This window comes from Magnetococcales bacterium (assembly GCA_015228935.1).
GTDB lineage: Bacteria > Pseudomonadota > Magnetococcia > Magnetococcales > DC0425bin3 > HA3dbin3.
In genome coordinates, this window is record JADGCO010000004.1 from 1 (window position 1) to 57,671 (window position 57,671).

48 protein-coding genes and 1 tRNA gene (1 of these 49 running past the window's edge) are annotated in these 57,671 nt (G+C 50.0%); 17 read left to right on the forward strand and 32 right to left on the reverse strand.

What is annotated here, in order from left to right; genetic code table 11:
* Positions 1–146: 146 nt before the first annotated feature.
* From HQL65_02225 to HQL65_02280, 12 genes are all read right to left on the reverse strand, one after another.
* Positions 147–986: a hypothetical protein gene (locus tag HQL65_02225; protein ID MBF0135029.1), complete on the reverse strand. Its 840-nt coding sequence runs from the start codon at positions 984–986 to the stop codon at positions 147–149.
* Positions 987–1,432: 446 nt separating this feature from the next.
* Complete coding sequence (locus HQL65_02230) at positions 1,433–2,587, reverse strand: hybrid sensor histidine kinase/response regulator (protein ID MBF0135030.1); 1,155 nt, start codon at positions 2,585–2,587, stop codon at positions 1,433–1,435.
* Between the two features lie 125 nt (positions 2,588–2,712).
* Positions 2,713–3,771 carry a response regulator gene (locus tag HQL65_02235; GenBank protein MBF0135031.1) on the reverse strand — a complete coding sequence of 353 codons (1,059 nt, stop codon included), beginning with the start codon at positions 3,769–3,771 and terminating at the stop codon, positions 2,713–2,715.
* On the reverse strand, positions 3,768–7,070 hold the full coding sequence (locus HQL65_02240; GenBank protein ID MBF0135032.1) for a response regulator: 3,303 nt from the start codon (positions 7,068–7,070) through the stop codon (positions 3,768–3,770). Before HQL65_02240 ends, HQL65_02235 begins: the two co-directional genes overlap by 4 nt.
* A 134-nt stretch (positions 7,071–7,204) precedes the next feature.
* Entirely contained in the window at positions 7,205–7,633 is a 429-nt protein-coding gene (locus HQL65_02245; GenBank protein MBF0135033.1) for a hypothetical protein, read from the reverse strand.
* A gap of 78 nt (positions 7,634–7,711) precedes the next feature.
* Positions 7,712–7,894 carry a hypothetical protein gene (locus tag HQL65_02250; protein MBF0135034.1) on the reverse strand — a complete coding sequence of 61 codons (183 nt, stop codon included), beginning with the start codon at positions 7,892–7,894 and terminating at the stop codon, positions 7,712–7,714.
* 121 nt (positions 7,895–8,015) lie between these two features.
* Positions 8,016–9,152 carry a hybrid sensor histidine kinase/response regulator gene (locus HQL65_02255; GenBank protein MBF0135035.1) on the reverse strand — a complete coding sequence of 379 codons (1,137 nt, stop codon included), beginning with the start codon at positions 9,150–9,152 and terminating at the stop codon, positions 8,016–8,018.
* Positions 9,153–9,188: 36 nt separating this feature from the next.
* Positions 9,189–14,078, reverse strand: coding sequence for a response regulator (locus HQL65_02260; protein MBF0135036.1), 4,890 nt, complete (start codon positions 14,076–14,078; stop codon positions 9,189–9,191).
* A gap of 695 nt (positions 14,079–14,773) precedes the next feature.
* The gene (locus HQL65_02265; GenBank protein MBF0135037.1) at positions 14,774–15,598 is read right to left on the reverse strand and encodes a glycosyltransferase family 2 protein; all 825 of its coding nucleotides are present in this window, start codon (positions 15,596–15,598) and stop codon (positions 14,774–14,776) included.
* A gap of 13 nt (positions 15,599–15,611) precedes the next feature.
* On the reverse strand, positions 15,612–16,427 hold the full coding sequence (locus HQL65_02270) for an FkbM family methyltransferase (protein ID MBF0135038.1): 816 nt from the start codon (positions 16,425–16,427) through the stop codon (positions 15,612–15,614).
* Positions 16,424–18,154, reverse strand: a complete 1,731-nt coding sequence (locus HQL65_02275) for an ABC transporter ATP-binding protein (protein MBF0135039.1) — start codon at positions 18,152–18,154, stop codon at positions 16,424–16,426. The genes HQL65_02270 and HQL65_02275 overlap by 4 nt, the downstream gene beginning before the upstream one ends.
* A 480-nt stretch (positions 18,155–18,634) precedes the next feature.
* Positions 18,635–19,375 carry a hypothetical protein gene (locus HQL65_02280; protein ID MBF0135040.1) on the reverse strand — a complete coding sequence of 247 codons (741 nt, stop codon included), beginning with the start codon at positions 19,373–19,375 and terminating at the stop codon, positions 18,635–18,637.
* A gap of 94 nt (positions 19,376–19,469) precedes the next feature.
* Between HQL65_02280 and HQL65_02285 the strand changes: the two genes are divergently transcribed.
* From HQL65_02285 to HQL65_02345, 13 genes are all read left to right on the forward strand, one after another.
* On the forward strand, positions 19,470–19,736 hold the full coding sequence (locus HQL65_02285) for a hypothetical protein (protein ID MBF0135041.1): 267 nt from the start codon (positions 19,470–19,472) through the stop codon (positions 19,734–19,736).
* 176 nt (positions 19,737–19,912) lie between these two features.
* Complete coding sequence (locus HQL65_02290; GenBank protein MBF0135042.1) at positions 19,913–20,578, forward strand: fumarylacetoacetate hydrolase family protein; 666 nt, start codon at positions 19,913–19,915, stop codon at positions 20,576–20,578.
* Entirely contained in the window at positions 20,547–21,017 is a 471-nt protein-coding gene (locus HQL65_02295; GenBank protein ID MBF0135043.1) for a hypothetical protein, read from the forward strand. Before HQL65_02290 ends, HQL65_02295 begins: the two co-directional genes overlap by 32 nt.
* Positions 21,018–21,263: 246 nt before the next feature.
* The gene (locus tag HQL65_02300; GenBank protein ID MBF0135044.1) at positions 21,264–22,343 is read left to right on the forward strand and encodes a hypothetical protein; all 1,080 of its coding nucleotides are present in this window, start codon (positions 21,264–21,266) and stop codon (positions 22,341–22,343) included.
* 216 nt (positions 22,344–22,559) lie between these two features.
* Positions 22,560–23,381 carry a GAF domain-containing protein gene (locus HQL65_02305; protein ID MBF0135045.1) on the forward strand — a complete coding sequence of 274 codons (822 nt, stop codon included), beginning with the start codon at positions 22,560–22,562 and terminating at the stop codon, positions 23,379–23,381.
* 66 nt (positions 23,382–23,447) lie between these two features.
* A complete protein-coding gene (locus HQL65_02310; protein ID MBF0135046.1) occupies positions 23,448–23,780 on the forward strand; it encodes a helix-turn-helix transcriptional regulator in 333 nt (110 codons plus the stop codon).
* Positions 23,781–23,798: 18 nt separating this feature from the next.
* Positions 23,799–24,311, forward strand: coding sequence for an arsenate reductase ArsC (locus HQL65_02315; GenBank protein ID MBF0135047.1), 513 nt, complete (start codon positions 23,799–23,801; stop codon positions 24,309–24,311).
* A 57-nt stretch (positions 24,312–24,368) separates the two neighbouring features.
* Positions 24,369–25,391: an ACR3 family arsenite efflux transporter gene (gene arsB, locus HQL65_02320; protein MBF0135048.1), complete on the forward strand. Its 1,023-nt coding sequence runs from the start codon at positions 24,369–24,371 to the stop codon at positions 25,389–25,391.
* A 132-nt stretch (positions 25,392–25,523) separates the two neighbouring features.
* A complete protein-coding gene (locus HQL65_02325; protein ID MBF0135049.1) occupies positions 25,524–29,762 on the forward strand; it encodes a PAS domain S-box protein in 4,239 nt (1,412 codons plus the stop codon).
* Positions 29,763–29,941: 179 nt separating this feature from the next.
* Entirely contained in the window at positions 29,942–31,069 is a 1,128-nt protein-coding gene (locus HQL65_02330) for a SpoIIE family protein phosphatase (protein MBF0135050.1), read from the forward strand.
* 109 nt (positions 31,070–31,178) lie between these two features.
* Complete coding sequence (locus HQL65_02335) at positions 31,179–32,342, forward strand: response regulator (GenBank protein ID MBF0135051.1); 1,164 nt, start codon at positions 31,179–31,181, stop codon at positions 32,340–32,342.
* An 85-nt stretch (positions 32,343–32,427) separates the two neighbouring features.
* A complete protein-coding gene (locus HQL65_02340; protein ID MBF0135052.1) occupies positions 32,428–35,070 on the forward strand; it encodes a bacteriohemerythrin in 2,643 nt (880 codons plus the stop codon).
* Positions 35,071–35,125: 55 nt separating this feature from the next.
* On the forward strand, positions 35,126–35,527 hold the full coding sequence (locus HQL65_02345; protein ID MBF0135053.1) for a response regulator: 402 nt from the start codon (positions 35,126–35,128) through the stop codon (positions 35,525–35,527).
* 33 nt (positions 35,528–35,560) lie between these two features.
* Here HQL65_02345 and HQL65_02350 read toward each other — a convergent pair whose 3' ends face one another.
* Positions 35,561–36,508: a chemotaxis protein CheV gene (locus HQL65_02350; GenBank protein MBF0135054.1), complete on the reverse strand. Its 948-nt coding sequence runs from the start codon at positions 36,506–36,508 to the stop codon at positions 35,561–35,563.
* A 273-nt stretch (positions 36,509–36,781) separates the two neighbouring features.
* Here HQL65_02350 and HQL65_02355 point away from each other — a divergent pair, with 273 nt between their 5' ends.
* The gene (locus tag HQL65_02355) at positions 36,782–38,212 is read left to right on the forward strand and encodes a sigma-54-dependent Fis family transcriptional regulator (GenBank protein ID MBF0135055.1); all 1,431 of its coding nucleotides are present in this window, start codon (positions 36,782–36,784) and stop codon (positions 38,210–38,212) included.
* Positions 38,213–38,352: 140 nt separating this feature from the next.
* On the opposite strand, the gene HQL65_02360 is transcribed toward HQL65_02355, so the two are convergent.
* From HQL65_02360 to HQL65_02375, 4 genes are read right to left on the reverse strand one after another with little or no spacing between them, the layout of a single operon-like run.
* Positions 38,353–39,978 carry an NAD(P)-binding protein gene (locus HQL65_02360; GenBank protein MBF0135056.1) on the reverse strand — a complete coding sequence of 542 codons (1,626 nt, stop codon included), beginning with the start codon at positions 39,976–39,978 and terminating at the stop codon, positions 38,353–38,355.
* Between the two features lie 2 nt (positions 39,979–39,980).
* Complete coding sequence (locus HQL65_02365) at positions 39,981–40,997, reverse strand: pyruvate ferredoxin oxidoreductase (GenBank protein ID MBF0135057.1); 1,017 nt, start codon at positions 40,995–40,997, stop codon at positions 39,981–39,983.
* On the reverse strand, positions 40,994–42,262 hold the full coding sequence (gene porA, locus HQL65_02370) for a pyruvate ferredoxin oxidoreductase (protein ID MBF0135058.1): 1,269 nt from the start codon (positions 42,260–42,262) through the stop codon (positions 40,994–40,996). The genes HQL65_02365 and porA overlap by 4 nt, the downstream gene beginning before the upstream one ends.
* A 3-nt stretch (positions 42,263–42,265) precedes the next feature.
* A complete protein-coding gene (locus HQL65_02375; protein ID MBF0135059.1) occupies positions 42,266–42,841 on the reverse strand; it encodes a 2-oxoacid:acceptor oxidoreductase family protein in 576 nt (191 codons plus the stop codon).
* A gap of 321 nt (positions 42,842–43,162) precedes the next feature.
* Here HQL65_02375 and HQL65_02380 point away from each other — a divergent pair, with 321 nt between their 5' ends.
* Positions 43,163–44,515 carry an AAA family ATPase gene (locus HQL65_02380; protein ID MBF0135060.1) on the forward strand — a complete coding sequence of 451 codons (1,353 nt, stop codon included), beginning with the start codon at positions 43,163–43,165 and terminating at the stop codon, positions 44,513–44,515.
* Positions 44,516–44,557: 42 nt separating this feature from the next.
* Here the strand turns inward: HQL65_02380 and HQL65_02385 are convergent.
* The 4 genes from HQL65_02385 to HQL65_02400 all read right to left on the reverse strand — a co-directional run bounded on the left by HQL65_02385 (position 44,558) and on the right by HQL65_02400 (position 45,922).
* A tRNA-Ala gene (locus HQL65_02385) sits at positions 44,558–44,633 on the reverse strand.
* Between the two features lie 135 nt (positions 44,634–44,768).
* Positions 44,769–45,140: a YraN family protein gene (locus HQL65_02390; GenBank protein ID MBF0135061.1), complete on the reverse strand. Its 372-nt coding sequence runs from the start codon at positions 45,138–45,140 to the stop codon at positions 44,769–44,771.
* 222 nt (positions 45,141–45,362) lie between these two features.
* Positions 45,363–45,662, reverse strand: a complete 300-nt coding sequence (locus tag HQL65_02395) for a DUF2442 domain-containing protein (protein MBF0135062.1) — start codon at positions 45,660–45,662, stop codon at positions 45,363–45,365.
* Positions 45,663–45,673: 11 nt separating this feature from the next.
* Positions 45,674–45,922 carry a DUF4160 domain-containing protein gene (locus tag HQL65_02400; GenBank protein ID MBF0135063.1) on the reverse strand — a complete coding sequence of 83 codons (249 nt, stop codon included), beginning with the start codon at positions 45,920–45,922 and terminating at the stop codon, positions 45,674–45,676.
* Positions 45,923–46,266: 344 nt separating this feature from the next.
* Here HQL65_02400 and HQL65_02405 point away from each other — a divergent pair, with 344 nt between their 5' ends.
* Positions 46,267–46,470, forward strand: a complete 204-nt coding sequence (locus HQL65_02405; protein MBF0135064.1) for a type II toxin-antitoxin system RelE/ParE family toxin — start codon at positions 46,267–46,269, stop codon at positions 46,468–46,470.
* Between the two features lie 12 nt (positions 46,471–46,482).
* A complete protein-coding gene (locus HQL65_02410; protein ID MBF0135065.1) occupies positions 46,483–46,851 on the forward strand; it encodes a helix-turn-helix transcriptional regulator in 369 nt (122 codons plus the stop codon).
* 94 nt (positions 46,852–46,945) lie between these two features.
* On the opposite strand, the gene HQL65_02415 is transcribed toward HQL65_02410, so the two are convergent.
* The 11 genes from HQL65_02415 to HQL65_02465 form a co-directional block, all read right to left on the reverse strand.
* A complete protein-coding gene (locus HQL65_02415) occupies positions 46,946–47,251 on the reverse strand; it encodes a hypothetical protein (protein ID MBF0135066.1) in 306 nt (101 codons plus the stop codon).
* Between the two features lie 324 nt (positions 47,252–47,575).
* On the reverse strand, positions 47,576–48,475 hold the full coding sequence (locus HQL65_02420; GenBank protein MBF0135067.1) for an abortive infection family protein: 900 nt from the start codon (positions 48,473–48,475) through the stop codon (positions 47,576–47,578).
* Entirely contained in the window at positions 48,468–48,806 is a 339-nt protein-coding gene (locus HQL65_02425) for a DUF5615 family PIN-like protein (protein MBF0135068.1), read from the reverse strand. Before HQL65_02425 ends, HQL65_02420 begins: the two co-directional genes overlap by 8 nt.
* Complete coding sequence (locus HQL65_02430; GenBank protein MBF0135069.1) at positions 48,803–49,027, reverse strand: DUF433 domain-containing protein; 225 nt, start codon at positions 49,025–49,027, stop codon at positions 48,803–48,805. Before HQL65_02430 ends, HQL65_02425 begins: the two co-directional genes overlap by 4 nt.
* Before the next feature lie 88 nt (positions 49,028–49,115).
* A complete protein-coding gene (locus HQL65_02435) occupies positions 49,116–50,222 on the reverse strand; it encodes a glycosyltransferase family 1 protein (GenBank protein MBF0135070.1) in 1,107 nt (368 codons plus the stop codon).
* A 13-nt stretch (positions 50,223–50,235) separates the two neighbouring features.
* On the reverse strand, positions 50,236–51,189 hold the full coding sequence (locus HQL65_02440; GenBank protein ID MBF0135071.1) for an FkbM family methyltransferase: 954 nt from the start codon (positions 51,187–51,189) through the stop codon (positions 50,236–50,238).
* Positions 51,186–52,034: an FkbM family methyltransferase gene (locus HQL65_02445; protein ID MBF0135072.1), complete on the reverse strand. Its 849-nt coding sequence runs from the start codon at positions 52,032–52,034 to the stop codon at positions 51,186–51,188. The genes HQL65_02440 and HQL65_02445 overlap by 4 nt, the downstream gene beginning before the upstream one ends.
* Entirely contained in the window at positions 52,031–53,329 is a 1,299-nt protein-coding gene (locus tag HQL65_02450) for a glycosyltransferase family 4 protein (protein MBF0135073.1), read from the reverse strand. Before HQL65_02450 ends, HQL65_02445 begins: the two co-directional genes overlap by 4 nt.
* A 243-nt stretch (positions 53,330–53,572) precedes the next feature.
* The gene (locus tag HQL65_02455) at positions 53,573–54,811 is read right to left on the reverse strand and encodes a glycosyltransferase family 4 protein (GenBank protein ID MBF0135074.1); all 1,239 of its coding nucleotides are present in this window, start codon (positions 54,809–54,811) and stop codon (positions 53,573–53,575) included.
* On the reverse strand, positions 54,808–56,583 hold the full coding sequence (locus tag HQL65_02460) for a hypothetical protein (GenBank protein MBF0135075.1): 1,776 nt from the start codon (positions 56,581–56,583) through the stop codon (positions 54,808–54,810). The genes HQL65_02455 and HQL65_02460 overlap by 4 nt, the downstream gene beginning before the upstream one ends.
* Positions 56,580–57,671, reverse strand: partial view of an acetylxylan esterase gene (locus tag HQL65_02465; GenBank protein ID MBF0135076.1) — the 3' portion only. 408 nt of this gene lie beyond the right edge of the window; the window shows 1,092 of its 1,500 coding nt (coding positions 409–1,500); its start codon lies off the right edge, out of view — the gene reads right to left on this strand; its stop codon occupies positions 56,580–56,582. Before HQL65_02465 ends, HQL65_02460 begins: the two co-directional genes overlap by 4 nt.

A 57,671-nucleotide genomic window follows, 5' to 3' on the forward strand; every position in this document is an offset into this window, starting at 1 on the left:
CACAGCCCTTCCTCCTGGACCTCCATCCCAGTTTTTCATTCGTTTTTATTGAAATCAACATGTTATCAGACAGCCTCTGACATTCCTGGTTTGGCGACTCAAGACATATCGAAAAAAATTCGACATGCCAAATCAGTACGGTTGGTTTACAAAACAGTTGGTTGATTGTTCAAACGGCACACCTGTCCCGAGCCGGATGTCCAGGTGAAGAAGGATTTGTTGTCGAATCCGCGCCAGAAGGATGTGTCTGACGAAAGTGTGAAACCCGTGCTGATATTCTGGACATAATCATTGCCCATTTTTTCTGTCGGTGCCCATTTGCTTTGGGTTGAGGTCAGGATTTTTTGGGCCTGTTTCTTTTCAGTCGGCAGATGCACTTTATCTGTGGCTTTTTTCTTGGCAGGTGTTTTATCAGCGGTCACTTTTTTCTTTTCTGTTTTGGCTTTCGTGTCGGATTTTTCAGGTTGGGTTTCGGATTTTTTGGCTGGCGTTGTGACCGGTTGCGGGGTGTCAGTATCATCCTGGGTGGTGCTGCTGGCTTCTACAGGTTCCTTTTCGAGTTCCGCAACAGCAAATTTGTACTCATCCATACGTTTGTTCATGCCAGTGCGCACCCTGTCCCAAACCACGGCATCCTTGGCAGCCAAGCTTTTCACGAAAGCCATTTGCGATTCGGCGTCGGGTCTTGAAATTCTTTTGGCCTTCAGATCGGCCCGGATTTTATTGGCTGTCTGGGTACGGCAGGAGATCAATTTTTTCAAGGCTTCCTGGGTTTTGTCGATTTCCTGTCCATCCTTGATCATGTCGTTTTGGAGATCGAGGACGGCCTGATCCTGTCCCTGCTGGACCTTGCTTGCCCAATAGCCACCCAGGGCACCCACGGCGGCCCCGGCAGCGGCTCCCCACAAGGCACTCTTGACGTCGCCTTTCATCAAGGCACCCAGTCCGGCACCAGCCACCGCGCCGACCACGGCCCCTTTCAGCATGTCTTCGCCGTAATAATCTCCCGTTGAATCCAGTGCCACCAGATTGGCCCGACACCCATCCCGGCCATCATCCGGCCCGATTCTTTGCTCCTGGGTTGAAACACCCACGGCATTGATGGCTTGACCGGTCGTCATGCACCCCTCCAACTGCATGCCGACAAAACAGGCCAGGATAAACGAAGCACCGGATCGACGGGCAAGATGATGACACCAGGCACTCTTGGATAATAACGTTGCCCTGTTCTTTGGATAAGATTCTGTTAATCCAGATTGTTTCATTTTTGTTCCTTTTTCATGTCAAGACTCATGACCACGATTTTCAACCCATTGTCAGCCAGATTATCATTTTGAAGGGTGTGAACGATATGGGATATCGACGACGGGGCAGAACGGATTGAATTAAATCATTGTACAAATAATTGATTGGAAAAGAAACCCCGCCAAATTCATGTATGTCCAGGCAGAGTGACAATGACTGAGGTCAACCCGGCTTGTGAACAATCCAGTTCGATGGTACCGCGCTGGGTTTTGGCGGAGAGCCAGGCCGAGTAGGTCCCCAGGCCTGTGCCGCGTTTTTTTCCGGATGTGACATATTTTTCAAAAAATCGGTCTCTGATGTCATAAGGAACTTCGCCTTGATTGGTGATCCGGATGGTGCAGGTGCTGTCGATGGAAGCAAGAGCAATGGTGATTGTTCCCATGTCGGGGGAGGCTTCGATGGCATTCAGGATCAGGTTGGAAAACAGGGGATGGCAGAGCATTCTTTCACCAATCACCATGAATGGAGCATGTCTGTCCAGGCCATCTGCACGAGAAATATGGATGGTGACACCCTTGGGTTTGGCATGCCTTACCATATCGTTGCTGACCCGTTCCAGAACGAGCATCAAATCAAATTTTTCAGGTTCGAGCTGATAATTTCCTGTTTCAATCCTGACCAGATCGAGGGAGCGGTTGATCATTTCCAACATGGAATAGGCGCTCTTTTCCATCATGCTGACGATGGAGCGTTGTTCTTCGGTCAAATTTTCGCCACTCATGAGCAGGACTTCCGGAAGACCGATCAGACCCGAGAGGGGACCTTTGAGATCGTGCCGGGCCATTTGTTCGATGTCTTCGCGCAGGCGGAGGGCGGTTTGCAGTTCTTGATTTTTGCGCTGCAAATCTTTTTGCGCTCTGTGCAAGGCGATGGTATTGCCAACCCGGGCCAGGACGACCATCGGATTGCTGGGTTTGCGGATGTAATCAACGGCACCCAGTTCCAGGCCGATGGTTTCGTCGGCGGTGCCGTCCATGGCCGTGAGGAAGATGATGGGAATATCCCGGGTATCGGGATTGTTTTTGAGACGGCGGCACACCTCATACCCATCCATTTTGGGCATGACGATATCCAACAGGATCAGGTCCAGCCCCCCCAGATCCGCAATCTTCAGGGCCAACAAACCATTGGTAGCCACCTTGATGGTAAACCGGGTCCCCAGAATACTGCGAATGACATCAATACTTTCCGGTTGATCATCGACCAGCAGAACGACGCCTTCCTTCGCACCATGCGCAGGATCGACACCCCTGCCGGTTGCAGGAACGGATTTGATTTCCATATTCCTGAACCACGGTGCAGATTGATCTGGTTCCATAAGGGGAAGAGGGTGATTCATCAATGATCATTCCAGAAAATTGGTGGCGTTGCGATTGTCAGGTTGACAGACATGCATGGTCCACGGGATCACCCGTCCTGAAACTGTTGCATGATTTCCAGAATGTCTGATTTCAAATCCATGAACATGGCTGCCAGATTCGGGTCAAAATGTTCTCCTGACTCCTTGTTGATCAAATCCATTGCATCATCGACTGTCCAGGCCTTTTTGTAGGGGCGCACGGAGGTCAAGGCGTCGAACACATCGGCCAGGGCCGTGATTCTGCCTTCCAGAGGGATATCCGCGCCGCGCAATTTTCTCGGATACCCCTTGCCATTCCATTTTTCATGGTGGGTGTAGGCGATCAGGCGGGCCATGCTCAGCAGTTTTGAAGGTTGCTCGCCAATGATTCTGTAGCCCTTTTCCGCATGGCTCTTGATGATGTCAAACTCGGCTTCAGTCAATTTTCCTGGTTTCAGGAGAATCTGGTCAGGAATGCCAATCTTGCCAATGTCATGCATCATGGCAGCATACATGATTTGTTCAGATTCAGGTTCGCTCAATCCGGCTTTCAAGGCCAGAATTTTGGTGAAGCGGCTCATCCTGATGACATGCAGGCCTGTTTCATTATCCCTGAATTCGGCGGCACGACCCAATTGGCGAATGACCTCGATCCGGGTTTCTTCCAGTTCCATGGAACGCAGCTTGAGCTGCGCGGTACGCAATTCAACCTGGTCAGACAATAATTTTCTTTTGTCACTGAAAGCCAGATGCGTTTTGATGCGTGCCAGAACGATGGGAAGGCTGACGGGTTTGGTCAAATAATCCGCTGCACCAAGTGCAAAGCCGAAGGTTTCATCTTCCACGTCTGATTTGGCGGTCACGAACAGGATTGGAATATCGCGGGTTCGTTCATCCTGTTTGAGCAGACGGCATACTTCATAGCCATCCATTTCGGGCATCATGACATCCAGGAGGATCAGATCAGGAGGTGTCGGAGAGAGAGCAATTTTCAGGGCAAGGCGACCATTCGTGGCAATCTGGAGTCTGTATTCCGGGCTGAGAATGTTTTTCAATACATCGAGATTTTCCGGTGTATCATCCACGACCAATATTGTTTTTCTTGGATCCTGTGCTTTTGAAATCATGATTGTTTTCCAAGGTCAATTCCGGACTCGGTTGCCAACTGGCGCAATGCAGCAAGGCCTGCTTCAAAATCATAACGTTCCAGGTGACCTTGCAGTTCCATGAAGTGATTGCGCATGCCGTCTGTATAGAGCAGACCATCCAACTTGTTAATGATATGTTCCACTGAGGCATCATATTCAAGTAATAGTTTTTCAGCTTCACGCAAATAATTGGCCAAATTCAGCAAATTTTCTTCAGATATATTGTTGCAGAATTCTGTGTGGTGAGTATCGATTGCGGGAGTATTTTCCCCGGCCTGGGAAAAAAAGTTCCGGATGGTTCCGATAACGTGATCCAATTCCCTGGTGGCTGTTTCCAGAAATGGGGAGACCTCTTCGGTGGTACAGCGATTTTTCGCTTTTTGTTCAATATTTCCAGCCAGATTCCACAGGTCAGTGATGCCCAGGGTGCTGGCAACTCCCTTGAGCGTGTGGGCCGTATGGGCAAGGGAATCCATTTTACCGGCACGCAGATCATGCACCATTTTCTGCCCCATTTTTTCCTGATTGCAGATAAATTTGCGCAAGACTTTATAATAAAGATCGATGTTTCCGCCAACGTTACGCAGACCTGAGCGAACATCGATGCCTGGCAGATGAGGAATGTCAGCAATCTGCTGTATTGTCGGGCTGTTGTTGGGCACCCTCTGGGAAGGGAGCAGATGCTGGTTGGCTGAGGATGAAGCCGGTTTCACCCATTTGCGCAATACATCGAACAGGATGTTGGGGTGGATGGGCTTGGCAACATGATCGTTCATTCCGGCACCAATACACTTTTCCCGGTCTTCAACCATGGCGTTGGCCGTCATGGCAATAATGGGTACATCAGCATGATTCACGTCGGTTCGAATCATTCGGGCTGCGGTCAGACCATCCATGACGGGCATTTGCAGGTCCATCAGGATGGCATCAAAATGTCTTTTCTGTGTTGCTGCGACGGCTTCTTCCCCATTTTCTGCCAGTGTAACGCAAATGTTGGCCTGTTCCAAGAGTTCGCGAGCCACTTGCTGATTGATTTCATTATCCTCGACCAGAAGAATATGAATATTATTCAATTTATCAATTTCACCAAGTGACCGGGGCAGATCAACAGCCATCTGATTGTTCTGGAGATCAGATTCATTCCTTGCCTGATTTTCGACCAGCTTGTTCAGCCGAACATGAAAAATAAATTGACTTCCCTGCATGGGTTCGCTTTCGACACGAATGGAACCGCCCATCATTTCCACCAACCGCTTGCTGATGGCCAGACCCAGACCTGTGCCACCATATTTGCGCGTGGTCGAAGCATCTCCCTGGAAAAATTCCTGGAACAGATTATTTAATTGTTCACGGGTCATACCGATACCGGTATCGGATACGGCAAACTCCAGAATCACATGATTATTTGTTTTTTCACAAACATGCGTCACAACCTTGACCTGTCCATGATGGGTGAACTTGACTGCATTGCCGATCAGATTGGTCAGGATCTGTCCCAACCGGAAAGGATCCCCCAACAGAAAAGGGGGAATGTCATCTGCGGTGTCCAGAATCAGTTGGATTCCTCTTTCCTGGCACTGAATCGTAAAAATATCTTGCAGGTTGGCCAATAAATCTCCTATCACAAATTTTTCCTGCACCATGGATATTTTTCCGGCCTCGATTTTGGAAAAATCCAGAATGTCGTTGAGCAGGTGCATGAGGGAGTCGGCGCTGGATTCAACTTTTTTCAAATAATCGGTTTGCTGCGGGGTCAGATTGGTTTTGAGGCACAAGTTGGTCAGGCCCATGATGGCATTCATGGGGGTTCTGATTTCGTGGCTCATATTGGCCAGAAATTCACCTTTGGCCCGACTGGCGGCCAGGGCTTCATCCTTGGCTTTGATCAGGTCTGCTTCCATGTTTTTGCGGGTGGTGATTTCACTGACCGTACCGACCATGCGGGTGACACGTCCCTGGGCATCCCACTCCACAGCAGCCCCTTTGGAGTGAACCCAACGGATACCTCCATCCAGAGGAATGATGCGGAACTCCAGATCATAGGAGTCTATTTCACCGTTTCGGTAACGTTCGCCATTTCGAAGGACCCAATCCCGATCATCCGGATGAAGTCGGGCAACCCAGTCATCGCGTAAACGTTGCCTGTTATCCCATGAAAAACCGTAAATCATGGCCTCAATGGGGTCAATCACCTGTTCACCCGTGATAAAATTAATGTCCCACAAACCCAGTTTGCCATTTTGAAGAGCCATTTCCAGGCGTCTGGCACTTTTTTCCACCTCTTCCTTGGCTTTGACGAGTTCTGTTTGAACCTTTTCCAGGGCGTCCAGATATTTTTTTCGTTCGGTTATATTGCGGATCACACCAACGGTTCCCATGTAACGACGTGTCCGGTAATGGGTGTCATTGCCGATTTCTCCGTAGATGCCAGAACTGTTGACTTCCACATTGATCACGGAATCACTGAACGAGTTGACGGCGTCTGATTCAACCGATTGGCCCGCCTTGGTTTTTAACCGGATTTGCAGGGCAGTTGTCATCCTCAAACCGGTACGACGTTCATCGAACACTTTGTGACACTCAGGATTGGATACTCCAGGTTTAACTTCCTGCAATACACCGTCAAGGGTAGAACGATAAATATCCGTACTGTCGATGATGGTCGAAAAATGCCGGCCAATCAGTTCAGACGGATGGTAGCCAAGCATTTCCACAGAATTGTTCAAGAAGGTAAAATTTCCATTTTCATCAATTTTATAAACAATATCCGGCAGCATTTGAACCAGGCTCCTGAAGCGTTCTTCCGATGCGACGAGCTGTTCCATGTTGCAGGTCAATTTTTCATTGATTTCCTGTAATCTTCTGTTATTGCTTTCCAGCTCCCTATGCGCCTCCCGCAAGGAAAAATGGGTTTTGATACAGGTTCGGACAATGGGGGGGGTAATGGGCTTGAAAATATAGTCGATACCACCGACCTGAAATCCCTTAATCTCTTCCTCGGTGCTTCTCTTGGTGGTGATGAAGATGACAGGAATTTCCCTGGTGGCATGGTTTGCCTTGAGTTGCCGGCACACCTCGTAGCCATCCATCCCGGGCATGATGACATCCAAAAGAATCAAATCCGGATGGGGTTTCATGGCAGCCAAATCCAAGGCAAGCCTGCCGTCGTTGGCCAACAGGATTGTATAATCTTTTTTCAGAATGGCTTTTAACAAATCCAACATTTCGCTGGAATCATCAACAATCAATATGGTTGGTTTCGATGAATAATCTGACATGGAAGTTGTTCCAGACTCTTGAATAAAATGTTTAGACAGCCGCAAACCTGGAAAAGTGCCGATCTGAAAAGGAATCTGTTTCTTTACTGAAGCCGGCTGGAAACAGTATCATATTCAATCAAGTCCGGCCAACTTCAATGAATGGACGGATTCCCTGGATGAAAGGTCATCTTGTTGTTGATTGCAATGGTGCGAAAGCGGCAATAATGCGTCATGCCGGGATCCGAAGAGTTGACCAGGGCAATCATGCCAATCTGAATGTCAGTATAATAGAAGAAAACCATCATACTACCTGGAATGGCACAAGTGCCATGGATAAATGTTTTGTCGTCATCAAGCTTCAGCATTAAAAAATCATGTGAGCCGAAGGATAGGTTGAAATAGTGCTTGACTGCCTTCTTGATGATGTCCATGAGCTGTTTGTTATTGGTTTTTTTTGACTTGGCCACGAAATCCACATGCAAGGCCAGATCGTCCATAAAAAATTTGAATGGATCACAAAGATCACTGGCGGATTCAACCGACTGACGCAAAGTGGCAACCAGTTCAGAAAAATTTTTCACGATTCAACTCCATCAGATTTGTTACACAGTTTCAGGGTCAGTTAGTTTGATTTTCAGGAGTTTCTCCCATCCTTGTTTCTAATCCAAATTACCCTTGAAAGCAAACCATGATTTTGGCATTTGCAGCAGTTCGGTCCATGCAGCACGGATCAGCGTTGTTCCAGAAGTTTCAGGCACTGGTTCATCTTGATTTGTAATCAGTAGGCTATCGTGCAGCAGCACCTGTTCATTCATTTCAGGAGCGAAATAAATTAACGGCATGGGGTTCGCTTCATACCCCGCCAGGTCTGTCCTGGACCTGCCAGGGAGCCAAGCACCCTGGACCCCGTTTTCGCCAAGCCCCTGCCCATGGCCGAAACAATGATCATGGCCATCAAGGCCATCATTTTATAATTACTGGCGGCAATTCGACACAGAGGGTTGTGCCATCCGTGTCGGATGTTGTGAAACTGATTTTGCCACCCAGGGTTTCAGCCATCAATTTGGCAGAATAGGCACCAAGTCCCGTCCCGCCTTTTTTACCGGATGTAGAATACTTTTTAAAAAAATTATTCCGGATATCGTGAGGAATACTTCCGAAATTGTGAATCTTGATTTTATTCAGGCTTCCCCGTTCCATGCGCACAGTAATGACTTCACCAGATGGAGAAGCTTCTATGGCATTCCGAATTAAATTGCTCAGCATGGAATAACAAAGAGTTTCTTCACCGAGAATTAAAAATTCTTCTTTGGAAGACGTCGGTTGATCATCGACAAACAATTCAAACCGTAAATTTTCAAATTGAATCAGATCGTTTCCTGAAACACAAATTTTGTTAACAAGACTGACAATATCAACGGGTATGGGATCAAAAGAATATGTTCCTCTTTCCATTTTAAATAAATCGAGAGAAAGATTAATCATGTTTAATAATATATTCCCCGAATCCTGGATAATATGGAATAATTTATTGTGTGAATCACTCAATGTTAATTCGTATTTTAAATAATCAACAAATCCGAGCATGGCATATAATGGAGATTTCAGATCATGGCGCATGATCCGGTCAACTTCCTCACGAAGTTCTTCGGCCTTGCGCAGTTCCTGATTTTGACTTTCAAGTATTTTTTTTTGTTTTTCAAGAGTTTTTTTGGCATTTATCAGGCCAAGATGCGTCTTGACTCTGGCCTTGACCACAGCCGGAACGACTGGTTTGGAGATAAAATCCATCGCTCCAAGTCCCAAGGCATAGGTTTCGTCGGTTGCATCATTTTTTGAAGTGACAAAAATCACTGGAATATCGCGGGTATTTTCGTTGGCCTTGAGGTGTGTGCAAACTGTAAAACCATCCATATCCGGCATGACAATATCCAACAGGATCAGATCCACAGAAACCGATTCAGCTATTTCCAAGGCTCGAATACCATCGGTCGCTATACTGATGGCATACTCATCAGCCAAAAAGGCGGCCAATATTTCAATATTTCCTGGCACATCGTCCACAATCAAAATACGCTGTGTATCATTGTTATCTGCCATGAAACTCCTCCGCTGATTCCTGAAATAAAAAAATTATTAATAATTTGTATTTTCAAACAATTTTAACAATTTATCCAGGGATGCGCGGGCTTTTTTATAAGAAAAAGATTGAAGAAATTCTTCCAGAAGCTCCAATTCCACTCTTGCTTCCAATGAAACTGTCCCGAGCATGGGTTTAATGTTATTGAAAGCACGCATGGTATTAAAGTCAGCCTTGTCAATCAAGGGAAATAATTTTTTCAATTGAGTAACAGCCGTTTTCAAATCAACAGGATGTTTTTCTCTGTGTGCCTCATTGGTTGTATTGCTGTCAGTAAGGGCCAATATTTGTCTGTTTTTCAGGCTTTCTATACTCTGCAACACCTCATTGAGAGCGTTTTCAAAGTTTTTCAGCAACCTTGGCCACTCTTTTTGCTGATTTTCCTTGACCCCTGTTTCAAATGCCATTGCAGCACGAAACAGACTGTGAGCCGACACATTACCAGCAATTCCCTTGATGGTATGAAGTAATATTTTGGCAGATTCTGCATCGGTTTGTCGGTGACCACCAAGATAGGTCTGGATACGTTTGGCTGATGTGGAAAAATTTTTCTGGAATCCAGACAAGACGGAGAGCAAAACCTGAAAGTTGCCGTTGATGCGCTCCAAGGCTGAAGCGATATCAATGCCGGGCAGTGCATTTGGGAAAATGCCCGTATCAAAGGTTGTCGGTTTTCGGGTTGCAGAGACCACGGGCTGCCGTTCTTGATGTTCGGGGGGAATCCACTTTTCCAAAATTGTGAACAGTTGAATTTTATTGATGGGTTTTGAAATATAATCGTTCATACCAAATTTAATACATTTTTCCCGCACCTCGGTCATGGCATCCGCTGTCAAGGCTATGATAGGCAATTTTTCAAATCCTTTCAATTCTCGAATATACTTTGTTGCCGAATATCCATCCATCTCAGGCATGTGAATGTCCATCAAAACGATATCATATGATTTACCATGGAGCATGGTAATGGCTTCCAGGCCATTATTGGCCAATTCCACGATGACGCCGATACTTTCCAGCAACTCTTTAATAAATTGCTGGTTGAGAATATTGTCTTCGACAAGCAAAACCGTGGCACCGCCGACCCGTTGAGAAATTCCAGAATGGTCAACAATGTCATTTCCGAACAAAATATCCTTGGCAACAGTCTTGTCAAATATTTTCATGATGGTGTTAAAAAGAACGGAACAATTTACCGGTTTGACAAGAATGGCATTTGCCTTATGATCGTTTTGAGTTTGCCTGTCTGTCAATTTATTATTGTGTGTTTCTGTAAGCAGGATAATTTTTGGAGGTGAACCGGTGAGAAACAAATCTGTCATTTTGCGAAGCATTGTGAAACCATCCATTTCCGGCAGGCGACAATCGATAAGTATCAGTTGAAAGGGATCCTGATTATTGATTCCAGCCTGAATGGCTTCCATGGCTTCTTCTTCAGAAGAGACCGCTGTCGTTTCAAACCGAAAAAGTTGCATGAGTTGTTGCATCGATTCACGAGCTGTCGGGCGATCAACGATCACGAGAGATTTCAAGGCATGCAAGTCATTTGGCAACAACAGGGCATTTTCAATTATTTCATCCTTTTGCTGTTTCACCTTGACCGTAAATCGAAAATGGCTGCCGTTTCCCGGGATGCTTTCCACCCAGATATGCCCCTCCATCATTTCCACAAGGCGTTTACTGATGGCGAGACCCAACCCACTGCCACCAAACTTGCGGGTGATGGAACCATCTGCCTGGACAAATGGTTCAAACAATTGTGATATCGAGTCTGCGGTCATGCCAATGCCCGTGTCCCGAACAGAAAATTCCAGGACAATGTAATCGGACGTGTCGCTCCTTTCGATCAATTTTACTTTGACTTCGACCTCTCCCTGTTTTGAAAATTTTATGGCGTTGGCAATCAGGTTGGATAGAATTTGTTCAAGTCGTAAATCATCGCCATATAATATGTGCATACATTCCGATGAAAAATTAAAAATCAACTCGACACCTTTTTTTTCGGCCTCGGCACCAAATAAATCAGCCAAACGGTCGAAAATATTTCGAATTATAAATTTATTTTTTTCAAGCTCTAATTTATTAGCCTCAATTTTTGAAAAATCGAGAATATCATTGAGGATTCTCATCAATGCACGAGAAGAGTGTGTAATTTTAGTTAAATAATCTTTCAATTTTGGTTGCATGTCACATTGCAAAGCCAAGTCAGTCATGCCAAGAATGACATTCATGGGGGTCCTGATTTCATGGCTCATGGTAGCCAAAAAGTTGCTTTTAGCTTGCGAAGAGGCCATTGCCCGATTATGTGCTTCATCTAACGCTTTCTTTAAGCTTATTTTTTCATAACATCGTTCTATATGTGTATTAAATTCATTCAAATTGAGCGGTTTCATTAAGTAACTAAAAGCTCCAAGATTCAGTGCGGCAATAGCATATTCCATCTCGCTGTTGCCGGTAATAATAATAGATTGAAGATCAGGTAATATTTTGGAAGCCTGGGCAAGAACCTCCAAGCCATCCATGTCGGGCAAACCAATATCCGTAACCAACAAATCAATGGGATGTGTGTTTATAATATTTAATGCATGAACACCTGTAAATGCTGTGAATACATTGTATAATTTGTTTGATAAAAAATTTTCTAAAATATTTACTATTTCAGGCTTGTTATCAACAATAAGTATTTTTATTAAAGATCTTATTTTATCTGAAACAAGATCAGAAATTGTTTTATTTTGGTAAGGGTCCGTTTTTGAAATATGGTATTTATTAAATTTTTTTATCAAATCACTCCGGTCAATATCTGGCTTTTTAGCATCACATAATGATTGATCAATAAAATATCTTTCCTTATCTATGTTTGCAGGATAGATGGGAATTATTTTATTATAAGACAAGGCTTCAGAAAGGGCTGACGAAATTTCGAGAAGTGAAACAGGTTTAATAAAAATACGCCGAAATCCACTTTCCAGTATTTGCTCTTCGGAAATCGATTCGCTATAACCAGTGCAAAGAAAAACAGGAATATTTGGATGAATTTTCATGATTTCCATGCCCAACGAGTTTCCGAGCATTTTTGGCATGGTCTGATCAGTTATGACGGCATCAAAAGAGTTGGGAGTATCCTTGAATTTGGCCAAGGCTGTGAGAGGATTTGTCAAACCGACGACCGTATAGCCAAGGCCCGTCAGCATTTTTCCCCATATTTCTACAATGGACATTTCGTCATCTACAAACAGAATTCTGCCGCTGCCTTTTTTCAAGTTAATAGAGTCGTCTTCAATAAAAATTTCTTTATGTTGTTCGATGGCCTCCGGAATATAGATCCGGAATTCCGCCCCCTGTCCAAGCTCACTTTCAACATGGATCACACCTCCACAATCGTGAATTGCTCCATAAACTACAGAAAGTCCCAAGCCTGTTCCTTTGTCTTTTTCTTTCGTGGTAAAGAATGGATCAAACATGTGCTTTTGTACTTCGGCGGATATTCCCGGACCGGTATCCCGAACCGTGATGGAGAGATATGGACCTGGGGTGATTGATAACCGTTGGGCCTGGTCAGCCAGGATTTGGCAACGTTGCATGCCAACAGTCAGAGTCCCTCCTTTTTCACCCATAGACTGACCGGCATTTGTGCAAAGATTCATGATCACTTGATAAAATTGAATGGAATCAGCATATATTTGCGCTTCTTCATCATGGATTTCGTTTTGAATATGAATGGTCGCTGGAAGCGTGGAGCGCATGAATCTCAACACTTCCCTGATCAGGGGAACTGGACTGAGTCGTATTTTGTTTTTTTCGGCTTCCCGGCTAAAGGTAAGAAGTTGACGCACCAAATCCCGGCCTCTGGTTGCCGCAGCCTGAATATTTCTTGTTACATCTTCCAGATTGCTCAGCTTCCTTTTTCCGAGTTCGGCATTTCCGGTGATGATGCCAAGAATATTATTGAAATCGTGGGCAATACCTCCCGCCAGTGTTCCAATCGCTTCCATCTTTTGCGACTGAACAAGTCTCTGCTCCAAACGTTTTTTGCTCGATACATCCCGGATGATTGCTGAAAAATTCAAATTTCCCGAAACCTCCCAGGATGCAAGAGTCATTTCCAATGGAATTTCTTCGCCGTCTTTTCTCTTTCCAGACATGGTTAAAATTGTTCCTGGTTTGTATTTCATCATACCAGTTTTCTTAATGCTATCTATGGCATTATGGTGCGCGTTTGAATAAATATCTGGAATAAGAACAGATACGGATTTCCCGATTATTTCACTGGCAGAATATTGAAAAGTATGCTCTGCCCACCTGTTAAAAAAATGAATAATACCATTGAAGTCAATAGAAATAATGGAGTCTGTCGCTGACTCTGCAACAGCCTTGAATCGTTCTTCGCTCTCATTTGTTTCAGTTGCGATACGTTCAGCAATTTCCTTGACCAGTTTCCCATTGATTTCATCGATGGTTTTTTGAAATTGATTGTTTTTTTCCTCCATTTGCCACTGTTTTTCTTTTGTGGTCAAGTGGATTCGAATGCGCGCCAACACAATTTCTGGCGTCACGGGAACACGAATATAGTCAACAGCACCTGCCGCCAGTCCCTGTAGCTCACCTTGCAAGTGCGTATCGCTGGCAATCAATATAACTGGAATATCAGATGTTTGCATATTTTCTGCAAGGTGTCGGCAAAGTTCACGGCCATTCGAATCCGGCAACCTGGTATCTACAAGAATGAGATCAGGCTTGGGTTCAAGAAGGGAACGTTCAAGAGCCTGCTTGGCATTATGGACTGAATCGACCTGGAATTGCTCTGACAGCCTATCAACAAGAGTTGGCAGGCATATGGCTGTTTCACCAACCATCAAAATGAATTGCAATTTTTGTTTGATACTCATGTTGTACCCCGATCTATTTCTTTCGGCTGTTTTGTTTGCAGCGCTTTTTATGTAAAAATATATTTATTTTATTGCATTCAATGTGATTAATAAATCAAGAAACAAGATGACCTGCCTAATGCTTGTTATTTTGAACGTAAAATCATATTTAATAATATATTAACTAAAATAAATTAAAAAACGCTAATTAGTGATATTTTAGACTGTTTATTTATACCTCACAAAATTATTAATCAATAAACATTCGCTATAAAATTAGATAAGACTTGCCATTTAAAAAAATTGCGGCCTTGATCATCGTTTCGGCCATTTGGAAACAGTTTTGGAAACAATTTTTTGTTGAGTGGCTCTCGCCCCAAACTCCACCAGGACTCTGTCCTGGACCTGAAAAGTAACACCCACCCGGCATGCTTGCAACAGACCGGATATGAGCATGAAATTGCATAGGTTCCGAAATTATCCTGACAGATCGGTCCAAACGATGCGATGCCGAAATTGCTCTTACCCGGGGATAGACAAGGTTTACCTCATTTCAGTTCATGAATTTTGACAAATTATATTTTTTAAGACTTTGAGCAACGCTGTGGCGCAGAGCGAAACGTCCGGCTCTCCTGCTTCGCGACCATCTGGAAAGGGTAGGAAATTTTGACCGGTTCCCGAATTGTCAGCCGGATTGGCCCGGATGATGCTTAAGCTCAAGGCCTTTTTTGAATGTCCCGTCCCGGGTGGGGCAGGGGAGAACTGGTATCCAAACCCATGCGGCGTTCCAATAAACGCAAGGAGAGCAATATTTCGCTTAAACATCTTTGTCCGGCGTAATACCAGCCGGGCCAACCGTCGAGAATACCCCCCTTCAGGAACAAACAATTCATGAATACCAATAATGGTGCCACGACAATGCAACGACGCAGGCGATCCGGCCACCGAAGCGTTTGCCAAGGTGTGGCCAGAATATGCTCTGCTTCCAGACGCATATAACGGTCCTGGGCGAGCAGCCAATGGCTCAGGGATTTACGATCATCATGTTCGATGGGGTGACGCAACCGCTCCACTTGACCCACAATAGCCAGTGCCTGGGTGTGACCATCCTGATAATAACGACCACTGGCCCGTCGAAAAAGCACGACTTTTTCCGGATAAAGGGTTCCACGCAGGGGCCGACCCCCAATACAGTAACGAAATCCAGCCACAAATCCAACAGTACTCTGTGCCGGTCTCAATTCAGCAAGCTCCTGAACCAGGGCATCCGTGACCTGATAGTCTGCATCCAGTGCCAGAATCCAGGCATCTTCTTCAATGCCGGTCTCATGGACAGCAACATTCCATTGGTTGGCATGAAAATCAAACGCACGTTGCCGAAAATCCACATTGGCAAAGGCGCAGGCAATTTCCCGGGTGGTGTCGGTGCTGTCACTATCCAGAATCACGACCCGTCTGGCCCATCGCAATCGCTCCAGGGTTCGGCCAATATTCGGGGCTTCGTTGCGGGTCAGAATAACGGGGGTGATGGTTGGTAACATAAATATTCAAATATCATGCAGGCCGGTTGGTGCGTTCCATGAGCCAGATACCTGGCAATAATTTGGGTGTGGAAAATCCCCATGAACGGGATATTTCCTGGAGGTCAGACTCGCCAAAGCCTGAATGACATTCGATACACAAGGCATCCACACGGTTCAACCAGGCACACTGTTCTTTCAAGAGTATTTTTTCGTACCCCTCAATATCCACCTTGAGAAGCCCGATACGCTCCCATTGCAGTTTTTCCAGGACACTCTCCACAGTCATGGATTCAATGCGCAGGATTTGATTCGTAAAACGGTCTGAAGCCATACTTTCGCGAATGCGATGATCGGAATCCATAAGTGCAATTTCCATTTCCACAAAACCATCCTGAATTGCAACAGCACTCTGAAATACCGTGGCTGCAACCTGGTTCATTTGCAAATTTTCTCGCAGTAACTGTATATTACCTGGTATGGGTTCCAGGCCTGCCAGTTGTGCCTGAGGATAAACCTTGGAAAAATAAATCAACGTCAAACCAATATTTGATCCAAGATCAAGGATCGTTTTTGGGACAAACGACAAGGATAAATCATAAAAATGATGATGAAAAACTTCACCATGAATATAAAGATCAGATCCAAAATTATTGCGGATGACCAGCCGCAGAGGACCAACTGGATAGGGATATTTGAAATCAATATACCATTTCGTTCCAAATATTTTTTTAACCCATGGACGCTTTGAGCTGTACAGGCAGGAAAGATACTTGATGCGATCTATCAATACCGGACAGACATTACGAATAATATTATTGTTTGCACGAAATGTCTCTAAAATATTCATTTTTCATTTGTCGAAGATAAACTTCCACCTTTCTGCTCGTTTAACAGTTCCTGAAAAGGGCCGGGACGGTTGGTCAGTTCCTGCCAGGTTCCCTGGTCAACGATATGGCCATTTTTCAAAACAACAATCAGATCTGCATTGCGTATAGTTGAAAAACGATGTGCGATCATCAATATGGTAATGGATTTGGCCAGTTGGTCGATGGTTTGCTGCACCAAGCGTTCGGACTCGGAATCCAGGGCACTGGTGGCTTCGTCCAAAACCAACAATGCCGGTTCCCGGGCCAGGGCGCGAGCCAAGGCGAGGCGTTGTTTCTGACCGCCGGAAAGACGCATGCCCTGATCGCCAATGATGGTGTCGTAGCCTTCTGGAAGCTGCTGAATAAATTGATCGGCCTGGGCCATGCGGGCGTATTTTTGAATCAGTTCCTTGTCCAACGCTTCCTTGAATCCCCAACCAATATTGGCGGCAATCGTGTCGTGGAGCAAAAGCGTTTCCTGGGAAACATAGCCGATGGCACTCCGCCACGAGCCTGGATCGTAATTTGCCAGGGGAAGATCATCCAAATAAATTTGACCAACCTGGGGTCGCAAAAGCCCCATGATCAAATCCAGCAAAGTACTTTTGCCACTGCCTGATCCCCCTACCACGGCAATGGTTGACCCTTTGGGAATGTCGAGATGAATGTCTGTCAATACCGGATGGTTGGGAACATGGGAAAACCCCACCTGACGCAATTGAATTCCTTTCCCAAGACCCCGGAATGGGATACCCGTTCCCGGTTGCCATGTCTCTCGGTACATTCGGGCACTTTTCAGCAACTCCTCAACATTTTTCAATCCAGAAATATTGTTCAGAATATTAAAATATTGACCTGTGAACTGCTGAAGTCGCGGAAACAATCTGTAAAAAACAAACAATAATACAAGTATGTCGGGCAGGCCCATGCCGAGATGACGGATTCCGACATAAATTGCCAGACAGAGCTGAATGATCATGAACATTTCAAAAACAGCCCGATTCAAGGCTGGAAATATCACAGCACCATACCAGTTGTTGGCAACCCTGTCGGAAAAAAAATCTGATTTTTCAATAACTTTTTCTTCCATGGCGCTGGCCTTGATAATCTTGGCATTTTCCATGTATTCCAGAATCGCGCTCTTGTAATTGACATTATGGAGGGTAAACAGATTGCCAAGGTCAGAACCGAGGCTCAACAAACGGCGCATGAAAAAAACGACAACAGATCCGGAAGCCAAAACCCCCACTGTCAATTGCCACGAAACCAGCAACGCCACGCAAAAATAGACGGCCAGCATAAACAGGTTGGTCGCAAAGTGGGAAAAATAATACAATACGTAAACAGCCCGATTGACTTCATCCGTCAAAGAGTTGGTGATCGAACCTTTTCTCGATGCCGAAAAAAATGGCCACTCGGCAGCAAAAATAGTTTGAAAAAGTTCATGGCGGAGAGTCAAATTAAATTGAGAACATAATCTGCTGGAAGCCAGATCCCGCAATAATGAGGTCACCGCCTGTAGTAAAAATATGAAAAAAAACACCTCCAAACCCAGCAACAGGGAAACGGGAACGCCAGACGCCTGAAACATTTCCAGAATGAAAGATCCAACTCCCTGGATTTCCACCGGTTTGTTCATGGCCAGATTGAGGATGGGAACCAAAAGAACGACACTGATTCCTTCCAAAAATCCACTCAGGGCCATCATGACAACCAATCCCGGCAACTGCCATGGATAATAAGACAATAAACGCTTGATTGAAAACTGAATATCCGACAATCCTGAATGATCTGGAAGATTGGATCTTGTCAACTCGGTTTCCTTAAGAAAATCCTGGGACTGTTCCTGGACAGGGTGGCATGTTTTCCTCTGTCTGGGCAAGATTTTTGTTTGTTATTCTCCCCAAAAAAATGAATCACTCAGCAGGATCCCAACCTCAGAGGCTGTCTAATAATTTGTTAATTTTAAAAAAAACGAATGAAAAACTGGGATGGAGGTCCAAGAGGAAGGGCCGTGCCCTTCCTCTTGGCGGGGCTTGGGGCGGAGTCCCAATAAAATCTTTCTTTCCAATTTTTTTTATCCGAGGGTTAATGGACAGCCTCTCAGCCGAACTTTGGCAGACTTGAATATCTGGATTCATGGTAACTATTCATGGTCTTGATCAACGTTTCTGCCATGAACAGGGACCTATCTGACTGGGGGGATCCGGGAGATGTCGAGGTGACAGACATTGCCCTTGCCCATGTGGCTTTCAAAGTTCATCCGGTATCCCAATTTTTGTCCAAGCGCATGAAGGAGCATGGCTGAAGAGTGGTCACGGGTGCTGGATCCGATTTCATCCTGGTCCACGGACGTATACCATCTTCCTTGATCAATAACGGAAATTCTGTACAGGCCCGGCAGCGTACCGACCCGAAGTTCGACGCATCCCTTGGCCGGTGAGAAGCGCACGGCATTGGCAATCAAACCGGCAAGAAATCGGACCAAACGCTCTCCGTCCACAAATGCCAAATCTTTGCATTTTGCATCATCAAAACGTAATTTCAGTTGCACTTTGCCACGATTGGCTCGCTGCACGTTGAATCCCAATGCGTTCAACAAAAGAGGTCGCAGATTGGTCGCCTGTGGATGATGGTTTGTTTCACCCTTTTCAATAGTTTCCGTATCGAATATATCATGAACCAATTCCCTGAAACGGAACTGTATGGAGAGTGTGCTGGCCAGAGTATGTTCAATTTCATCTGCATCCCTGGATCGATTGATCCAGGTCTGAAGTAACGAGGCTATTCTGGGAATATGGGTCTTTTGTACAATATTTTGGCGTAACGGCATTTTACTCGCTTTTTGATCGATACGCTTTGCAGCCAGGAGACACCGTACATGAGAAAGTCTGTCCTGCGAACTCCACCAGTCATGCAAAAATTCCATGCTTTGCTGATGGTCAATACTTTTACGAGTTGGAAATGGTTTTTCAGCCGTCCTGAGTAATACCTTTTTTGAACCGTTTATTGGATTTGTTCTTGTGATGCAATCAAAAGTCGGGCGACCATTGATTCCAGGCAGCATTGAAAAAAATATTCGTCGCCAGTGTTCGATCTCTTTTGTCTCAATGGGATATTCGCCATGGATTCCATTTCGTACCAGCAACCCCCGTACATGTGCTTCTGATTTTTTTGAAGTTGTCTTGAAAAAAGAATTTTTCATGATGGTGACCCTCAACAATGGAATGTGTGAGGTTCACTTCGCAAACGGTGCGCCATTATTTAAATTATTGATTTTAAATATATAATTTGTAAATGACAACGAGGTGTTTCAAATTGCATTGCAAATTGCAATGACTTTTACCAAAGCTGCAACGGCCTGTGCAGATCAGGTACATCATGCTACCATCCAGGAAAAATGTGGGAGACGCCGGAATGCACCTGACAATCATGGAAACCGACTGTGAATACAACTTATAAGCATATGTTTCTGGATGGAAAAACCGCCGGTTTACCGACCGGAAAGGTGGTCTGTGTCGGTCGCAATTATCACGAACATGTCCGGGAATTACAAAACCGGGAAGGAGAGGATCCTGTCCTGTTCATGAAACCGACTGCGGCTCTTGTTCCATTTCAGGATCCGGTGCAATTGCCACGCCACGGACACGTTTGTCACTTTGAAACGGAAATTGCGGTACTAATCGGTGAAACCTTGCAAGACGCATCGCCCGGCCAAGTACTCAGGGCAGTTGCGGGGTATGCCGGTGCCTTGGACCTGACCTTGCGGGATGTCCAAACCCGTCTGAAACAGGCCGGACATCCCTGGGAGCTGGCCAAGGCTTTCGACCGCTCATGTCCGATCACACCATTCATTCGGAGTGACGAGTTGGCTGCCGATGTGGCAACCGGTCTGCGTTTTTCCCTGCATGTCAACGGGGTTTTGCGGCAGGAAGGCCATACGCTGGACATGATCTGGAATCCAGCATCCCTGCTCACGAAGATTTCCGGCTATTTTACCTTGTATCCGGGAGATGTTGTCTTGACTGGAACCCCAGCCGGTGTGGGTCCACTGGCCCCGGCTGACCGCCTTGCCTTGACCATACAGGATCGTTACCACTTTGCAACTCAAGTGGCGGGAATTTCCGCTTGACCGGGCCAGGAACACAACCCCTTCCTTGCAATCCGGGTGGCAAGAATTTTCATTTGGGGTCCTGTTTATTCGCTTTCCGATTGAAGGTGTCGAGCCACTGCGGATAGAGAGAAAAATAGGACTCTGTAATCTTTTTCAGGTTCAGGTTGAGTGGGTCAAAGGCTTCCATCCCCGCAATAACCTTGTTGCGAACATGGTCAATGACTTCCCGTTGCAAGGGTTCCACGTCTGGAAGCCCAAGAAAAGATCGCCCTTCGGCAGGCGTGATGTCCAACTGGATATTGATTTTCATGATACACCTCAATTATTTTGGCCGATCACACTTGGCGATTTGGATCTGGAGTTTATTTGCGAAACAAAAGAAGCGAAGTGCGCCAAGCCAATGGATTTGTTACTCCTGACCCCCGATACCACGGATTTTGGCATGAAACACTCCTGAACTCAAATAATATTAAATGGAAGCCATTGTTCACCAGTGCCTCGTCTTTTACTCGATGGCGTCAAATCCGCTTGCCCCGTCACCGATAAAGGAACAAGTTGTGGATTTGGGAGAAGAATTCGGTTGCCAAAAAGGATTGTTCCACAGTAGCATGCGCGTTGGCTTCAGGTCGGATGCAGGGAATTCCGGGTGCCATACCCATCCTCTGTCATTCCAGGATTGCCATGACCAACAGAACTGGACAACATGACCAGATTGATACCCATTCAATCGACTGACTATTCAGCCCTGGCAGCGTTCTGTGCCTCCAAGCCCGAGAGAACGTTGGCTTTGGACCTATGGGAACGTCGATTTCGTTTTTGGTGGGACGAAAATCCGGCCTTCCAAACCGGTTGGGTGCGGGGCTGGATGCTCCAGGATGAAACAAGCATCGTGGGAGTGCTGGTCGATATTCCAAGCCATATTCAGCTTCTGGGTCAGATGGTCACGGTCAGCAACCTCTCCCTGTTGCGGATACTCCCTGAACATCAGCAGGAAAGCATCCGGCTCTTATCCGCCCTCCTCACCGATACCAAGTCACGACCCGTATTCTGTACAACGACAACCCCGGAGTTGGCTTCTGTCCTGCGGGGATTCAGGTTTCGAAATCTGACCGAATATTTCATTGAACACCTGTTTGTGACCAATACGTCGTTTCTGGCCGGGCAGTTGATCCAGAAAAAAAAGTTGCCGCAGTTCCTGGCCTATCCGGCGGCAATGGTGACCCGTTTGTTCCAAAAAGTCTACGGCTGGATTGATTCATCAAGAACCGGGAACCTGCACGTTCGTCTCCTGCATGATGCAGGTCCAGAATTTGATCGTTTGTGGCAACGGACCGATCATCAATTCAGCTTTACCAATCTGCGCTCTGCTTCTGATCTGAACTGGATCCTGTGCAGCAACCCCGTCCATCATCTGGTCCTGTTTGGCTGTTACACGTGCGATGAAACCTTGATTGGCTACGGTCTCTTTGTGCATCTTTCAACGGAAAATCCGGAAAATACCGGGCGACTCCTTTGCCTGGATCTTTGGAGCGAATGGACATCGATCACCCCTTTTGTGGCCATGATTCGTGGGGCGATTCGCTACAGTGAAAAAAAGCGACTGTCCATGTTGATTGTTCCCGAATATCACGAAATCATCGGTCGTGCTGTCGCGCAAAGTGGATTTTCCATACGCAGAATTTTTCCCGCCACTCTCTATTGCCGCCTGCCCAGGGGTGTTGCCCTTGGCATCAACAGCGAAGAAAGCCGATTGAGTGGTTATTTTGGTGACACTGTTCTTTGAACGGCACGCTTCGTGAACAGGATATTTTCACTCAAGATTTGGCACATGATGAATTTCATGATTCTTCCAATTTGCCCGACCCTGTCAGCCGACAGGGTGATCAAGGCCGGAGGCTGAATCTTCACAGTTCGGACTGCTGATTTATTTTTGCAATCATGGCGATTTTCTATCAGTATCCATTTTTTGGAATCATTCAGAAGAGAGGAATCAACAGGCATGAACGAATCTTCCCCGCCCAACCTCAGTCCTGTACTCATGAAACAGTTAAATACGGAAACCGATCTGGATGTTCTCCTCGGGCGCATTTTGAAGCTGACGTTGGAGATTGCAGATGCGGATCGTGGCTCCATCCTCGTTCTGGATGAGAGTGGCTCGGTCAAACATCAGATTCTTGCCAGACCCGGGCAGACACCCGAATTTGCCACCTATAATGTCTTGAAAGTCATGAAAGATGGCCTGGGAGGATGGGTCTACGCCAATCGCCAACCGGCCCTGTTGCGGGATGTGACCCAGGATCCCCGTTGGGTGGTCCTGCCCCAGGATCAGTGGGAAACCGGTTCTGCCATGGCGGTACCGTTTTTTTTCCAGGAGCGGGTCAGTGCCATGATCTTTGCGCAACATGAAACCAAAGGGACTTTCGATACCCCGCATCTGGAACGCCTCGTGCAAATGGCCGAACAAACTGCCAATTCCCTGGAAAAGGCGCGCATCATTTGCAAGGCCACGGCAGAAAAAAATGCTTACCGGCTCCTCCTGGAACAATCTGCCCAACCTCTCTTGATCATTGATGACAGCAACAAGATTGTTGTTCTGAGCCAGGCAGCCTTGCCCTACTTTGCCAGCAAACCAGGGACATCCTCTTCCATCGATAGCCTCCCTGAAGGCAAAGGTTTGCTCGATGCCATGCGCCTGTTTCGCAGCGAAGAGTCCCCGGGAGACAAAATGAAAATTCGTACCACCTGGCCCGGGCGTGCCAGCCTCAAAATGGCTGTGCGTGAACTCCAGCCACTCGGTATGGTCCTGACTTTTCTGGAATAAGTCCTGACTTTTCTGCAACAAAGGATTTCTCCTTGAACATTTCCATATTTCGATTATTATTGAAATATGGAAACCGACTCTGTCATCGTAGCGCTGGCGGCTTTGGCTCAGGAGTCGCGTCTGGCCATTTTTCGGTGCCTGGTACAGGCCGGCCCCCCGGGCTTGCCGGCTGGAAAAATCGGCAAGGCAACGGGCATTTTGCCGTCATCGTTGACGTTTCATTTGAAGGAATTGTTGCATGCCAACATGGTCACGTCGCGACCACAGGGACGCTTTGTCATCTACGCGGCCAATTATGTGACCATCAATGCCCTGGTTGCCTTTCTGACGGAAAATTGTTGTGGTGGCAATCCTTGTGGATTGGTTCCTCCTTCCGAGAACCCTCTTCCAAAGCCTTGAGCGAGAGAACATCAACGCATGAATGTCAAACCCTGCAATGTTCTGGTGTTGTGTACTGGCAATTCGGCCCGCAGCATCATGGCTGAAGCTCTCATCAACACCCTGGGAAAAGGCCGTTTTCAGGCCTACAGCGCGGGAAGTCACCCCACGGGTCGGGTCAACCCCTTTGCCGTGGAACAGGTGGCCCAATTGGGATATCCGACGGATACGCTTCGCAGCAAGAGTTGGGACGAGTTTTCCCGCCCCGATGCACCGTCCATGGATGTGGTCATTACGGTGTGCGCGAATGCCGCCGGCGAGGTTTGTCCGGTCTGGCCGGGTGCCCCGATCTCGACCCACTGGGGTTTTGCCGATCCGGCGGCGGTCGAAGGAAGTGATGCGGATAAACGCCAAGCCTTCGCGAAAATATTTCATCATATCGAAAAACGGGTTCAGGTATTTGTTGCCCTGGGGTTGGACCTGCAAAACAAGGCAGTAACCAAACTGGCACTGGATCACATCGGGCACATTCCAGACGATACGGAAAGGTAACAAATCGTGGGGTCTCCACATGAAAAAGGAGCAACCAGACCTGTCACGGAAACTCCCATTCATTTTTTTGAACGCTTCCTGACCCTGTGGGTCTGTCTTTGCATTGGGGTAGGCACGGCCCTTGGCAAGGGGTTTCCTGGCCTGTTTCAGTTCATTGGTCGGTTGGAATTTGCCCAGGTCAATATTCCGGTGGGCGTGTTGATCTGGGTGATGGTCATACCCATGCTGGTCAGGATTGACTTTGGTGCGCTGCATCAGGTGCGGTCACATTGGCGAGGCGTCGGTGTCACCCTGTTGGTCAACTGGCTGATCAAACCGTTTTCCATGGCCCTGTTGGGCTGGATATTCGTGCGCCACGTGTTTGCTCCCCATCTGCCTGCCGGGCAACTGGACAGCTATATTGCCGGTTTGATCCTGCTGGCGGCAGCCCCCTGTACGGCCATGGTCTTTGTCTGGAGCCGGCTCAGCCATGGCGATCCCTATTTTACGCTGACCCAGGTTGTTCTCAACGACACGATCATGATCTTCGCCTTTGCCCCGTTGGTGGGTTATTTGTTGGGCATGTCGGCCATCGTAGTACCATGGCAAACCCTGTTCATGTCGGTGGTGATCTACATTGTCATACCCGTCATTCTGGCTCAAATCATGCGGAAATGGTGGCTGAACAAAGGTGAGTCAACCCTGGAGTCGGCCCTGAAGAACATGGGACCATGGTCGGTCGGGGCATTGCTCACCACCCTCGTGCTGCTTTTTGCATTTCAGGGACCTGCCATTCTGAAACAGCCCCTGATCATGGCCATGCTGGCCGTGCCGATCCTGATCCAGGTGTTTTTCAATTCGGCCCTGGCCTATTGGCTTAACCGGCTGGTGGGCGAAAAACATGCCGTGGCCTGTCCCTCGGCCCTCATCGGAGCCAGCAATTTTTTTGAGTTGGCAGTGGCCACAGCCATCACGCTGTTCGGGTTCGATTCGGGTGCTGCTCTGGCCACAGTTGTGGGCGTTCTGATCGAGGTTCCGGTGATGCTTGGTGTGGTCCGGGTGGTCAATGGCACCCGTCCCTGGTACGAAGGCCGGACTTGATCCAGATCAAACGGGGTTCATTTTCCGAGGGCATCCGGGTATCATGCATGGGTGAAGGGTTTGTCCGTGTGTTGGCACGTTTCAGACCCCTGTTTTCCGGAACAATCCTGCCCCCTCCCCGGGAGCAATTCAATGAATCTCTCCTTGCCTCTGTCACTGCGGACCATTGTTCCGTTATTGTTGTTATTGTTTACACTTTGTACGGCCGTCATTGCCATTTTATGGGAATACCATGACACCCGACGCCTGGCCCGACAAGAGGCGAGGGGAGTCTTTCAGGTATACCTGGCCCAAATGGCGCATTCGATTGAATATGAATGGAATCGTTCCCCGGATCTTCTCCTGGACAAGAACGTTATAAAACGAATCCGTGACCATGTCCGGTTTGAGGCGTCACATCAGGATGTCACACACGTTCTGGTCGTGGGTCCTGATGATTTGGTTCTGGCAAGTTCGCAGCCCGAAGAAGTGGGGCAGCCAGTCGCCTCGCTTTCCCTCAAACATCGCCAATCTCTGCAAAAAATTCTGGAACAATCCTCTCCCGGTTTTGGACCCGAAGATGAAGGATTCGTCATGGCCGAGGAGTTTGCCGCCGGCTATCACCGGCTCTGGGTTACCAGTCAGGAGGGAAAGTCCGACTCCAAAAAATTGGCAACGGTCTGGATGACCTTCGATCTGCAACGCATGGCAGCCATGAGTCAACAACAGGCATGGCATAAAACTTTGATTTTTTTTGGCTCATTCTTTCCTCTGGCTGTCGGATTCGGCATCTTGTTTCACTGGCATGTGACCCGACGTGTGGAGTTGCTGGTCAGGGCCGCCGCCGATCTGGCCGCCGGAAATCTGGCAACCCGGATCCATATCCAGGGAAACGATGAACTGTCACAGGTTGCCCATGCCTTCAACAGCATGGCTGGTGAGATACAAAACGCCCATCAACTGTTGGCAAGCCGGGTCCACGAACGAACCCGGGAACTGGAAGAATCCCGCCAGACCTTGCGCCAGATTCTCGATACCATTCCCGTGGGCGTATTCTGGAAAGATACGCATGGTCGTTATCTTGGCTGTAATCAACGCTTTGCCGCAGATGGAAGTCTGGACCATCCGGCGTCCATCATCGGGTGCAGTGATCTCGAAATGCCCTGGCGCGAGGATGCCGCACAATACCGTCTGGAAGACATCGAAGTCATCGAACACGGACAGCCCAAACTGGATTATGAAGTCAAACTGGTCTCTCCAGGCCATGGTGAACGCTGGCTGCGAACCAGCAAGATGCCGTTTCTCTCTGCCACGGGACAAATCATCGGTATTCTTGGTGTCCACAAGGACATCACCGATATCAAGCAGGCCCAACAGGCGCTCCTGGAAGCCAACCGGAAAAATCAATTGGTTCTCGAAGCCGTGGCCGTCGGCATCTGTGGTTTGGACGCTAACGGAGTGGCAACCTTCATTAATCCGGTTGGCATGGCCATGATTGGCTTGGTCCGCGATCAGATCATTGGCCGCTCTTTTCACGAGTGGAGTGGTGTGTCATTGCCCCGCTCCATCGACAACCAGAACCAGATGCAACATGACAAGGAAAATTTCCGGGATTGTCCTGTTTGCGCCACATTGCACGATGGGAAAACCCGTACTGTACCCCTGGTTTATTTTCGCACCCGGGATGGCCACAAGACCCCAGTCAATCTCGTGGTCAGTCCGGCCCTGGTGGATGGGGTTCCGCAGGGAGCTGTCGTCGTGTTTCAGGACATCACCCAACAGATGGATGCAGAAGCAAATTTGCGTAAGCTTTTCATTGCCGTCGAACAAAGTTCAAGCGTGGTCATGATCACCGATATCAGGGGCCACCTCGAATATGTCAATCCCAAATTTTGTCAGGTTACCGGATATTCCTCGGATGAAGTCATGGGACGCAATCCCCGTTTTCTTGCCTCCAGGGAAAAATCTCCTGCCGATTATGCGGCTCTCTGGCAAACCATTCTGAATGGCGAAACCTGGCGGGGTGAGTTTCGTAACCGAAAGAAAGACGGGACATTTTTTTGGGAATCGGCATCCATTTCTCCCATTCTGGACGGGGACGGACAAATCACGCATTTTTTGGCGATCAAGGAGGATGTCACCGAGCAACGCAAGGTGGAACGGTCCCTCCTGGAAAACGAAGCACGTCTGAATTCCACTCTGGAAGCCATCGATGAGGGGGTCTGGGATTGGAATGTGCAGACCGGGATCGTTCACTTCAGTCCACGCTGGGCCAGAATGTTTGGTTATGAACCGGATGAAATTCATCCCAATCTGGCCACTTGGCACAACCTGATCCATCCGGAAGATCTGCCGCAATTCACCAAGGCCGTCAACGACCATTTTCAGGGATATGTCGGAAGCTTTGTCTCGGAACATCGCATGCGACATCGTGAGGGGCATTGGTTATGGATCCTGGACCGGGGCAAGGTTATCGAACGGGATGGACGCGGTGCCCCATTGCGCATGGTGGGCGCTGACCTGGATATGACGCCCCGCAAGGTGATGGAAGAACGTCTGGTACAGGCCAAACGCGAAGCCGAGAGAGCCAATCAGGCCAAATCGGAATTTTTGGCCAATATGAGCCATGAAATTCGTACCCCATTGAACGCGATCATCAATCTCAGCTATCTGGTTGCCCAGGGAGAGCTGCCGCCCGTCCAACGTGATTATCTCAAACGGGTTCAGGAGGCAGGACGGGCGTTATTGAGCATTCTCAACGATATTTTGGATCTTTCGAAGATCGATGCCGGCCAAATGACCCTGGACAATATTCCCTTTCAGATGGATGACGTTCTGACCCATCTGGCTGCCATGATCAATTCAACCAACTCCCATGGTCTGGATATTATTTTCCGGGTCCATCCTGCCATCCCCCCGGAACTGCATGGCGATCCACAACGTCTGGGTCAGGTGCTTGGGAATCTGGTTGGAAATGCCCTGAAATTCACCGAAAAAGGGTACATTCTCATCGTCATGGAACCAGGCCGTAGCACCAGGGATCGCATGGCGATTCGTTTTGCCATCACGGACACGGGTATCGGCATTTCACCAGAAGAGCGTTCCTGGATTTTCAGCACTTTTTCCCAGGGAGACAACTCGCGCAGCCGCCGCTTCAGTGGTGTCGGTCTCGGTTTGGGAATCAGCGAGCGTCTGGTACGCATGATGGGGGGGGAGATTCAACTGGAAAGTCACCCCGGTCAAGGCAGTACATTCCAGTTTACAGCCTGGTTCGATTTGAAAGAATCAGCCCAGTCTCTCACCCACTTGGCACGTCTTTCCGCTCTGCGTCGGCAACGGATCCTGGTGATCGAGGAAAATTCCCTGGCCCGGGAAACCATGGTCAACTTGTTGAAATACCATGGTATGGAAACGACAGCCCTTTCTGCCAACCCGACTGAGTTGTCCCAACTGGAGCATCGTGCCCTAACTGAAAACACATCCCCCTTCGACATTCTCCTTGTGGACATGGACCAGTCGTCCACCGATGGCTTTGAGACTGCCCGACGCATACGCAACCTGCCTGCACAAAATCATCTTATTGTTCTATTTATGGTTTCTTCACGAAATCGAGACAGGATCCAGAAAATTCTCGATCAGAAGGAACCGTGCGGATTGGTGTTCAAACCAGTCATTTCCGGAACACTTCTCAACAGCATGCTTGATCTTCTGGACCTGAATCTGCACCAGACAACACCCCGCATGACCACCCAAGTTATCGAAGAAGGCCAAGATTGGTACCTGCCCGGGATCGACATCCAGACCGGATTGGGTCTGGCAGGAGGTGATGTCAACCAGTTTCGCCAGACATTGAACGGGTTTCGGGATCGCCATGCCCAGTTCATGGAAATCCTTCACCAGGAGTGGGATAAAAAATCCCTGGACCAGGTCCGTCACCGACTTCAATTCATGAAAGGCGTGGCAGGTACAATCGGGGCGATGCCCCTCCTGTTGGCCATCAATTCCCTGGAAGAGAGCCTGAATCAACCCGAACAAGGTCCTCGCGAATTGGCCATGGCCATTTTCGATGCCAGATTCCAAGAACTCATGACCGGATTGCGCTCCGGGCTTTCTTCCTTGGTGGAAGTGGAGAATTTCCTGGATAATGCTCCGGGGCAGATGCCACCCTTGGCCAAGAATCACATTCTGGAATTGGTACAGGATCTGCTCGCCAACCTTGATCTGGATGTGACCAAATCTCTGGAACTTTCTGAACAACTGGTCACCCTCTTCAAGGGAACAAAACTTGAAAAAACAGGACATCAGATCAATATGGAACTGTCCCAGTTCGAAACAGATGCGGCCCGAACACTGCTCCAGGGAATCGTTGAACAATTGGAACGTTCGGGGTAACTATTCAGAACCCTTGCAAAAAAAGGATTTGATATGAAAGATTTTGTTGGGGCTCCGCCCCAAACCCCGCCAGGAGGAAGGGCACAGCCCTTCCTCCTGGGCCTCCTTACCAGTTTTTCGAACGTTTTTTAATGGGAAGATCTGAATAGTTACGTGCATATTTGGACAAGGTGCTGCGCATGGAAAAACCGAGAATTCTCGTGGTGGACGATGTCGTCGATAATTTGCGCATTCTGACTATCCTTTTGCAAAACGACTATATCGTCATGGCCGCCAAGAACGGAAAAAAAGCCCTGGATCTGGCGCATGCCCACCCGCAACCAGACCTGATCCTGCTGGATGTCATGATGCCCGGCATGGATGGTTTCGAAGTCTGTCGGCGCTTGAAGGAAGATCCCCTGACCCGTGAAATTCCCGTTATTTTTGTCACCGCCCTGGATGAAGAAAAAGACGAAACATACGGGTTCAAGGTGGGTGGGGTCGATTACATTTCCAAACCCTACCGTCCACCGATCATCCGGGCACGAGTCCAGACCCAGATATCCCTGCAATCCGCCATAACCCGTCTGCGGACACAAAAAGAGTTGCTCGCTTTTGAACGCAGCATGGTTGAAAATATTATTCTCAAGATGCGGACTTCTCTTTCCCAGGTGAATGAACCCGGGATCCGTTCGCTCGAAACTCCCGTGGAAAAAACGACCGGCGATATTTTACTGGCAGAACGTCGTGACGATGGTATCATGCACGTTTTTCTGGGCGACTTTACTGGGCATGGACTTTCAGCGGCTGTCGGTGGTCCCCTGGTGGTGGATATTTTCCATGCCATGACTGCCAAGAAATTTCCCATGGAAGAGATTCTTTTGGAAATCAACAAGAAACTCTATGCCAAGCTTCCCCAACACGTTTTTCTGGCGGCCATTTTCATCGAATTGTCCAAGGATTTTCGTCAACTTCGGGTTTGGAACGGAGGCATGCCATCCCTGTTGCTTTTCCGCCAGAATGACGTGGTTGAAGAAATATCACCCAAATATCTCCCCCTGGGCGTCCTGCCGGAAATTGAAACTTCACAGGTCATTCAATCTGCAACCTTGCTTCCTCATGAACGTGTGGTGGCTTTTTCCGACGGAATCATTGAAGTGATGAACGCCGAAGGACACATGTTTGGGTCGGAACGTCTTGTTGTGACTCTGCAACAGATTTATGCCAACGGCGAACCCTTGACACGCCTGGAAGAACATTTGAAAAATTTTCGCAAGAATACCCCACAGGCAGATGACATCACCATGATTGAACTGCAATCTTCCTGACGTGTTTTACCAGTGTTATGGGCATGTTTTAACCTATTTTATGGCTGTTTTTGTAATTTGTTGTTATTGATTCAGAACTTTGTCAATCGGAAAATTCGGGGAATGTTTGATGGGAACAGCAGAAAGTTCAAACAAGGATCTCGAAACAAGAGAAAATTCCGGCAAGCCGGTACTCTTGATCGTCGATGATGTTCCAGCCAACATCAAAACGCTGGTTTCCATTCTCTCCAGTGAATGCAAAATCCTGGTTGCCACCCATGGCCTGGCCGGTCTGGAAACAGCAAAATCAAAGCACATTGATCTGATTCTTCTGGATATCCTGATGCCAGAGATGGATGGCTTTGAAGTCTGCAAAAGATTGAAGGCCCATGCGCCTACCCGCCATATTCCGATCATCTTCATTACGGGACTTGGAGAGCCGGAAAGTGAAAAAATGGGGTTGGAACTGGGTGCTGTTGATTACATTACCAAACCATTCAATCCCGCCGTGGTCAAGGTCAGGGTCAACAACCATCTTGTCCTCCAGGCAACATTGAGGCAACTTGAAAGACAAAACAAGGCCCTTTCCGATGCGGAAAAATTGCGCGTTCAAGTGGAACAGATCACCCGCCATGACATGAAATCACCCTTGAATGGCATTATCGGCTTTACCGAACTTTTGTTGGAAGATGATGATATTTCAGAAGAGAATAAAAAATCGTTAATGATCATCCGCCAGGATGCCTACAGATCATTGCATATGATCAACCTTTCCCTGGGACTTTATCGCATGGAACAGGGCATCTACGATTTGAAACCCGGTGATGTGGATCTGATTGCCGTTTTGAAAAACGTCCATCAAGACATGGATGGGTTGATCAGAACCATGAAAATTGATATTATTATCCTTGTCCAGGAACGACCAGCCCGATTGGATGAACATTTTATTGTCTGGGGGGAAGAAATACTCTGTTATTCAGTTTTAGCCAATCTGATAAAAAATTCGGTGGAAGCTTCTCCCAGGAATGCAACAATTACGATCACCTTGCGGGAAGAAGAAAGCATGAATACCGTGACCATTCATAATCAGGGAAGCGTTCCGGAATCTATTCGGGACCGTTTTTTTGAAAAGTGCGTGACACATGGAAAAAAAATGGGAACCGGACTGGGAACTTATTCGGCCAAGTTGATCACCGAAGCTCAGGGGGGTAGCATTGAGCTGGCACCTGCCAATGAATTGAACGAAACGACCCTCATCGTCCATCTGCCCAGGAAACCGCTCAACCAAGCCTGAATATCGTCGGAATCCAGGCCTGAATATCGTCGGAAATCAGAACATCCGCGCTGCGATCCAGATTGTATCAGGAGGGGGGACAAGGATGAGTTATCTGAAGAAAATTCAAATCAGCACGGGAATCAGTTGGGTTGAAGCGCCAGATGCCGACATGCGCATCCTGTGTGGTTGTCCAGCCGACAGTGTCAAACACCTGATGAAACGAGGATTGATTCTTTCCACCGAAAAAAACGGTGCCCACTTTGAAACCGGTCCCAACGCCATTCTGCTGGCCGATACCCTGTTGCAAAACGGCGATTTTTCCAACCTGGCCGAGTTTCCTGTTCTGCAAATGCTCTATCGACAGGGAATGATCATTCCCGGACATCCCAATAACTCCGGGATCAAACCCCTGCTGATTGGTATCCGGGAACAGGTCAACTCCCAGATGGAGTACATCCACCGGGGTAATTATGGGCTGGTAACCGAAGCCGAAATGCTGGCCGCCGGTGCCACACCAGCGCTCGCCCGTGAAATGTTGGCACTCAAGCTGAAATTTGCCTTTGGTAAAATACGCCCCCCCAAGGATTTTTTGGACGTGTGTGTGGTGGGTGATCAATTGGTGGAGATTCGTAATGGCTTGTTCATCCGCCGGTTGCGAACCAATTTATACGAATTCAGTTTCCGGGGGGAAACGGTCAGCGTGGATTTGCATTTGTCGTCCCATGAAAATTATCAATCCCCCTATCCCATGGGTTTCCACAAAATCCCCCGGGACTATTTTTCCATCATTCATTCCGGCGAAGGCGATGGCTGGGATATCAATCGCCCCAGCATGGGCAGCATCCTTGTTTTTCAAGGCAGGATATATCTGATTGACGCCGGACCCAATATTCAGAATACACTTCTGGCCCTGGGGATTGGCATCAACGAGGTGGATGGAATTTTTCATACCCACTCCCACGATGACCATATGGCCGGGCTGACCAGCCTGATCCGTGCCGATCATCGTATTAAATATTATGCCACATCCCTGGTGCGCAGATCCGTCACCCTGAAACTGGCCGCACTCGTGGGCATGGATCCGGAAAAATTCACGGATTTTTTTGCAGTTCACGACCTGCAAGCCGAAGTGTGGAACCCTGTCGATGGCCTGTATGTAAAGCCTTTATATTCGCCACATCCGGTTGAAACAACTGTTTTTTATTTTCGCACGCCCGGCGAGGACGGATACCGTTCCTATGCCCATCTGGCCGATATCATCTCCCTGAAACTTCTCCAGGAAATGACCACGCCAACAGTCGGGAGCGGATCAGACTCGAATCATCCCCTGGTGCCGGCCTTGCTGGAGCGTGTACGCAACAATTATTTCATGCCGGCGGATGTCAAAAAACTGGATATCGGCGGCGGCATGATCCATGGCGTTGCCGAGGATTTTCGCGATGACACTTCCAAAAAGGTGATTCTGGCCCATACGTCTCAGCCATTCACCGATCAACAGAAAGAGATTGGATCTGGCGCGCCTTTCGGGACCGTGGATTTATTGATTCCGGCCTATCGAGACTATTGGGGAACGTTCGCCAAGGATTTTCTGCGCGTTTACTTTCCAACGGTCGCCATTCATCAGTTGGCCATGTTGTTGAATAATCCCCTGGTGGAATTCAATCCTCATACCATTATTCTCAAGGCAAAACAAATTCCGGAAAATTTGTTCCTCATCCTTTCTGGAACCGTGGAAATCATTCAATCAACATCGCGCTCGTCACGTGGTCTGCTCTATGCCGGGACCCTGGTGGGAGAAATCGCCGGCCTTTTTCAGGTCCAGTCCATTCAAACGTTTCGCACGGCCAGTTTTGTTCAGGCCTTGCGTATTCCTGTATCATTATATACAAGATTCATCAATGAAAACGCCCTGGGTCCCAGGATTGAACAATTGATGAAGATTCGCGAACCTTTGAAAGGAACGTGGTTATTCAATGAAGGCATTTCAGATCCGGTTTACGATCAGATTGCCAGCCATACGGCAGTACACACCTTGAAGACTGGCTTGATTCTGAATGAAATCAATCCAAAAAGCATTTATATCGTGGCTCAGGGACACCTCGAACGCCAATTGGGGCAGGATACTCTTGAAGTTCTGGAAGAGGGCGAATTTTTCAATGAAGAAACAGCCGTTTTTGGAATCCCGGCCATATTTCATATCCGGACCATTGAACAAAGTACCCTTTACGAAATTCCCTGGGATCATCTGCACCATATTCCCATTATCCAATGGAAAATATTTGAAACTCACGAAAAACGCAAAAAAATGGTTTTGCATTGTTCGACGAACGGTCCTTCGGCCTTTCAATGGCATGATGAGTTCAGTGTTGATGTCAAGGATTTGGATATTCACCATCAAAAAATGTTTCAGATGGGTGCCAAGCTGTATTTTGGCTTGAAAAATTCAGATTCCACCTTGCGCTTGCAGGAGATTTCTAACTTTCTGATCAGTTACACTGAATTTCATTTTCAAACTGAAGAAAAATACCTGCTTTGCCGTGGCTACCCAGAAGTCAAAGCACATCAGGAACAACATAATATTTTGAGTATCTCTTTGCAGAACATGTTAAATCAAATGGCCCGGGAAGACTGGAAAAATGGTGATGAGTTTCTTGAATTTTTCCAGGGATGGCTTATTGACCATATTTTGCATGAAGATCGTAAATACGCCTTCTACCTTGCAAATACGGCACTACAGTCTGGTTGACAGGACATGCAACCCTGTAATATGTCTAACTAGAATATTTTTTATTTGAGGATTTATGATGCGCATCTTGATTGCCGACGATGAACTGTCCAATCGTATCATCATGAAAAAAATCCTTGCTCCTTATGGGGAATGTACCCTGGTGGAAAACGGCAAGGAAGCGGTGGAAATATTCAAACAGGCCCTGGAAGATAAAGTTTCGTTCGATCTGGTTTGTCTGGATATCATGATGCCTATCGTTGATGGTCTGCTGGCCCTGCAAAAAATCCGTACCATTGAAGCATGGAATGGTATTTCTGAGGAAAATGAAGTCACCATTTTCATAGTAACTTCCGTCGATACCGCAGAAACCGTATTGCGGGCATTCATGAAGGGCGGATGCACGGATTACATCAATAAACCGGTCTCTCGTGAACGAATTATACAAAAATTACGTGAACACAAGATCATACCTTGAATGTATCGAGATGTACCCGACGATCAGGACCTGTCATGCAGCGTCATGTGCTTCTTGATCCACTTTGGCCAATTGATCCAGAATTGCCTGGATAATACGGTCGGGTTGGAATTTAGGGATGAAATCATCCGCCCCCATTTGTTTGGCTTTATAAGCATTTGACTGGTTGCTCAATGAACTGTGCAGGGCCAAATGAATCTTTGACAGATGCGGATTGGATTTTACTTTGCGGGTAAAGGTGAAACCATCCATGATAGGCATTTCAATATCGGAGAGAATCAGAGTGTAAGGACACACTCCACCGTTTTCAATGGTCTTTTCAAGAATTTTTAATGCTTTTTCGGCATTTTCTGCCAACGTGTGCCGGATTCCTATCTGGTCCAGTGCTGAACTGATCAATTGCCGTGCGGCACGTGAATCATCCACGGCCAGAATTTGGTGATCTTTACGGACGACCTGGTTGGCTTTTTCCAACAGGTCATCGGAAACCTTATCTTCTATTCCTATGATTTCACTCAGGATTTTTTCCACATCCAAAATCTGAATGGGTTTGTCCCCTTCGTAGGTGATGGCAGTCAGAAAACTGTCATCGTAAACCTCACCTTCGGGACTGATGATATCGTCCCAGCTTTTGTGGACCAGATGATTCGGCTGGGAAATCAGAAAACCCTGGACTGACGTACTGTATTCACACACCATGACGTAGCTGATAACATTTCCAAAATCAAGCGGTTCCAATCCAAGGGCGTGGGAAAGGTCAATCAATGATATGGCTGAACCACGGAAATCGATGGTTCCCTTGATGGCCGGGTGGGACTGTGGAATGCGTGTGACCTGCTTTGGACACTCCAATATTTCAATGATCTTGAAAACATTCAGACCGTACAATTGGCCATCAGTCAGGAAAAAAGTCAGCATCTCCATTTCGTTGCTGAAAGCCAGATTGGTTCTCTGGTTGACTTCCGACATCAGGTCACTCATGTTGCTCTCTCCCCGATTGCATCTGGATACGACTTTATCCATCACCCTTTTGCCACCACGCATCCTTCATCTTAGCAGAGGTCGTTTCCCTTTTAAATGATTATCATGAATCCCGCTTTTCGAGTCTGCCGAGGCTGGAACCGGGTGGCAGGGTCCGTCGCCACGCCAGTCAGGAAATACAACCAGACACAATTAATTTGTAACAATTCAGACCGAAGTGTGGCACAATGGGCACCAGGGTGAAGAGGAAACTATCATGGGTGCAAGCGAAATATGAAAACAAGTCACACGATTCTGCTGGTCGAAGATAGCGAATCCATGGCTGCTGTCTACATGGGATATATGTATGCCGAACCCTGGCAGGTCACTCACGTCAGGACTGGTCAGGAGGCTCTGGATATTCTTGGACAGGCCCCGCCGGATCTGCTGCTCCTGGATTTGAAACTACCTGATATCAATGGTATGGAAATCCTCAAGCATATCCACAAGGAATCCCTGCCTGTCTCTGTGGTGATCATCACCGGATACGGCTCCGTGGATATGGCCGTCGAGGCTTTGCATCTGGGAGCTTGCGATTTTCTTGAAAAACCATTCTCAGCCAACAGGTTACTCGTTACCCTGAAAAACTCCCTGGAACACCGGCGTCTTTCCACACTGGTACATGATTACCGAAAAAATTTTGACCGACAGGATTTTCAGGGATTCATCGGTTCCTCAACCGTCATGCAGGGAATCTACCGGATTATCGAAAGTGCCGCTTCGAGTCGGGCCACAGTGTTGATCACCGGTGAATCCGGCAGTGGCAAAGAAATTTGTGCCGAGGCAGTCCATCGCCTGAGTCCACGCCGCAGCAAATCCCTGGTGGCAATCAATTGTGCAGCCATACCCCGGGATTTGATGGAAAGTGAAATTTTCGGTCATGTACGTGGTTCTTTCAGTGGTGCCATCAGCGATCGCGAAGGGGCCGCAACCCGTGCCCACGGCGGATCCCTCTTTCTGGACGAAATTTGTGAGTTGGATTTCGAGCTGCAAGGCAAGCTGTTGCGCTTCGTTCAGACCGGAACCTTCCAAAAAGTGGGCAGTAACCATATGGAAAATGTGGATATTCGTTTCATCTGTGCCACCAACAAGGATCCCTGGCAAGAGGTCCAGGCCGGACATTTTCGGGAGGATTTGTTTTTCCGCTTGAATGTCATCCCCATCCAACTGCCCGCCCTGCGGGAACGCGGTCAGGATGTGCTGTTGATCGCCAAAAAATTTCTGGAACTCTATTCCCAGGAAGAAGGAAAAAAATTCAAGGCCTTTTCACCTGAAGCCGAACGTTTGTTGCTGGAAAATCCCTGGCCAGGGAATGTCCGTCAATTGCAAAACATCATTCGCCGGAGCGTGGTCCTGAACAATGGCGAAATGATTGTGCCATCCATGTTGCCGCCCGAGATATACAATATACCCTCTTCCCCTGTCCAATCCGGTCTGGAACCAATGGATCGGTATGCGAACAAAAATACCTCCGTCCGTTCGGACGCAACAACTCCAAAAGACTCGGATGCCATTATGCCTCTTTGGCAAGTTGAAATGGATGCCATTGAAAAGGCAATTCGTTTGTGTGGCGGCAATGTTCCTCAGGCAGCTTCACGTCTGGAGATCAATCCTTCTACCATTTATCGCAAAAGGGCACGTTATAAACAAATGCCGGACTCTTGATCATTATACATGAACGCTTGCCCGGTTTTTCATTCGTTTTTTGAAATGAACAAGTTATTAAACAGCCTCTAAAAGAAAGAAAAAAAAGAGGGGGAAGAACTGCTTTTCCCCCTCCTTGTGCAGGTTTTCGCAAGGTTGGACTAGATGTTTTCCAATTGGATCTTGATGGCACCGCAAGGACATTCGCGGACGCACAATCCACACCCTTTGCAGTAATCGTACTTGAATTCAAAACGCCGTCCGGGTCCAAGCTTGATGATCGAGTTGTCCGGGCAAACGCTGTAGCAGTTGTCACACTCAAAGCAGTTACCGCAGGAGAGGCAGCGCCGCGCTTCGAAAAGCGCGTTGCTTTCGTCCAGATTGCCCAACACCTCCTCGAAACCCGACTGTCTGCGAATCAAATCCAACGTGGGTTGGACAGTCTTCGGGGCATCATCGTAGTACCAGGGGTTGAGATTTTCAAAGGTGGCAATTTCATGCTTTTTGGGCGGGGCATACTGGACGCCGCGCAGGAAGGCATCAATATTGCGGGCCGCTTTTTTGCCATGTCCCACCGCAGTGGTCATGGTGCGATTGGAAGGCACCATGTCACCACCGGCAAATACTCCGGCACGTCCAGTCATCATATGTTCGTCAACGATCAGATTGCCTTCGCTGAATTTGATGCCTGAAACATTTTGCAGGAACGGGGCCTGGACATCCTGGCCGAGCGCGAGAACGATGGAATCGGCCTCCAGATATTCCATTTGACCGGTTGGTTGCGGCCAGCCGGTGTCGTCGAGGACCATTTTGTCGAGGATGACAAACCCCTCCTTGACTTCACTGACCCGGCGCAGACATTCCAGTTTGACGCCTTCTTCAAGGGCTTCCCTGATTTCAAAGTCGTGGGCGGGCATGCGCTCCCTGGTGCGGCGGTAGGCAATGGTAACCTGACCGCCCAGGCGAATGGCAGAACGGGCGGCATCGATGGCAACGTTACCACCGCCGATGACGACAACCCGTTTGCCCATGTCCGGAACGTTTTCACCCAATTCGAGCTGGCGCAACACATCGATGGCATACAAGGCCTTGATGGAACCATCGGAATTGAGTTTCTGGGTTTTGGCCAATTGCGCCCCGACGGCAATGAAGGCAGCATCAAAACCGCCGTCTCGCATGGTGGCGTCCAGATCCTGAACCGGGGAGTTGAGCATGATGCGCACGCCCAGGGCCTCGATGCGGGAAATTTCGGCTTCCAGGACAGAGGTTGGCAGGCGGTAGCGGGGAATGCCATAGCGCATCAAGCCACCGGCTTTGGGAGCGGCCTCGTGAATGACCACCTTGTGTCCGAGAAGCGTGAGGTGATAGGCCGCAGAAAGTCCACCAGGTCCGGAACCGACCACCAGAATTTTCTTGCCTGTCGGCTGACTTTCCAGGCGAACGATCCACCCCTTGTCGATGGCGAGATCGCCCAGAAAACGCTCCACGGCATGAATGCCGACCGTCTCATCCAGGTGGCCACGATTGCAGGCATTTTCACACGTATGATAACAGGCACGGCCCATGATGGCAGGCATGGGATTGTTACGCATGATTTCCATCCAGGCGGAGTGATAATCTCCCTCCTCGGCGTGGAAAAGCCACTTTTGAATATTTTCGCCTGCCGGGCAGGTGTCGTTGCAGGGGGGCATCCGGTCCAGGTAAACGGGACGGAAGGTCCGCCAGGAGCCGGTATGGTTGGAAAGGCTGGAACCAGGATCCAGCGTGATGGCGAAAGGTTTGATCATGGTCATGAGCCGGCCTCCACGAGGAGGTTGTAGCGTTTGATGTTGGCGTCAGCCATGTCTTGGATGGCTTTGATTCGTTTGGTATCGGGTTTGTCTTTCCGGAACAGATGGGCAAACCTTTTTTGCAGGAGCAGATATTCCTGCACGGGGATGCGCCGCCGGATTTTGTGGACGTGGGTCACTTCGCCGAATTCTGCTTCATACAGGGGGTAGAGACCACATTCGACGGCCATGCGGGCGACGCGCACCGTGTCTTGGGGGGCGCTTCCCCATCCCAACGGGCAGGGAACGGAGATGTGGATGTAACGGGCACCGTGAATCCCCATGGCCTTGAAAACCTTGTACTCCAGGTCCTTCAGGTTGGCGACACTCGCCGTCGCCACGTAGGGAATGCGATGGGCCATGGCGATGCGGGGGACATCCTTGCCGGTTCCGAAAACGTTGCCGGGTTCATCGCCGACAGCCGGGGTCGTGGCAGTGCGGGCGGCGGGCGGGGTGGCGCTGGAACGTTGCACGCCGGTATTCATGTAGGCTTGGTTGTCGTAGCAGATGTACAGCACATCATCGTTGCGTTCGAACATGCCCGAGAGGCAGCCGAAGCCAATGTCCGTGGTACCGCCGTCACCACCCTGGGCAAGGACGCGGATCCGCTTGTCCCCCTTGACGCGCAAGGCTGCGGCAACACCTGAGGCCACAGCCGCCGCGTTGCCGAACAGAGAGTGGACCCAGGGAATCTGCCAGGAGGTTTCCGGATAGGGAGTCGTAAACACTTCCAGGCAGCCCGTGGCATTGACGGCAATCAGTTGGTTGTTGCTGGCGCGCATGGCGGCATCAACAGCATAGCGGGCACCGAGGGCTTCGCCACATCCCTGGCAGGCGCGATGGCCGCAGGTCAGGGAGTTGTTGCGGTCCATGCTGGACTGCACCAGGCGATTGCGGGCATCCACCAGGCGATTACTGACCGTATAGGTGCCCTTCTGATAGAATTTGACAGGTTGTTCGGATGACGTATCGGTCATGATGACTCTCCTCCGGCCAGGGGTCCCCCCGGACCGATATCGCGCAGAATATTTTCGGCAATAGGGCCGGAGCGGCGGGTTTTGCGACCGCGTTCCAGTTCCCGGTTGACCACAGCCCAGTCAAGGTCCAGGAAGTGTGGTGTATCCAGTTCGCCCTTCATGGCTTTGTTGAAGAAGTTTCGCAGGGAGTTTTTGGTGATGGGGCGTCCCCCCAGACCGGCAATGGCGGTGAAGAGGGGTTTGCGCAGACCACGCAGGGCCATGCGAATATTCGGGTCCACAACACCACCCAGACCCACGTCCAGACTCTTTTCCACCACAATGATGCACTTGGCATCCTTGAGCGACTCCCGGATGGCGGCCAGCGGGAAGGGGCGGAAGGAGCAGAGGCTGATGGAACCGATGGGCGTGTTCTCCTCGGACCGCATGTCATCAATCACGTCCTTGATGGTACCATTGATGGAACCAAGGGCCACGACGATGGTCTCGGCCCCTTCGGTGCGGTAGTGATGGATGAGACCGCCGGATTTGCGCCCGAAATGTTTTTCGAAATCCGCGCTGATTTCCGGGATCAGATCCAGGGCGCGCATTTGTTTGTGGTGGGCGAGATAGCGGACTTCCGCGAAGGCATCCGGTCCCACCATGGCCCCGATGGAGACCGGCTCTTTTGTATCAAGAACCTGCACGGGTTCGTAGGGAGGGAGGAAGGCATCGACCTGTTCCTGGGTGGGAATATCGACCCGTTCGTAGGCATGGGTCAGGATGAACCCATCCACGCAGACCATGACAGGGCAGCTCAGCTCTTCGGCGAGGCGGAAGGCGAGAATGTGCAGATCCACGGCTTCCTGGTTGGTTTCGGCAAAGATCTGGATCCAGCCGGAGTCGCGCATGGCCATGCTGTCCGAGTGGTCATTCCAGATGTTGATCGGGGCACCGATGGCGCGGTTGCCGATGGTCATGACAATGGGCAGACCGAGGCCGGAAGCGTTGTAGACCGCTTCGGCCATGAACAGCAACCCCTGACTCGACGTGGCCGTATAGCTGCGAACACCCGCCGCCGAGGAACCGATGACGCCGCTGAGGGCCGCAAACTCGGATTCGACGTTGACAAACTCACACCCTTGCAATTGGTTGGCTTTTACCAGCGAGGCCAGACCTTCCACGATATGGGTCTGCGGTGTGATGGGATAGGCGCAGATCACTTGGGGCCGACAGAGGGCGATGGCCTCGGCAACGGCCTGGGAACCTTCAATCTGTTTCAACATGGTTCAGGATCCTCCCCCGATGTTTGCCTTGGCCTTTTCGAAGGCTTCACGGGCTGCCAGGATATTGGCTTCGCCGACCTTGCCCGGAAATTTTTCCTTCACGGCGGCGATGACCGAGTCCAAATTGATCTGACCCGTAACAGCAGCGAATATTCCCAACAATGAGGCATTGGGTACGGGGCGACCGACATGTTTGATGGCCAGTTCCGTGGCATCCACTTTTCCGATATTCCGGGAGGGGAATTTGGTTACGAAGTCGGCAATGCCCAACTCTTCGTAACTTTTGCTTGAGTTGATCAGGATAAACCCGGTCGGCGAGCATCCGGAAAAAACATCCACGGAGTGCAGCAGGGTGGGATCCTGGATAATGATGGCGTCCGGTTTCATGATGGGTTCACGCAGGCGAATTTCCTTGTCGTCGATTCGACAGTAGGAAATCACGGGCGCTCCCATCCGCTCGGAACCAAAGCTTGGGAAGGCCTGGGCATGACGCCCTTCCAGGAAGGCCGCCACCGACAACATCTCGGCAGCAGAAACCACCCCCTGACCTCCCCTTCCATGAATACGGATCTGAAACACTTTTATCCCCTTTCCTCTTTGAAGCCTCAACAAACGCGGTTGGCATGGAGACGCTGCATCAGGAAAATGCCATCAGCACATCGACATGGTCACTGGTACAGACTTGCTTCCCATCCCTCACCGAAAATGGTAGGACCCGGCATGATCGGTTGGCAAGTGAAAATCAGCGTTTCATGATGCAGAAATTAAATTATCTGCACTGATTTTTTTATCAGAGGTGATTTTCCCTGGATTTGTTTTCCAAAGGTGTCGCAGACTTGACGACCGTGGGCCAACGCACAATCTTCACGCATGACACATGGCAGCCGTGGGACACCAGACATGACCCAAAATGCAGCAGAAAAAATGGTGGATGCCCCGATTGAAGTCAAACAGTTTTATTATACGGCCTTGGAAGTTGAAAATGTTCGCTGCTTTAAAGATAGACAAAGACTCAATCTTTCCGATGAAAATGGCTCGTGGGCCAAGTGGACTGTATTGTTAGGTAATAATGGGTCTGGAAAAACGACTCTATTGCAGTGTTTGTATGAAATGATGCCGTACAAAATGAAGCTCATGGAATCAGATAAAATTTGCGTTCGTCCATATCTATCCGGGAACGGCAGAATTTCATTTGATAAATTCTCAAGAAATACTGGAAGTTTGTTTTTAGGTATTGAATATATTTTTTCTACTATAAATAATAAATTTATAAATGATCGTTCTGGCGTTGAAATTCGTTTGTTATCAAACCATAAATTTATATCAACGTATGGTTATTCTAAAATAGAAGAAAAATATTATTCATTATTTATCAGAAAATATGGGCAAAATCGTTTGTTTAGCAATGAGATTGGAGATAGAAAAGAAATAGACAATCAAGAATATTCACTAATAGAGGAGATTAATTTATTAAATCCTGAAAAATGGCTGTTGAATGCGGATTATACAGCCAGCAAGGAATCGAAAATTCAGGAAAGAGCTAAATTTCGCCTGAAAACAATTCAAGACACACTTGTTGATTTGTTACCGGATATTGAGGAAATCCGTATCGTGCCTCCAGAACGGGCAAAGGATTTGCCTAAGGTAGAATTCAGGACCCCTTATGGTTGGGTAAAATTCGATCAATTGAGTCTGGGATATCGCACCATGATGGGGTGGGTGGTGGATTTGGCGGCACGCATGTTTGACCACTATCCAGAAAGCCCTGATCCTTTGGCAGAACCAGCCATTGTGCTGGTGGATGAAATTGACTTGCACATGCATCCGCAATGGCAACGCAAAATCATGCACCATCTCAGTCAACACTTCCAAAATACCCAGTTTATCGTTACCGCTCACAGCCCCCTGATTGCGCAAGCCGCCACAGATGCCCGCACCAACATTGCCGTTCTTCGCCGGGAAGGCGATCAAGTCATCATTGATAACAATCCAGAAAATATTCGCAATTGGCGCATCGATCAAATTTTGTCTAGTGATTTATTCGGGGTACCCCTGCGTTCGGAAACCATGGAGCAGTTGATGCAGGAACGCGCCTCGATTCTCGCCAAACCTCACCTCACTGCGGAGGATACGGAGAGAGTGCGTCACCTGGAACAGGAGATTGGCGATCCTCCAGTCGGAGAATCAAAAACCGATTGGGAAGCCATGCAACTCATCCGGGCTGCCGCTGCCCATTTGCAGCAGGGAAAATGACGATGATCCGGATCGTCAAACCCGAAACCATCCCGGAAATTCTGGTGGAGCCGGGGGGAATCGAACCCCCGACTTCAGCATTGCGAACGCTGCGCTCTCCCATCTGAGCTACGGCCCCACGCTATACAATCCGCCGATTATCCGCTCCTGATTTTCAAAAAGCAAGTCAAAAGAAACAAAAACAGGCCAGGGATGCATGAAAAATTTTGGGTCCACGGCATCCCGTTCTTGTTGAGCGGCATCCTGTTCTTGTTCAAGGAAAAGCATTCTGGAGTACTTCAACTTTCCAGCCTGGCCCCTGGCGTGTAATCAGCACGGCATCGAAACGGCAGAAATGATTTGAATATTCCGGATGGGCTTGCAGGTAAAGCGTGGCCAGCAGCGTCAGACGGCGTTGTTTGCGAAAATCGATGGCCTCGGCGGGAGAACCATAGGTATCCGTGCGTCGCGCCTTGACTTCACAAAAAACCAGGGTATCACCCTGCAAGGCAACAATATCCAATTCACCCCGTCGAAACCGGACATTGCGTTCGAGAATGCGGTAGCCGGTTCGGCTCAAATGCCCGGCAGCCAGATCCTCGGCAAAACGCCCGAAAGCCTTCCGGTCATCCTGATGAGCATGCATCGATATATCCAAGCTCGTTTCTGTGTTTCAAAACGCCATGACAGCCTTGCCTGGTTGCGGATTGTCCAGGATTTCATCCGTCCAGTCCAGCAAAATCCACAAGAATGACCCAATAAAAATGTATGAAATCTGATCGGATGAACCAATCGTAAGGACACGCCCGATTGCGGTGGTGACTTATCGGGTTCAATCGTCTACTTCCGGATCGCATCATCGATATCTTCAGGCTTGTTTATATTTTTCAGAAGGTTTGGCCAGGGGATCGGATAGCCAGGAAGCGGTTTTGTTCGTCACCAGCCAATAGGCATATTCTGGAGCCAGGTCAAAGCCGCATGGCCATGCCAACGTGGGCCATTCATCAAGAAAAACGCGGCGAAACTCTTCCTGGTCACGCAGTTGGGCAGCACCTGGAACTGAATGTACCAATTTTGCCAAATCAGCCACACCACTTTCACCAGAATTAAAGGTCAGGAATAACTGGTAGTTGTCCAGATATTTCACGGTTTGTACGGCAATGGGCATGGTACTCCTCCTCACACCAGTGGTTCAACCTTGTGGAATTTCTTGTTATTCCACATTGACAGCAACTCCCGTTGATGCTTTTCCATCCACTCCTCAACCAACCCCCGTACTCGTGCGGGCAGGTGACCATCCAACACATTGAAGGAATGGATGTCCATCACGGCCCGGAATTCATTGTAACGTACATGAATATGGGGAGGGTTGTGTTCATTGAAATACATGAACACGACAATGCCAAGGAATCTAGATATTTCGGACATCGGTTCCCATCAAGCTCTTCAAGCTCAGGTATCACCCTGCAAGGCAACAGTGTCCGATTCGCCCCGTCGAGATCTGACATTGACAACCTCGCCTAGCCCCGGATTGTCCAGGATTTCATCCGTCCAGTCCAGCAAAATCCACAAGAATGACCCAACAAAAATATACAAAATCAGGTCGGGTGAACCCATCGAAGGGCACGCCCGATTTCGATGGTGACATTTTGGGTTCAATCGTCTATGATTGACAAGGATATTCTCAAGCTTGTTTCTGTTTTTCAGATTACTGGCATGACAACAGGGTGCGAATTGCATACAGCAAACAGGCCATTAAAACCCTGCGGCACATGCCCGCCAATGAGGCTCGATTGGTTCAAAGGAAGATCACCCTCTATGCGAAAGATCCCGCATCCCAGGTTGCCAACGTCAGAAAATTGCAGGGCCGTGATGGTTACCGACTCCGGGTTGGAGACTGGCGGGTCATTTTCGATCAGGACGGCAACGTCTTGGATATTTTGGAAATCGGCCCCCGTGGCGGGATTTACCGATAGGAGATCATGGCCATGAGCCATATTCTCAACATCACCATTGATGGCGTGGACTATGTCGCCATTCCCAAGACAGACATCGGGAACAACCCTCTCGATGAAGAAGCTTTCGATGTGGCCCGCTATGACCACATCAAAAAGCAACTGGCCACTGGTGAAGAAGAATTGATACCCTCTGAGTTTGTGGATCGCATTCTGAATGGGGAGTCTCCCCTTCGGGCTTGGCGTGAATTTCGTGGTCTGACCTTGCAGGTACTGGCTGATCGGGTTGGAGTTTCCAAGGAGTACCTCTTCGAGATCGAAAACGGCCAAAAGGATGGCTCTGTTAGTGTCATGAAACAGATAGCCAAGGCCCTGAAAGTCAACTTGGATGACATTGTTTGAGAGTCTATGCATGACCTTGTATGGCCAAGCTAACCGCCCATTGTTTCCTTGTTTGTAGTCATGCAAGTTGCAGTCGAGAAACTGGAAAAAAAAATTACGCATCATCAGTTTCCGCAAGGCCAACCGCAGAGAGGTGCTTAAATATGTCAGCCAAACGCATGGTACGCTTGCCGACAATTGAAGAAGATGCTGCGATCAATGCAGGTATCGCTGAAGACCCGGAGACGTTGGAAATTTCCGACAGCGATTTTTCCAAACTTAAACCGATGTTTGGCCACTCCACACCGGCAGTGGCGCAAAAGTCTCCACCACCGTGCGTTTCGATGCCGATATCGTGACCAGCAAAACGGCTTGGTCTGCTTCCTTCGACGCGAACATTGTTGGAATCGTTACGTTGCAATGGCTTGTTTGTAGACGACAGATTGATTGAGGGAATGCTTACTGATCTTGGAGAATGAGAAATTATGGCTCATGATGCAAATCGTAATTTCTGCCTTAATGCCCCAAGGCCAGAAGCCAAGAATATGGATGAATCGTCAACTGTGAAATGCGTATACTGTTCCCAGGTTTCTTCTTGCGGAAATGACCGATTGAGACTTGTTACAGGGTACTCTTTTCAGGTGGAAATCGAAATCATGGGAGACACCATATGGTAAACCGGTATTTAAATCGAGGGACACCATATCTACCTCCTCCAAGATCCGGGTCGGCTTCGTTAAATTTCTCATTTTAAAGGTTCGGATCCATCAGTCGCTTCAGGCAAATTGGATATGGGCTTTGTTTTGCGCTCCAAATAAGTTTCAAACAAGAATGACACCAGAGTAGCTGCTGCCCCGGTTGCAAGACCTGCATGGCGGGGCTGAATGCCCCGATTGGCCTTGGCAGACATGCCATGTCCGGTTCCGTAGTAGTTGCGCAACTCGGCTATTCCCTGTGATATCTGGGCAAGGCTGGAGAGAATCTTTTTGATGGTCTCAGATCCTTTTTTGGCATTGCTGACATCGTCTGGCAACAGGGCAAGAGACTTGCAGGTATTGCGTACCAGCTTCAGCAAGTCATCCTTTCCCGGATCTTCCCCTCTCTCCTCCAGAATTGTCTTGCAGACCGATTCCACCAACTCCTTGGCTGTACCAATGGCCAAATCAGGATCTTCTTGCACAGACGTAACCATGCGGTTAATCTGTTGGTTCAGGTAGCGTGAATCAATGGTCCCAGCCAAGTTCCTGATGCCGTTCATCGCAGGATTACCTGAAATTAAACTGGAAACCAATTTGCCATCCCTGTAATCAAATCCGTCATCCTTCAGGCAGGTAAGCAATTCTTGGACATCCGACTTCGTTTTATCTTGATTCGAGTCAGATGGTATTATCTTTTCGGAGCGAACAATGACTTCCTGATATGCATTCAACAACTTCCGGATATCCGATTGATTTGTAAAATCAAGTGTATGGTAATGCTGCTCTACAAGGCAACGACGCTCACCTTTATATTGCGGCTGATGTTTGGTATCGCATTGAATGCCTGCTTCTTCGAATATCATCTTAATATCATGCTTAATCCAACCAACCAGAAACTCCCGAAATCGGTTCCGGGTTTTTTTGCTGATCAGGCCACTGTCAACCATCTCCAATCTCCACCAATGGTTCCCCTCTTTCCAACATAATCAAGGCTTGAGAAAGGTTCCGCGAGAGGACATCTTTGAGCTTGGCATTGGATGTATTGCCACACGTTATCCACAAAATTTGGGGTGGGGGTCCCTGCTGAAAAAGAAAATGGAGAAAATCCGCGTCTTTGGTCACGATGGTAGCTCTTGATTGTTTGGCGGATTGAAAAATCTCCACGTCAGAAGCATCCCGCAATCCCAAGTCGCGAATGGCCTCGACTGTTATACCAAATTGCTCCCGCAGCCAAGGTGCCAATGCCGGCGACAATTGGGCATCAAGCCATAAAATCATGCGGCCAACAGGGGGTGATTCAGACGCTGGCTCGCAAACCGCAGGCATGCTGAAATATCCTCAGCCTCCAGATCGGGTAGTTCCTGAAGAATTTGTCCGGCGTCTAAGCCATTTGCCAGGAGATCCAGGATATCCGTTACCCGAATGCGCATACCGCGTATGCAGGGACGACCACCACATTGGTCCGGATTTACCGTAATTCGGTCAAAGAGTTCCGACATGATCGACCCGCCTGCGCCAAGTACTTTCAGAGTATTCTCTGGGTTCAAGTCTAATTCTTTTCCGTTCTCATCGCAAACGAATTCAATTTCAAAATCGCTGTTCAACGTTATTGTTCATGGTCTCACGAACCAACGCAACAAAACGCTCACAAAAAAGCTGGCAGGCTTCAGGGCCAAGCAGATAGCGGCGATAGGTTTCCTGTCCCTGGCGGGCCACTTCGGTAAAGTGTGCGGGATTGGCCAGGATGGTGGTGATTTGTTCGTCAAGGTCGGCCAGGTCCCAACGATGGGCCACCATGGTGGTGCCATTTTGATAATAATCCGGCCAGGTTTCCATGTGAGACATGTCGGGTTTCAAGAGGACGGCACCGCACAGGAAGGTTTCGTAATCCCGGTAGGCGATTTCGCCCCAGCCGAAGGGGGAGACCACGAGGCGACTCTCGGCCATTTCGCGCAAAAAATCCGGGCGGGAGAGACGACCGACGCCGCGATAACGGGCCAGCTTTTGATCAATCAGGACTCTCTGGTAGGCGACAACGGCGCTTTTATAGTTGGTATTGATTCGGCAGGCAACCTCCTTGGGGCGTGGCGCGGAGGGCGGGTGACAACGGGTCGCAGGCCGTAGTAACCAACGGAGGGGCCAACGCTGGTAAAGATCCATGCGCCGATGTCCCCAACGGGAATAGTCCGCCAGACCTGAATTCCAGGAGAGACACAGTTTGTCCAGCCAGGCCGGGTTGGCAATGACTGTCGGGGCAACGGGTTCGGGATCGTTGACTCCGGCGTGATGATGGTAAAAATCCGTGAAGAGACGGTTGCCATACATGGGGGAGAGGTAACGCTGTCGATCCCGCAACAGTTGATTTTTGCAATATCGATGCACGAAAGGCAAAACCTGGGTCACGATCCAGCCGCTGTTGTCGCCGGTATCGAAAAAAAGAACCCTCTTGATGCGTTCCTGAAAGGAGGCAAACTCCGCCAGGATGGCGCCCGGGCGCTTTTCCCAGGCCAGGCGATAATACTTGCTCTCGACAATGAGCAGATCGCAGGCAAAAAGATCCGGGGTGATGGCCGTAAACAGGCGGAACTGAATGCCATGTTCACGCAAAGCCACCTGGTAGCGGAGCAAAGGATACAAAAATCCCCGCCCATTGGTGGTGACACACCCTTCCGTCAGGATATGGATGCGTATCATCAAGAAGGGGCCATCAGGCCGAAGTCATTTTTTTCAAGAGAACCGTGCGCAACCCCCCGGACCGACAGATGAATTCAATGGCATCGTCGGGTCTGATATCGCGGAAAATGACCCGGGTCAAAAAATCGGTTTCAATGGGAGGACCGCCCCGATAGCCCCGCGCTTCGACCTTGATGGTGCCCGCCGCACTGGATGAGGCCGCCAAAGGGACCCCATAACCACGGTCAAACAGACGCCGCAGAGGCTTTTCCAGGTCGTGATCCGGGGTATAGCGGGTCAGGTGCGTCTCAAAGATGATCATGGGTGCCATTTTTTCGGCTTCCACGGCTTCCAAAAGACCATTGATCACCTCCACCTCATGGCCTTCGACATCCATGCGAATGAGATCGGGCGGGCCATGCTCCGGGAGCAGTTCCGGCACGGTGATGGTCTCCACATCGATGGTCTTGCCGGTCAGATGGGTGGTTCCGGACCCGACGGGATGGAAGGTGTTGAGGTTGGACTGGGCCGCCAGATGAAAGGTCTGCCGATCATGCCGGTCGGAGACGGCACAGGGCAGAAGTGTCACGTTGGTGCAGTTGTTCAGGGCCAGATTTTTTTTCAGGAGTTCGGCATTGGCCGGTGAGGGTTCGATGGCCACGATGCGGCCCGTGGGACCAATCAGGCCCCGTTCCATCAGAACGTAGTAACCGATATTGGCACCGATATCAAAAACAGTCATCCCCGGTTTCAAGACCTCTTCGAGGATCACCTTGTGGTCCAGCTCCCGGGATCCAAACAGCAACAACGTGCGGGAAATGCCCCGGTCCTGGCTGTCCAGGAACATGCGGTAATCATAGATGGGTTCTTCCAGAAAGCGGTTTCCCAGGAGTCGTCCCTGGACCAGGATCCGCAATCCCTTGAACGCCACCTGGAGCAGGCCGACAGGACCACGGTGGCGCAGAACGGTCGATAGACTGGAGATCATGGCCGATTTTCCTCCCTGGGAAGCAGCAGATATTCATTCATTTCCAGATGGGTGACAGGTGAACGATCCACGGGATCGAGAATGTCGTAATTCAAGGCGTGGAGCAGCTCGACAATGGCGTCGGTGGTCTGCCCCAGCAGGGCAATCTGGCCCGGATGGATGCTCAGGAAAACCAGCGGACGCTTTGTGGTCAGGGTTTCCTTGGCTCCTTGCAGGACAAACAGTTCATACCCTTCCACGTCAATCTTGATCACCTCGGGATGGATGCGGCGTTGCCGACAAAAACCATCGATGGTGACCTGATTTTTTTCCGTGACCTGGTAGGCATCAAGATCTTTTTTGATCACCACGGAGTTCATACCGGCATCGCCGTCCATTTCGTGGAAACGGACGCCGGTTTTTTCGCAGTCTCCGACCAGATCCGGAATGACTTCGACCTGGGTGATCTGATTGGCGGCCAGGTGACCGAGAAGAAACTGCCGGTTGGCGGCAGCGGGTTCAAAGGCGTAGACCCGTCCCTCCGGGGCCAGCACCGAGGCCACCGGCATGGCAACCAAGCCGATGTGGGCACCCACATCCAGGACACAGTGCCGCCCCCGGCAAGCCTCGACACACACCTGGAAACCGGCATTGTGCCGCTCACCCCACTGCTCAAAATTGCTGAAGGCAAAGCGCCCATTCAGGCGAAAAGGTCCGTAAGGACCGATGCGCGACGCCACCGTAGACCGTGACCCGATCCGGCCCTGTAGCCAACGATAGGCGGAACCGGCCAGACGCCAGAAGGGGGCAAACCGCTTTAAAGGTCCGTGTCGAAGATGGCGCAAAGTGCGTATCAATGCCGTCATGCCCTGGTTTGTGCTACAGCCCGATGGTAGAGGTCAATGTATTTTTTCACGACCGTGTCCCAGGAAAAGGCCAGAGAGCGGGCACGTGCCCGTGCGGCCCAGTGGGCGCGTGCCGCCGGATCCTGCAACAGTTGCGCCATGGCTTCGGCCAGAGGTTTCTCATCCCCGGGAGGGACGAGTATACCATCAACGCCCTGCCGAATGATATCCCTGCATCCAGGTGCCAGGGTGGTGATGATCGGCAAACCGGCGGCCATGGCCTCCACCAGGACGATGCCGAAGGTTTCGATCAGGGAAGGAAACACAAAAACATCCGCCGACCGGTACAGGGCCACCAGATCATCGGCAGGCAACTGGAGCGTACTGGTCTGGCCGGGATGCAGAACGGGTTTGGCGGGGGAATTCCAGAGGATGCAGGTCTGCTCCAGGTTCAGTTCGCGGATCAGGGGGAGCAGGGTTTCATTGTTTCCGCCGGCGATCACCACCCGAAAATCTCCGCCATGGGTTTGACGCAGGCGGGCGGCAGCCTGGACCAGAGCCGGAAAATTTTTTTTGGGATGATTGCGACCCACGGCCAGAAAGAGACAGGCCTGGGCCGGAATGCCCAGGTCGGCACGGACTTTTTCCCGATCCACATGCATCTGGAATCGTTCCAGGTCCACCCCGTTGGGAATGGGAGCGATGCGCGTTTCGGCCACGCCCAGATCGCGATATTCCGCGCTGACACTCTCGGTGATGGCCACCAGATATTGTGCTTGTGGCAGCCAGGTGCGGATCAAGGCATCCACCTGGGGATCCAGGCGGGCACCGTAGCCGATGGCGCTGTTTTTTTGAATATCCTCGCCGGCACAGCGCACAAGGTGGGCAATGTTGCCGTGCCGGCGGGCAAAGTGGACCAGGGCCACGCCGACGGGATACCCCACCGTTCCATGCCAGACATCAAAGCGGTAACGTTTGCGCAAACGGGAAAAAAATCGGTCCAGAATCCATAAACCCACATTCGGCCAATGGCTTAAGATTCCCCACATCTTGGGCGGAAACGGGACGACTTCATAGGGGAGATTCCACCCTTGCTGACGCAACTGCCGACAATGGGGTTCGGGGGCAATCACCACCGGCACATGCCCGGCACGTTGCAGACGGGATGCAATGTTGTGCAAGCCGACCTCGGCCCCACCCGTGTTCGGCAGGAATGAAGAGATGGGCAGGGCAACACGCAACGAATTATTCTTGAATGGATCATGCGCCATTTGTGAGCCACTTTCCGCATTGTTCTGCAACGAATCATACGCCATGTTTGTAACTATTTAGCCTCTCCCTATGCATTCTTCTTTGTCATATTATCGACTAACCGCTTGATGAAGAATTAATAAACGTTTGAAAAACTGGGATGGAGGTCCAGGAGGAAGGGCTGTGCCCTTCCTCCTGGCGGGGTTTGGGGCGAAGCCCCAACAAGGTCTTTCATGTCGAATCCTTTTTTTGAGAGCCCCAACAAGGTCTTCATGTCGAATCTTTTTTTTGAAAGGGTTCTGAAATGGTTACCCATGTTCAAGCAGCTTTCCCACGTTCAACACCGGGTCCCGGGATGGCGCGGTCAAGGCGTCGAGCAGACGTCGATAGTCCCCATCGATGACAGATGTGGCTGCCTGAGCGTGCATGTCACGGGCCATGCGGCGGCATTGTTCCACGGGCATGGCCTCGGCAAGCAGCATGGCCGCCGCCCAGGCATCGGGGTCCAGGGGCCTCAAGAAACCATTTTCCCCCTCCCGGATCCACTCCTGGAATGCCGCCTCTGCCGCATTGGCCACCACCGGCACGCCACACGCGATGGCTTCCAGCATCGGGGTACCCAGACCTTCATCCCAGGCCGGCAGGGTATAGATATTGGAGAGCTGCATGAAAGGGGCGGCGGGCACATGGCCCTGTTTCAGAAAGACCCGCTCCGCAAGTCCGAGTTCCAGAATCCTGGCCTCGATCCTTTGAAAAACAGCCTGATCCCGCTCCCGAAAAGGACCACTTTCCACCAACGGCCCGGCCAGAACCAGCTTGAAGCGGGTCGGCAGACGGGCCAGAACCTCCAGCAGGAAGATTTGATTTTTACGCGGGATGAACTTGGCCACTGCGGTGATGACACATGCATCGGTCTGGAAGGGAGTCCACTGTTGCCGGAGGGTTGCCCGGTTGGCAAAATCCGGAAAAAAGCGGGTTTCGTCCACCGGATTGGGGCGGATCCAGACATTGGTTCGCAGCCCCAGCCGGGCACACACCGCGCCCAACTCCCGGGAGATGGCCACCACAATCGTTCCCTGCGTCAGATCGGGTCGCCAGAAACGCCGCAGGCCGGGAAAATTGAGATCCGGACTGGCCCCGGCATTGACGAGTTCGAGAAGCAGGGGAATGCGGTGCCAGCGTGACCACACCACGGCAGCGATGGTGGCCGGGGAGATGCCCAGGACATGAACCACGTCCGGATGCCTCTGGCACAATACGCGCCAGGCGGTCAGACCTTCCCACCAGATTTGCACGGCCTGCACGACCCGCCGCAAACCGTGCCAGGGAATCCGGTGGGTATGCTGAAACAGACGCGAGGCCAGACGCCACACGCTGACTCCCTCGAAGACCTCCTTTTGCCGACCGGCATGGGTCAAGGCGTTGCACACCACTTCCCATTCCAGATCGGGCCAGCGCTGGTGCAAACGTTTCCAGGTGGCATGAACACGGTTTCCCGAACCGGAATATTCCGGTGGATACTTGCTGGAGACGACCAGGATTTTCATGATCCAGGGGAGGAGAAAAATCGGTCGATGGTCAGGAGTCCATTCAGCAGGGCGCAATGGTCCCGTTGGCCGGCAAAGTGTTCCTCCACCAGGGAGCGGATACGTTCCATGTCAAACAAACCCAGGGCCGTCAAAAATTCGGAGTCCGGCAACACCCGGACCAGATCCTGAATGGTGGGGTTCATGTCAATCGACTCCCGGGCGGGTGGCCAGGAACGATCCTCATTGCGAGGCATGCTGCGCAGCCGGGGTCCCAGCAGGCGGTTGGCCGCCGCCCGTCCCCAGCGCAGGGCCGTCGCCTGCCACAAGGGCAGGTCGGCACGGATATTGTGGTTGGCGTTGCGCACCTGCATCATTTTGGGATTCAGGTGGCGAATGGCCAACTGATAGGCCCGCCAGTTGTATTTGTAGTCAACCGGCATGGCCAGACACAGATCGTACAGATTGTTTTCCATGGACGGCACGCGATAATCCACATAACTGTGCAGCGAAAAAGCCATCTGGAACGAGTAGTGGCGGGCAAAATTATGCAGATGCATGAACTCCCAGAGGTCGTACCCCTCGGCCCCGAAGCCGCGCCCCAGGGTCAGGCGTTCCTCGACACTGTGGCGCAGATGGGCAAGCAGGTCTGCACGCCGCTCGGGACGCACAATTTCCCAGGGATCCGAAGTCTTGATGCGATAACTGATGGTATTCAGGAACTGCCCGGCCAGATCCCGGTCAAGACCATGCAGCCGGAAGGCACAGGTTTCCGTTCCCAACAGGCGCAGGGGGGCCTTGGGAAGGTAGTGACCACAAAACATGATATCCAGGGCCAGACCCAGAAAAATGGCATTGGCCGATGGCAGGATTTCCCGCCCATAGCCGGCGAATTGGGCCTCGGTATAATTGGTCATGCCGCCCGCAACAAAGACGGCATCATCGACGCGATCATTGAGATACTGGACCGGACGCGAAATAAAGTGATGGGGCACCTGGGCAATCCGGGTCAACTCTGCGGCCACCTCGAATTCATTGTTGCGTTGCGGGCAGTTGGTAAAGCAGACGATTTTGCCCATGGTGCCCGCCAGAATGGCGCGTGAATCCAGCCCGCCGCTCAGCATCAACCCGTATTGGCGCTCGTCCGACTGGTAGAGGGCCACGGAATTCCGCAACCGTTCGGCCAGATCTTTGGCAAAACCTTCCAGGGACAACGTGGTCTTGGTGAAGGTGGGATGCCAATACCGCCGTATCTCACCGTCTCCCATGGACAACACCGAGGCAAACGGGAGAAAGCGGCTCTCTTTTTCGTAGGTTTTCTCCCCGAACAGACGCCGGAAATAGAGAAACTCGAAAAAATGGGCCGGAATCAATTGGGGTTTGTCAATCCGGGTGAACAAATCCTTGAACGAGGTGCTGCCCAGCAGGCGCTTGCCTTGCAGCCGATAATAAAAGGCCCGCGAGGCAAAACGATCCGTGATCACCCTCAATTCCGGAGTCCGTGAATCGTAGAGGAGGATCAGGAACGAGCCATTCAGGCTGCGGGCAAAATCGGCGGGTTCCGGATTTTCTTGCAGGTGGCGGATCACGCCGGAATCATGAATGCGATCCTGGATGGCCGGGTGGCCGCACAGCACCACGAGGCGTTTGCCCAGGCGGTGCAGACGCGGCATGGGGTGCATGTTTCTGGCGGTCAGGATGAAAAAATTGTCGGCAAAGAGAACATCCTTGTCGGTGGGGGGAGGGGTCACCCCATCCGGATCGAAGGTAACGGTCAGGAGGAACGTGTTCATATCAACTCCATGAAAGCGGGCCAGGCCACATCCGGATAGAAGCGATGCCCTGCCGGACCGGCCACGGCCCGAATATGTTCGGGTCTGCCCAAACGCGCATACACCGGTTGTGCCCCGGCCACGGCAGCCGCCACCTCGGCAAAGGGGTAGATATGGTCCTTGTGACCCGACACGGCCACCAACGGACGCGGAGCTAACAGGGCCAGGATATCGTCATATTCCAGCCATTCAAGGATTCCTGGAATGACGGTATCCGGGCAGGTTTTGCGCCGACCGCTCGTGGTGCGAAAGCGTCCAACGCAACTGCCGGCAATCACCCCGGCAATACGTTCATCCAGGGCGGCGGCATAGAGGGCGGTATCGCCGCCGCCGGAATTGCCCATGGCATGGATGCGGTGCGGATCAATTTGCAGGTGCGGGGCGGCATGCACGAGCCAGTTGATCACGGCCTGGATATCCATGACCCGTTCGGCCAGCAGGGTCCGGCCCAGCAGCAGGGCACGATTGACCTGATCGATGCAGGGGTGGTCCCACTGGTGGGTCACTTCTTGTTCCCGGCGCTCGCCGAAACCGCTTTGTTCGATACAGACCGCCACAAACCCCCTGGCCACCGCCTGGACGGCGAAATCCCCGCCCCGCGCCAGGCGGGCCGGATCGATGGTCTCCCGCGCCTCGCCCCAGGAAATATGGGCACCCGAGGTATGGCCTTGCAAACAAAGCATCACCGGCGCGGCAATCGCACTCTGTCGGGTCGGATCCAGCACCAGGCTGGCCACCACCCGCCGCACCGGCGACAGGTGCAGATAACAGGCCTCGCGCAGCAGGCCGTTGGGCAGCATGTCACGCCAGGAATGTTCGAGTTCCGGCAGATTTGTATTGTCATGAAACCCCATCAGCAGCGACAGTTTTTCTCTGGCGCGGCGTTGCCACTCCCGGGGATCGTTTTTTTCATTCGTGACGTCCGAAGGATCGATCCGGGACGCAGTTCCACCGTCCATGGCATTCTGGATCGTGACCTGGGACACGGACTTGCCGTCAATTTCACTCCGGGTACTGCCTCGGGACGCGGAGTTGCCGTTCGTGTCTGC

Excerpts from the sequence above, each read along its gene's own strand:
- HQL65_02430 (MBF0135069.1), bottom strand. The coding sequence starts at position 49,027 with ATGTCGGAACTCTTTGACCGAATTACGGTAAATCCGGACCAATGTGGT.
- HQL65_02280 (MBF0135040.1), bottom strand. The coding sequence starts at position 19,375 with ATGGAATTTTTGCATGACTGGTGGAGTTCGCAGGACAGACTTTCTCAT.
- HQL65_02360 (MBF0135056.1), bottom strand. The coding sequence starts at position 39,978 with ATGATCAAACCTTTCGCCATCACGCTGGATCCTGGTTCCAGCCTTTCC.
- HQL65_02445 (MBF0135072.1), bottom strand. The coding sequence starts at position 52,034 with ATGACGGCATTGATACGCACTTTGCGCCATCTTCGACACGGACCTTTA.
- HQL65_02420 (MBF0135067.1), bottom strand. The coding sequence starts at position 48,475 with ATGGTTGACAGTGGCCTGATCAGCAAAAAAACCCGGAACCGATTTCGG.
- HQL65_02425 (MBF0135068.1), bottom strand. The coding sequence starts at position 48,806 with ATGATTTTATGGCTTGATGCCCAATTGTCGCCGGCATTGGCACCTTGG.
- HQL65_02225 (MBF0135029.1), bottom strand. The coding sequence starts at position 986 with ATGCTGAAAGGGGCCGTGGTCGGCGCGGTGGCTGGTGCCGGACTGGGT.
- HQL65_02315 (MBF0135047.1), top strand. The coding sequence starts at position 23,799 with ATGAATGTCAAACCCTGCAATGTTCTGGTGTTGTGTACTGGCAATTCG.
- HQL65_02400 (MBF0135063.1), bottom strand. The coding sequence starts at position 45,922 with ATGTCCGAAATATCTAGATTCCTTGGCATTGTCGTGTTCATGTATTTC.
- HQL65_02460 (MBF0135075.1), bottom strand. The coding sequence starts at position 56,583 with ATGAACACGTTCCTCCTGACCGTTACCTTCGATCCGGATGGGGTGACC.
- HQL65_02450 (MBF0135073.1), bottom strand. The coding sequence starts at position 53,329 with ATGGCGTATGATTCGTTGCAGAACAATGCGGAAAGTGGCTCACAAATG.
- HQL65_02250 (MBF0135034.1), bottom strand. The coding sequence starts at position 7,894 with ATGCCGTTAATTTATTTCGCTCCTGAAATGAATGAACAGGTGCTGCTG.
- HQL65_02230 (MBF0135030.1), bottom strand. The coding sequence starts at position 2,587 with ATGGAAATCAAATCCGTTCCTGCAACCGGCAGGGGTGTCGATCCTGCG.
- HQL65_02265 (MBF0135037.1), bottom strand. The coding sequence starts at position 15,598 with ATGTTACCAACCATCACCCCCGTTATTCTGACCCGCAACGAAGCCCCG.
- HQL65_02440 (MBF0135071.1), bottom strand. The coding sequence starts at position 51,189 with ATGATCTCCAGTCTATCGACCGTTCTGCGCCACCGTGGTCCTGTCGGC.
- HQL65_02390 (MBF0135061.1), bottom strand. The coding sequence starts at position 45,140 with ATGCATGCTCATCAGGATGACCGGAAGGCTTTCGGGCGTTTTGCCGAG.
- HQL65_02325 (MBF0135049.1), top strand. The coding sequence starts at position 25,524 with ATGAATCTCTCCTTGCCTCTGTCACTGCGGACCATTGTTCCGTTATTG.
- HQL65_02340 (MBF0135052.1), top strand. The coding sequence starts at position 32,428 with ATGAGTTATCTGAAGAAAATTCAAATCAGCACGGGAATCAGTTGGGTT.
- HQL65_02395 (MBF0135062.1), bottom strand. The coding sequence starts at position 45,662 with ATGCCCATTGCCGTACAAACCGTGAAATATCTGGACAACTACCAGTTA.
- HQL65_02345 (MBF0135053.1), top strand. The coding sequence starts at position 35,126 with ATGATGCGCATCTTGATTGCCGACGATGAACTGTCCAATCGTATCATC.
- HQL65_02335 (MBF0135051.1), top strand. The coding sequence starts at position 31,179 with ATGGGAACAGCAGAAAGTTCAAACAAGGATCTCGAAACAAGAGAAAAT.
- HQL65_02350 (MBF0135054.1), bottom strand. The coding sequence starts at position 36,508 with ATGAGTGACCTGATGTCGGAAGTCAACCAGAGAACCAATCTGGCTTTC.
- HQL65_02310 (MBF0135046.1), top strand. The coding sequence starts at position 23,448 with ATGGAAACCGACTCTGTCATCGTAGCGCTGGCGGCTTTGGCTCAGGAG.
- HQL65_02405 (MBF0135064.1), top strand. The coding sequence starts at position 46,267 with ATGCCCGCCAATGAGGCTCGATTGGTTCAAAGGAAGATCACCCTCTAT.
- HQL65_02240 (MBF0135032.1), bottom strand. The coding sequence starts at position 7,070 with ATGTCAGATTATTCATCGAAACCAACCATATTGATTGTTGATGATTCC.
- HQL65_02455 (MBF0135074.1), bottom strand. The coding sequence starts at position 54,811 with ATGAAAATCCTGGTCGTCTCCAGCAAGTATCCACCGGAATATTCCGGT.
- HQL65_02255 (MBF0135035.1), bottom strand. The coding sequence starts at position 9,152 with ATGGCAGATAACAATGATACACAGCGTATTTTGATTGTGGACGATGTG.
- HQL65_02410 (MBF0135065.1), top strand. The coding sequence starts at position 46,483 with ATGAGCCATATTCTCAACATCACCATTGATGGCGTGGACTATGTCGCC.
- HQL65_02305 (MBF0135045.1), top strand. The coding sequence starts at position 22,560 with ATGAACGAATCTTCCCCGCCCAACCTCAGTCCTGTACTCATGAAACAG.
- HQL65_02270 (MBF0135038.1), bottom strand. The coding sequence starts at position 16,427 with ATGAATATTTTAGAGACATTTCGTGCAAACAATAATATTATTCGTAAT.
- HQL65_02330 (MBF0135050.1), top strand. The coding sequence starts at position 29,942 with ATGGAAAAACCGAGAATTCTCGTGGTGGACGATGTCGTCGATAATTTG.
- HQL65_02380 (MBF0135060.1), top strand. The coding sequence starts at position 43,163 with ATGACCCAAAATGCAGCAGAAAAAATGGTGGATGCCCCGATTGAAGTC.
- HQL65_02260 (MBF0135036.1), bottom strand. The coding sequence starts at position 14,078 with ATGAGTATCAAACAAAAATTGCAATTCATTTTGATGGTTGGTGAAACA.
- HQL65_02435 (MBF0135070.1), bottom strand. The coding sequence starts at position 50,222 with ATGATACGCATCCATATCCTGACGGAAGGGTGTGTCACCACCAATGGG.
- porA (MBF0135058.1), bottom strand. The coding sequence starts at position 42,262 with ATGTTGAAACAGATTGAAGGTTCCCAGGCCGTTGCCGAGGCCATCGCC.
- HQL65_02300 (MBF0135044.1), top strand. The coding sequence starts at position 21,264 with ATGACCAGATTGATACCCATTCAATCGACTGACTATTCAGCCCTGGCA.
- HQL65_02290 (MBF0135042.1), top strand. The coding sequence starts at position 19,913 with ATGTTTCTGGATGGAAAAACCGCCGGTTTACCGACCGGAAAGGTGGTC.
- HQL65_02275 (MBF0135039.1), bottom strand. The coding sequence starts at position 18,154 with ATGATGGCCCTGAGTGGATTTTTGGAAGGAATCAGTGTCGTTCTTTTG.
- HQL65_02355 (MBF0135055.1), top strand. The coding sequence starts at position 36,782 with ATGAAAACAAGTCACACGATTCTGCTGGTCGAAGATAGCGAATCCATG.
- HQL65_02235 (MBF0135031.1), bottom strand. The coding sequence starts at position 3,771 with ATGATTTCAAAAGCACAGGATCCAAGAAAAACAATATTGGTCGTGGAT.
- HQL65_02365 (MBF0135057.1), bottom strand. The coding sequence starts at position 40,997 with ATGACCGATACGTCATCCGAACAACCTGTCAAATTCTATCAGAAGGGC.